The sequence below is a fragment of the Streptomyces sp. OR43 genome (assembly GCF_008042275.1).
GTDB lineage: Bacteria > Actinomycetota > Actinomycetes > Streptomycetales > Streptomycetaceae > Streptomyces.
Map to the genome: position 1 here is coordinate 361,494 of NZ_RDBK01000008.1, position 57,098 is coordinate 418,591.

Genomic DNA, 57,098 nt, shown 5'->3' on the forward strand with positions numbered 1-57,098 from the left:
CACCGCTGCTGCAGCCGCCCCCACCGCCGTCACGGCCACCTCCCGTGGCTGGAACGACTACTCCTGCAAGCCCTCCGCGGCCCACCCGCGGCCCGTCGTCCTGGTTCACGGGACCTTCGGGAACTCCGTCGACAACTGGCTCGTCCTCGCCCCCTACCTGGTCAACCGGGGCTACTGCGTCTACTCGCTCGACTACGGGCAGCTCCCGGGCGTGCCGCTCTTCAACGGCCTCGGCCCGATCGACAAGTCGGCCGGACAGCTCGCCGCCTTCGTCGACAAGGTGCTCGCCTCCACCGGGGCCCCCAAGGCCGACCTCGTCGGCCACTCCCAGGGCGGCATGATGCCGAACTACTACCTGAAGTTCCTCGGCGGAGCGCCCAAGGTGAACGCCCTGGTCGGGCTCGCGCCCGACAACCACGGCACCACCCTCCTCGGCCTGACCAAGCTGCTTCCGTACTTCCCCGGCGCCGGGGACCTGCTCAACGCCGGTACGCCGGGACTCGCCGACCAGGTGGCCGGATCGCCCTTCGTCACCAAGCTCAACTCGCTCCCCGACACCGTGCCCGGCGTGCACTACACCGTCATCGCGACCCGGTACGACGAGGTCGTGACCCCGTACCGGACACAGTTCCTGGACGGGCCGGACGTACGCAACGTCCTGCTCCAGGACCTGTGCCCGGTCGACCTGTCCGAGCATGTGGCGATCGGGACCATCGACCGGATCGCCTACCACGAGGTGGCGAACGCCCTGGACCCGGCGCACGCCACCCCGACCACGTGCGCCTCGGTCATCGGGTAGGGAACGCGCCGGACAGCAACGGTCACTGACCGGACCGTCCGTCAGCGTCCGCGCCGGGCCGCCGCGGTGGCCCGGCGGCGGACCGAGACCAGCAGGGCGGCGGCGCCCAGTGCGACCGCGGCGGCGCCCCCCATGGCCAGCCGGCCGGTGGCGGCGCTGCCGCCCGTCTCGGCGAGGTGGTCGGACCCGGCGACGGGGACGCCGGCCGACGCGCTGTCCGGCTCCGGGGCATTGGCCGGAGCCGGCGCACCGGCCGCCTCGGTGACCGCCGCGCCCGTACCGGCGTCGTCGTCACCGTGGCCGCCGTGCTCGACCGAGGACTTCTGCGCACCCTCGGTGATCTCCTGCTCGGAAGGCGCCGAAGCGGACGGCGCGGGCACGGCGGCGACCGAGCCGCTGCCGCTCGTTCCGCTGCCGCCCGCGCCGTCGAAGACCACGTCGGAGCACGCGTAGAACGCCTCGGGGGAGTCCGACCGCTGCCAGACGGTGTAGACCAGCTGGCGTCCCGAGCGCTCGGGAACGGTGCCGTCGAAGACGTACGAACCGTCCACCAGCTCGGGGTCGGTGGCCTCGGCGAACGGCTTCTCCTCCAGGTCCGACCACTTCAGCGGCTTCGTGGGGTCGTAGCCGGCCGTGGTGAGATACAGCGCGAAGGAGCCCCGATGCGGTGCGGTGGCCCGGAAGCGGAAGGTGTGGGAGCCGGCCTTCACAGCGGTGGCCGGCCAGTCGGCGCGCGGCAGATCGAGCCCTTTGAACTTGTCGTTGCCCGCGCTGCACAGCTTGCCGTCCGGGATCAACTGCCGGTGTTTACCCGCCGCATTGGCGATGTTGACCCCGTTCCAGTCGTACAGCGCCTGTGTGCCGCCGGCCGCGACCGCGGCCACGCACGCGGCGGACCGCGGGTGTTCCGGACCCTCGGCGAAACAGGCCGAGACCCGGCTCACCGGGTCCGTCAGCGACCCGTGCGCCGAGGCCGGAGCAGCGGTCAGGACAGTGACGACGAGCGGCGTCGCGGCGAGCGCGGCGACGGCGGCGGTCCGGCGGCGGGCGGGGGTGATGGCGGGCATGGTGAGGTACTCCTTCAGCGGTCCACGGCGGTCTGCGGGACGTCCGGGGAACAGCAAGCTAGCCCGCGCCCAGTCCCGGAAAGGCCCTGGAGAGGGGCTGCCGGCCATCGTTATGACGGGCTTAAGGAGCCACTCAAGAACGCTTAAGACCTGCCTTCCCGAGAGAGACCTCCGCCGTTGTCAGTGGCAGCTGGCACGATCGGTCCATGACGACGATCGACTGGGACGCAGCCGCCGGATCCTTCGATGACGAGCCGGACCACGGCCTGCTCGACCCCGTGGTCCGGCATGCCTGGGCGCAGCGGCTGGAGAACTGGCTGCCCCGGGATCGGTCCGAGGTGCTCGACCTGGGATGCGGCACGGGAAGTCTGGCGCTGCTCGTCGCGGGGCAGGGCCACCGGGTCACCGCCGTGGACCGCTCGCCCCGCATGGTCGAGCAGGCGCGCGCCAAGCTGGCCGGTACGGGGACGGAGGTCCTGGTCGGGGACGCCGCCGCGCCGCCGGTCGGCAAGCAGCGGTTCGACGTGATCCTGGCCCGGCACGTGGTGTGGCTGCTCCCCGATCCGGCCGCCGTCCTGGCCCACTGGTTCGGCCTGCTCCGGCCCGGCGGCAGACTGGTCCTGGTGGAGGGCGTGTGGAACGGGGTCGGTCTGTCCGCCCGGCGGCTCTCCGCGCTGCTCGCCCCGTTCACCGAGCGCGTCCACCACGAGCCGCTCTCCGGCGACCGGGACCTCTGGGGCAAGGAGGTCGACGACGAGCGCTACGCCCTGGTGGCGCGTGCCGAACCTCCCCGCCGGCACACCGAGGTCGTCGATGTGCATCTGATCCTCCGCCGGGGCCCGGACGTCCTGCTCGCCCGACGGGCCGGTACGGGGTACGCGGACGGGCTGCTGCACGCGCCGTCCGGGCACGTGGAGGACGGTGAGGACGTCCGGGAGGCGGTGATCCGCGAGACGGCCGAGGAGATCGGGGTGGCGCTGGAGCCGGAAGAGCTGCGCACCGCCCTGGTCATGCAGCACCGGGGACCGGGCGGCAACCCCAGGACGGGCTGGTTCTTCGAGGCGGCGTACGACCCCGAGCGTCCCCCGCACAACCGCGAACCGGACAAGTGTTCCGAGCTGGCGTGGTTCCCGCTGGACGCCCTGCCGGACGACATGGTCGCGTACTGCCGCGCCGGCCTGGACGGCTACCGGACGGGGGAGCACTTCCTGATCCACTGGCACGAGGACGGCGACACCGTCGTGTTCGAGCCGCGGGGCGTCCGGCGGGCCGTTCCGCTGCCGGCCGGCGGGGCCCGCACCGGGCGGCTCCACCACATCGAGCTGTGGGTGCCCGACCTGGCGGCCGCCGCGTCCGGCTGGGGCTGGCTCCTCGGTGAGCTGGGCCATGTCCCGTACCAGCAGTGGGCGCACGGCCGCAGCTGGCGGCGGGGCGACAGCTATGTGGTGATCGAGCAGTCGCCCGACCTGGTCCCCGGAGGGCATGAGCGACGCCGCCCCGGGCTCAACCACCTGGCGTTCCACGTCGAGGACCGGGCCAGGCTCGACGCGCTGGTGGCCCGGGCCCCGGAGCACGGCTGGCGGCTGCTCTTCGGCGACCGCCATCCGCGGGCGGGCGGTGACGGGCACGTGGCCGCGTACCTGGAGGACACGGCGGGGTACGAGGTGGAGCTGGTGGCCGGCGCCGCGCCCACCCGCCCCGGGCCGTCGGCCCCGGCACCGCACACCGATGGCTGGGCGCGGCGGCGGCACTGACACCCGGTGGCGTGCTCCGGCGCGAGGCGGAGCACGCCACCGGGTGTGCGGGCCCCCTACCGGCGTCCGAGGGTGCTGTGGCGCCGCCCGGTGTCCGGGGCGGCCCGGCTGTCCGGCGGATCAGGGACCGGCAGGCTTCAGAGCGTGCGCTCCAGACGGTCGGCCATCAGCCGGACGAAGCGCGACGGGTCGCCCAGCTCACCACCCTCGGCCAGCAGCGCCAGATCGTGGAGGAGTTCGGCCGTCTCCTCCAGACCGGAGCCGGTGTCCCCGCCTCGCCCGGCGTACGCCCGGTTGAGGCCGCCGACCAACGGGTGCTCGGGGTTGAGTTCGAGGATGCGCTTCACCTGGGGGACGGGCTGCCCCATGGCGCGGTACATGCTCTCCAGGGCGGGTGTCACATCGTGCGTGTCCGAGACGATGCAGGCAGGTGAGACAGTCAGGCGCGAGGAGAGCCGCACGTCCTTGACGGTCCCGCTCAGCCGCTCCGTCATCCAGCTGAGCAGATCCGCGTACTCCTGCTGACGGTTCTCCCTCTCGGTCGCGGCCTCCTTCTTCTCCTCCTCCGTACCGAGGTCGACCTCGCCCTTGGCGACCGACCGCAGCTTCTTGCCGTCGAACTCGGGCTCCGCCTCCACCCACACCTCGTCGACGGGATCCGTCAGCAGCAGCACCTCGACGCCCTTGGCCCGGAACGCCTCCATGTGCGGGGAGTTCTCGATCGCCTCCCGGGACTCGCCCGTGAGGTAGTAGATGTGCTCCTGGCCGTCCTTCATCCGCTCCACGTACTGCCGTAGCGTGGCCGGCTCCTCCTTGTCGTGGGTCGTGGCGAAGGAGGCGACACCGAGGATGGCGTCGCGGTTCTCGAAGTCGCTCAGCAACCCCTCCTTGACCACGCGGCCGAACTCCCGCCAGAACGTGGCGTAGCGCTCCGGATCGCCGGACATCATGTCCTTGACCGCCGACAGCACCTTCTTCGCCAGCCGCCGGTGCATCAGTTGGATCTGGCGGTCCTGCTGGAGGATCTCGCGCGACACGTTGAGCGACAGGTCCTGCGCGTCGACGACGCCCTTGACGAAGCGCAGGTATGACGGCATCAGCGCCTCGCAGTCGTCCATGATGAAGACGCGCTTCACATAGAGCTGGATGCCGCGTTTGTACCCCTGAACGAAGAGGTCCTGGGGCGCGTGCGAGGGGACGAACAGCAGAGCCTGGTACTCGAACGTGCCCTCGGCCTGGAGCCGGATGGTTTCGAGCGGGGCGATCCAGTCATGGCTGATGTGCTTGTACAGCTCGTGGTACTCGTCGTCCGTGACCTCGTCGCGCGAGCGGGCCCACAGTGCCTTCATCGAGTTGATGGTCTCGGGTTCGCGCGCCGTGTCACCGCCCTCGTCCCCCTCCCCGGAGCCCACGCCGGCGGGCTCCGGAACCATGCGCACCGGCCAGGTGATGAAGTCCGAGTACCGCTTGACGATCTCCCTGATCTTCCATGGAGACGTGTAGTCGTGGAGCTGGTCCTCGGAGTCCTCCGGCTTGAGCCGGAGAGTGACCGTGGTGCCCTGGGGGGCCTCGTCGACGGTCTCGATCGTGTACGTGCCCTCACCGGTCGACGTCCAGCGGGTGCCCCGGTCCTCGCCCGCCCGCCGGGTCAGCAGGACGACCTCGTCGGCCACCATGAAGCTGGAGTAGAAGCCGACACCGAACTGGCCGATCAGGCCTTCGGCCGCAGCGCCGTCCCCGGCGTCCCTGGCCTCCCTGAGGTCCTTCAGGAACGCGGCCGTACCCGAGTTCGCGATGGTCCCGATGAGCTGGACCACCTCGTCGTGCGACATCCCGATGCCGTTGTCCCGCACGGTCAGCGTCCGGTTCGGGCGGTCGGCTTCGAGCTCGATGTGGAGGTCGGACACGTCCGCGCCGAGCGCGTCGTCGCGGAGCGCTTCGAGCCGCAGCTTGTCGAGCGCGTCGGAGGCGTTGGAGACGAGTTCACGCAGGAACACGTCCTTGTTCGAGTAGATCGAATGAATCATCATCTGCAGAAGCTGACGCGCTTCCACCTGGAACTCGAACGTCTCAGTGGGCATAGTCCGTGCATCCTTCTCAGGTCACCGGGCGGGCAACGACCTGAGAACTCTAAGTCAACTGATCGTCCTCGCAGGCGCGTTCCGAAGGCCGGGAGAGCAGTCCGGCCAGACCCTCCGCGCGGGCCATCCGTTCCAGGCCGTCCAGGGCCCGAACGGCCTCCCGGGCCGCCGCCGGATCGCGCCCGGCCAGTCCGCTCTCTTCGAACTCGTCCTCGTCCAGCCGCAGTACGGCGGAGCGGTCCGCCGACACCCACAGGTCGAGATCCAGGTCCTCGACCAGAAGAGTCCCGTCCCGGATCTCCGCGGGGCGGGTGATGTCGCAGTACCAGCCCTTGAGTACGCCGCCGCCGCTGCGCACCTCCTTCACGGCGAACCAGGCGTCGCGCCAGTAGTGCTCGGTGAAGACGTCGCCCGGCTCGAAGCGTACGAAGCCGAAGTCGCGGACCCCCGGGGCGGCCCAGGGTGCCCGGACCGTGATCCGGTTTCCGTCGTCGGCGACCAGGGTCACGGGATACCTGATCTTGGTCTTTCCGGCCTTGACCAGGACGACCGTCAGTCGGGGCTCAGCCGTCGGTCCGGATCCAGACGTCAGGCCGGGCTCAGACGAGTTTGCGGACATGGCGCACCTCCGTGGTACAGAGCTCGTAGCCGAACCAGCGGTTGATCGCCAGCATCGGCCCGTTGCCGGCGTCGTTGCCGGTGTAGGCGTCGGTGTACCCGGCGGCGCGTGCCCGGTGCAGCGAGTCGTTCTTCGCGAGCTTCGCCAGCCCCCGGCCGCGGTACGCCCGGCGGGTGCCGGTCATCCCCGACCAGTAGCGGTCCACCCCGTCGGTCTCCGCCAGGCTGAACGCCGCCACCTCGCCGTCGGCCACCACGACCGAGGTGAGACGGTGGTCGAGGCTGGGACTGCGCCAGGTCTCCGTCAGCCACTCCTCGTAGTCCGACAGCACGGCCGGCGTGTCACTGGGTTCGTCCGCGGTGGCCTCGGCGTCCGCCTCGAAGAGCGGGCGCGGATCGTCGGCGAAGTCGGCGGCGGTGCGCAGCTCGGCACCGGCCGGGATCTCCTGACGGGGCGGCAGCGTGGAGCCCGTCAGGCCCAGACGGAAGAAGTGGGAGGACCGGCTCGGCGCATAGCCGTGCTTCGCCGCGAACGCCAGGTCGCCGGGGGTGTCCACCACCCAGGTGTAGACCGAGGTCGCGCCGGCCACGGCCAGGTACTCCTCGGCCGTGCGCATCAGCAGCGTGCCCGCGCCCCGGCCGGTCCGCTCCGGGTGGACGAACGTGTTGCAGAACGCCTGCCCAGGCGTGGGGCTCTCGTGCGCCAGCCCCACCTGCGCCGTCCCGATGACCTCGCCGTCCTCCTCCGCGACGAGCATCCGGTAGCGCTTGCCGGGATGGGCGGTGGCCAGGTCGAAGACCACCCGCTCCGGTGTGATGACCATGAACGGGAGCGCCGCGCGCCTCACCCGCACCCAGTCCTCGGCGTCGGCGGGCCGGAAGTCGCGAACGATGACAGTCATGGCCCGGACCGTACCCGCGGGTCCGGCCCGTCCGCCCCCGAATTTCCGGCGGTGGGGCAGAATCGGCCCGTGACTCTGAAGATCGCCGTTGACCCGGATTCCGGCACCGCTCCGTATGAGCAGCTGCGCACGCAGATCTCCGAACGGGCCCGCTCCGGCGCGCTGCCGGTCGGCTACAAGCTCCCGACCGTTCGCGGTTTCGCCGAGGAGCTGGGCCTGGCCGCCAACACCGTCGCCAAGGCCTACCGGGCCCTGGAGGCGGACGGGGTGATCGAGACGCGGGGGCGCAACGGGACGTTCGTCGCCGCTGCGGGCGACGCCGCCGAACGCCACGCGGCCACCGCCGCACGCGAGTACGCGGAGCAGGCCCGGCGGCTGGGGACGTCCCGGGCGCGGGCCCTGGAGCTGGCGCAGGACGCGGTGCGGGCGGTGTACGAGGGCTGAGGTGAGGGCCGGGACGGGGCTCAGAGATACAGACCCGCGTCCGCCCCCGAGTCCTGCTTGGGGACCGATGCCGGGCCCGTGCCGCGGCGCAGTGCGTACAGCTCCGCCAGGGTCGTGCCCTCGCGGGCCGCGTCCCGGCCCAGGCCCTCCTCCGTACCGAGCCAGGCCACCGACTCCTTGCGGGTCAGCGGTCCCACCTCGATACGGGCCAGGCAGCGGCCGGGCCTGACGACCGCCGGGTGCAGCCGTTCCAGGTCCTCGTTGGTCGTCACGCCCACCAGCACGTTGCGGCCCTGGCCCAGCAGCCCGTCCGTGAGGTTCAGCAGCCGCGACAGCGCCTGGCCGGCGGTGTGCTTGGCCTCGCCGCGGATCAGCTCGTCGCAGTCCTCCAGGAGCAGCAGGCGCCAGCGGCCCTTCGCGCTGCCGTCCTCCTCGCCGATCGCGATGTCCATCAGATAGCCGACGTCGTTGAAGAGCCGCTCGGGGTCGAGCACGCAGTCGACCTGGCACCAGTCCCGCCAGGACCGGGCCAGGGTGCGCAGGGCGGACGTCTTGCCGGTCCCGGGCGGGCCGTGCAGCAGGAGCAGCCGGCCCGCGATGTCGTCGGGGGTGACCTTCATCAGCCGGTCCATGGCACCCGCCACGGGCGCGGTGTAGTTGGAGCGGATCTCGTCCCAGGTGCCGGCCGCGATCTGACGGGTCGTGCGGTACGGGCCGCGGCGCGGCGACACGTACCAGAAGCCCATCGTCACGTTCTCGGGCTGGGGCTCCGGCTCGTCCTGGGCGCCTTCCGTGGCCTCGTCGAGCACCTTGCCGGCCAGTTCCGGGCTGGTCGCGGTGACCGTGACATCGGCGCCGCGGCTCCACCGCGAGATGAGCAGGGTCCAGCCCTCGCCCTCGGCCAGCGTGGCACTGCGGTCGTCGTCGCGGGCGGCGCGCAGCACCTTCGCGCCCTCGGGCAACAGCGTGGCGCTCTTCTTCACCCGGTCGAGCGAGGAGCTGTGCGAGTACGGCTGCTCGCCCGTCGCGAAGCGGCCGAGGAACAGTGCGTCGACGACATCGGACGGTGAGTCGCTGTCGTCGACGGTGAGCCGGATCGGCAGCGCGGACTCGGGGTTGGCAGACATGCCGCCCATGATCCGGCACGTGCGCACCCGGCGCACCCAGGTTTCGTGACCTGCTGTTCCGGTCCGGCACGCGCCGAGGCGCGCCCCCGGTGCGCCGATATGACACGAACTCAGGGAGCCGGAGGCAAAAGCTCATCCGATCGACTTGGCATGGACACTTCCGAAAGGGGCTTCGCTGCTGCTACCACGGATGTGGCAGAGATCCTGTCGGCCGGTCCAAGGGAGCTTCCATGAAAATGTCCAGACTCATGGCGTTATCGTCCTCACTCCTGCTCGGCGCCGTCATCGCCCTGACCGGGGCGGCCACCGCGAACGCCGCACCGTCCGTCCAAGCCGTCGACTACGTCGCGCTGGGCGACTCCTACTCCTCGGGAGTCGGCTCCGGCAGCTACATCGGCTCCAGCGGCGACTGCAAGCGCAGCACCCTCGCCTACCCCTCGCTCTGGGCGGCCGCCCACGCGCCCGCTTCCTTCGCCTTCACGGCCTGCTCGGGTGCCCGCACCAACGACGTGACCGCGAGTCAGCTCGGACCGCTCACTGCCTCGACCGACCTCGTCTCGATCTCCGTCGGCGGCAACGACGCCGGATTCGCCGATGTCATGACGACCTGTGTCCTCCAGTCGGAGGCCACCTGCCTCAACCGGATCGCCACCGCCCGCAGCTATGTGGACTCCACGCTGCCCGGCCGGCTCGACTCGGTGTACGACGCGATCAGTGCCAAGGCTCCGTCCGCCCGCGTCGTCGTGCTCGGCTACCCCCGCTTCTACAAGATCGGCGGCAGTTGCGTCGTCGGCCTGAGTGACAAGGTGCGCACCGCCATCAACGGCGCCGCCGACTACCTCAACGCGGCCACCGCCAAACGTGCCGCCGACCACGGCTTCACCTTCGGTGATGTCACCGGGGCGTTCACCGGGCACGAGATCTGCTCCGGGAGTGTCTGGCTGCACAGTCTCAACTGGCTCAACATCGGCGAGTCCTACCACCCCTTCGCCGCCGGGCAGTCCGGTGGCTATCTGCCCGTCCTCAACTCGCTCGACTGACCGGCGCGGGTTTCGTCCGCGCTGTCCGGCTGCCCGTCATGCCGCCTGCCGTAGGAGCCTTGCAGGTCAGGGCCTTTTCCGGTGGGCGGGCCCGATGGGTCTGATCCGTACGGACGTTGACGATCTGTCCAACTCGCCCTGGAATCGGGCAGATTCGCGGACAGGTCGTCAACCTCCGTATGTGTGTGCTCAATCCTGCGCCCGGGATACACGCGTGTCGCCGCGGGGCGATAGGGTTAACCTGCCCGGGCCGGGTGCCCTCGTACGGGTGGGGAGTGACATGGAACAGATAACGATGCGTAGCAGGCCGCGTGTGCCTGCCATCACATGCGGGAGCGGTGCGACGAGTTCGCGCCTCGACCGCCATCTCGCAGTGCTGGGCGGCCCCGCCGTCCCGCAGCGTGAGTCCGCGGAGGCGACGCTGCTGATGCTCGAGCTCACCTCGCGCGATGTCGCGCACACCCGCCGGAGCAGAAGTGCGAGGGTCTCGCTCTTCGCCCCGCTGCGGCGACTGCGGCGCTCGCTCTTCGGCAGCCGCCGCTGATCCGACGCCCGGTCCCGGCCTCGCGCTGCTGCCCGCTCTTCCGTCATCCCCGGAGCCGGCAGTGGCGCGTCGCCATGTCCGCGTGAGCCTCTCGCCCGCCGGTGGAGGGGACTCCGAGGTAATTCGGTCCCGAAGTACTTCTACACTGTCCGCATGTCCGAGAAGCGAGCTGCGCGCCTGAGTCCCGACGAGCGAAGGGCGCAGTTGGTCACGATTGGCGTGGACATGCTCTCCGATCGCTCGCTGGACGAACTCTCCACCGACGATGTGGCACGCCGCGCCGGGATCTCCCGGGGGCTGCTCTTCCACTACTTCGACTCCAAGCGCGACTTCTACCGCTCCATGGTGCAGCGGGAGTGCGACGACTTCGCCGCAGCCATGGATCCGGACGTCTCGCTGGAGCCCGTCGCCTGGCTGCGGGCGTTCATCGCCGGCTTCACGGCGTACGTCACGGAGCATCGCAGGGTCTATCTCGCGCTGGTCCGGGGCGCCGCCGGCAGCCATCCCGCCGTGGAGGACATCGTCGAGTCCACGCGCACCCTGGTGGCCCGGCGCGTGGCGGAGGGCCAGCGGCGGCTCGGGATGCCGGACTCGCCCCGGCTGATGGTCGCCGCCCGGGCCTGGATGGCCTTCGCCGAGGAGGCCGTCACCAACTGGCCGCTCGACGAGCCGGACGCCCTCGACGCCCTCGGCGCCTTCCTGGAGTCGGCTTTCATCGCCCTGCTGGGCACGCTGGACCGGCCGGTCGCGCTGCCCGGCTGAGCCGGTGGGCGCCGGTACCGTCATTCGCCGCCGCGCGAGTAGAGGCGTACGGACAGCGGCACGGCGACCGCGAGCAGCACCGCGGACCAGAGCAGCGTTCCGGCCACCGGATGGGCGACCGGCCAGGCGGCGTCGGCGGCCGGTACGGCGTTGCCGAAGAGGTCGCGGGCGGCCGCGGCGACGGCGCTGATCGGATTCCACTCCGCGAGCGTGCGCAGCCAGCCCGGCAGGTTGTCGGTCGGGATGTACGCGCTGGAGAGCAGCGGCAGGATGAACGTGGCCGCGCCCAGCTGTCCGGCGGCCTCCTCGTTCCGGATCAGGAGTCCCAGCCAGCAGCCCACCCATGACGTCGCGAACCGGAACAGCAGCAGCAGTCCGAACGCGCCCACCGCGGCGGCCGGGCCGCCCTCGATCCTCCAGCCCACGGCCAGGCCGACCAGCATCAGCGGGAGCAGGCCGACGGCCGTGGTCAGCACATCGGCCGCGGTCTGTCCGAACGGCACGGCGGACCGGCTCATCGGCAGGGTGCGGAACCGGTCCATCACGCCCCGGTGGCAGTCCTGTGCGGACTGGAACATGCCCGTCATGATGCCGTTCGCCGCGGTCGCGGCCAGCAGCCCCGGCACCAGGAAGGCGCGGTACTCCTGGCCGGGGACGGCCAGGGCGCTGCCGAAGACGTACCCGAAGAACAGCAGCATCGTGATCGGCATGGTCTGAGTGAGGATCAGGACGCCCGGGGCCGCCTTGATCCGTTGCAGATGGCGGCCGAGCACGGCCAGGCCGTCCGCGACGGGTGTGTGCGCGGGCGCGGTGGCGTCCGCTGTCCGTCGTTCCGTCACGAGTGCGTCGGTGCTCATGCTGCCGTCTCCTTGATGGGGGTGCTGCGGCCGGTCAGGCGCAGGAAGACCTCGTCGAGGGTGGGCGGGCGCAGACTCGCGTCGATCACCGCCGCGCCCGCCGCGTCCAGTTCGCGGACGATCCGGGGCAGGGTGAGCGAGACGTCCGTGGTGACCGCGCCCACCGTGCGGCGCTCGTGGTCGAGCACCGGCTCGGTGCCCGTCAGCTGGTCCAGCACGGCCGCCGCGAGATCGAGCGCGGAGGCGTGCGCGACGACGACCTCGGCGTAACTGCCGATCCTGGCCTTCAGTTCGGCGGGGCTGCCGCTGTGGGCGGCGCGCCCGCTGTCGACGAGCACGATGTCGTCGGCCAGCTGATCGGCCTCCTCCAGATACTGCGTGGTGAGCAGGACGGTGGTGCCGAGGCCCGCGAGCTCCCGTACCGCCGCCCAGATCTGGTTGCGGCTGTGCGGGTCGAGTCCGGTGGTCGGCTCGTCCAGGAACAGCACCTGCGGGCGGGCCAGCAGGCTGGCGGCGAGGTCCAGACGGCGGCGCATCCCGCCCGAGTAGGTGCGGGCCGGGCGGTCGGCGGCGTCGGTCAGCCCGAAGCGTTCGAGGAGCTCGTCGGCCCGGGTACGGGCCACCTCGCCCCGGTACTTGAGCAGCCTGGCGAAGAGCCGCAGGTTCTGCCGGCCGGACAGCTCCCCGTCGACGGAGGCGCTCTGCCCGGTGACGCCGATCGCCGCCCGTACGGCCCCGGCCTCCCGCACCACGTCGTGGCCCGCGATCCGGGCGCTGCCGCCGGCCGGCGCGGTCAGCGTGGTGAGGACGCGGACGGCGGTGGTCTTGCCGGCGCCGTTGGGCCCCAGCACCCCGCAGACGGTGCCTTCGGCGACGGCCAGATCGAGGCCGCGCAGCGCGTGGACGTCGCCGTAGCGCTTCTCCAGACCTTCACTAAGTACAGCGTACGTAGTTGTCATGCCGCAACGGTACCGCACTACGTACGGTGTACGTAACTACCATGGTGACCGAGGTGGTGATCAATGGTGGGGCGACCCGCAGTACCGGAAGTGATCTGGGCGCGTCCCGAGCGTGCGGGGCGTGGCCCCAAGCCCGCGTTCAGCCGGGCGGACATCGCTGCGGCAGCCGTGCGCATCGCGGACGCGGAAGGGCTCGACGCGGTGTCGATGCGGAAGGTGGCGGCCGAACTGGGCTGCGGCACCATGTCGCTCTACAACTACGTCCCCCGCAAGGAGGACCTGTACGAGCTGATGCTCGACGCGGTCAGCGCCGGCTACGACCTCCCGGACCCGTCCGGTGACTGGCGCGCCGATCTCCTCGCCCTCGCCCACCAGGCCCGCGGAATGATGCGCCGACACACCTGGGTGCCCCGGCTGATGTCACCGGTGTACGGGTTCAGCCCGAACGCCCTGCGGTACCTGGAGTACGCGCTGAGCTGTCTGGACGGGGTCGACGCGCGGTTCGGCGAGAAGATGGAACTCATCGCCATGCTCAACGGCGTGGTCACCACCTACACCGCCAACGAGATCGCCACGGCGGAGCGCAGCCGGTCGCTGCCCTGGTCCGAGGAACAGGAGCAGGCCGCCCGCACCGGGTACCTGATCAGCCAGATCATGACCGGGAAGTATCCGCGGATGGCGGCCGGATTCGCCGAGGACCCCGGACCGATCGATCTGGATGCCGTGTTCGACCGGGCACTCGCCCGGGTGCTGGACTCGTTCGGGCGCGCGTAGGGCGGCGGGTTTTGGGCTCTTTCGGGCGCGCGTAGGGCGGCGGGTGCTGGACTCGTTCGGCCGCGCGTAGCAGGGCGGTGCTGGGCTCTTTCGGTCGCGTGCAGCAGGGCGGGCGCGCCGAACGGCCCCGCTCACAGCAGGGCGAACTGGCCGTCCGGGCCCTCCTCCTGGTGGTCGAGCACGGAGGCCGGACGCCGGGCCGCCACCGGAACCGGCAGCACACCCGCCGCCCGCAGTTCGGGCACGCCGATCTCCGGACCTTCCGCCAGCTCCTCCTGCCGCGGCCGCAGTTCGGCGAGCAGCGCGAGCAGCGTGATCAGTTCCAGCAGCTCCGACGTCCACTCCTGCGGCCAGACGCGGGGCAGCACGGCCTCCAGGCCGCCGGCCCCGGGCGCCGCCGTCCGGCGCCCGAACCACAGCTCCAGTACCCGTACGCCGCCCACCCGGAACTCCCACGCACCGGCGGGCACCGGCGAGATGCGGCCCGTACCGAGGCTCAGCACCTGCTCCCCGGCATCGTAGGAGAGCTCCGCCGGGGCGGCCGGCACGGCGGCCCGCACATAGGGGCGCCGGCCGCCCGGCAGCCGGGGGCGCTCCCCGCCCCGGGCCCCGCGCAACTGGACCCTCAGCAGCTCGTGCCCCAGCTCCACGCCCGCCGACCAGCGCGCGGTGTCCGCGGGCAGCGGCACCGCGCAGCCGTCCGGAGTGCGGCGGGCCGCCGCGAGGATCCAGGCCAGTACCGACTCGGCGGTGACCGCGTCCCCGTGGCGGGCCCGCAGCAGGCCGAGCAGTCCGGGGGCCAGGTTGGGTTCGACGCCGCCGGGGCGCCGGAACAGCGGGCGGATCCGGCCGGGCCGCCCCGCGGGGGAGTGGCCGTCAGGGAGCAGTGCGGTCACCGAGAGGGCGGGGCCGGTGTCCTGGGGCACCCGGCCGTGCTCGACGAGGAAGAACTGATGCCCGTCGGCGACCCGCCACAGCTCGGGCCGGGCCACGTCGATCAGGCGGTGGTCGGGGAGCAGCCACTGCTCGTCGAAGGGCCCGTGCAGGATCCGTACGGGCTTCGGGCACGGCCCCGGATCGCGGGCGAACTGGCCGGTGCCGCTGGACTGGCCGGGCAGCGCCGCCACCGGGGTCTGCGGACCGCGCGTGCGGGTGGGCCCGAAAAGCTGCTCGCGTTCGGCTTCCGGGGCCCGGACGAGACGCTCCCAGCGGGCCCTGAGGGAACCCGCGTCGGGGGCGGTCACCCACGGCCGCCCGGTCCTGAGCGGCCGCACCGACCAGGGCATGAGGTCGTCGAGGAGCGGGCTGTGCGGGCCCTCGCCGGAGCCGGCCGCTGCCGGAGCTGCCACCGTGTCGTCCTCCCCGTCGCCACGTCTGCCGCCTTCCCCGGCATCGTAACGGCGGAGTCCCGCGGCCCGGCAGGGCGCCCGCCGGAGCGTGGGGTGGCGCCGTCAGTGGGTCTCCACCGTGACCGAGAAGGAGAACCGGTCGCCCCGGTAGCGGATCTGCGCCACATCGACCACCCGACCGCTCTCGTCGTACGCCACGCCCGTGTAGTACAGGATCGGGCTGAGCAGCGGGACCCGGAGCAGTCCGGCGGTGGCCGGGTCGGCGAGCCGGGCCTCGACCGTGTCGGTGATCCGGGCGATCGGGACGCCGGCGCGGTCGCGCAGCACCTTGGTCATCGGCCAGCGTTCGAGGTCGGCGGGGTCGATCCCGGCCGCGGCCTCCGGATGGACCCAGTTCTGCGCCCAGTTGGTCGGCTCGCCGGTGTCCTCCTCGCACCGCAGGCGCCGGTAGCCGACGACTTCGGCGCAGCCGGGGAAGTGCTCCGCGACATCGCCCGGCACCGGGGACGGGCCGTGGTCGAGCAGGGTGGTGCGCTCGCCCGACTGCTGGGCGACGATCGCGTCGATCGAACCCATCAGCCGCACCGGCGACACCCGGCGTGCGCGGGGCTCGATGAACGTGCCGCGCCGCCGGTGCCGGCTGATGAGCCCCTCCGTCTCCAGCTCCTTCAGCGCCTGGCGCATCGTGAGGACGCTGACGCCGTAGTGCGCGGCGAGCTGTTCCTCCGTCGGCAGCCGCAGCGTGGCGTCCGCGGTGCGGCCCAGTATCGAGGCCCGCAACGACTGCGAGACCTGATACCACAGCGGGAGCTTGCGGTTCAGGACCAGTGAGTCGGGTGCGAAGGCGGCTCCGGGGGCCGTGGGGGGCGTCTCAGAGGGCTGCGGCACCTGGTCACCTGCGTTCGTCGTCGCTGCGGCACGGAGCCCTTGCGGCCTGAAGTAATACGAGGCCCTTTACGGCCTGAAGTTGCGGGTCAGACCCTGCCACACGTCGTCGTATCCGTGCTGAAGGTGTCCGGCCGTCGCCGCCTGCCCGGTCGCGGTGACCGGCCAGCGGGTCTCGAACATGAAGGCCAGGCCGTCGTCGATCTTCTGCGGCTTCAGCTCCGCCGCGCTCGCCCGGTCGAAGGTCTCCCGGTCCGGTCCGTGCGCCGACATCATGTTGTGCAGGGAGCCGCCGCCGGGAACGAAACCGCCCTCGCCGGCCGTCTTCGCGTCGTACGCGCCCTCGATCAGGCCCATGTACTCGCTCATGACGTTGCGGTGGAAGTACGGCGGCCGGAAGGTGTCCTCGCCCACCAGCCAGCGCGGCGCGAACACCACGAAATCGACCCCGGCCAGACCGGGGGTGTCCGTGGGCGAGGTCAGCACCGTGAAGATCGACGGGTCCGGGTGGTCGTAGCTGACCGAGCCGATGACGTTGAACCGGCGCAGGTCGTAGACGTACGGGGTGTGGTTGCCGTGCCAGGCGACCACATCCAGTGGCGAGTGGTCGTACGTCGCCGACCAGAGGTTGCCGCAGTACTTGTTGACCACCTCGACCGGGCGCTCCACGTCCTCGTACGCGGCGACCGGGGCGAGGAAGTCCCGTGCGTTCGCGAGGCCGTTGGCGCCGATCGGGCCGAGGTCGGGGAGAACGAAGGGACTGCCGTAGTTCTCGCAGACATAGCCCCGGGCGGTGGCGTCGAGCAGTTCGACCCGGAAGCGGACACCGCGCGGGATCAGTGCCACGTGGCCCGGTTCCGCGCGCAGCAGGCCCAGTTCGGTGCGCAGCAGGAGACCGCCGTGCTCGGGGACGATGAGCAGCTCGCCGTCGCTGTCGCTGAACACCCGGTCGTTCATCGTGGTGTTGGCGGCGTAGAGGTGCACGGCCATGCCGCTGCGCTCGGCGGCGTTGCCGTTTCCACCCAGCGTCCACAGACCGGAAAGGAAGTCCGTGCCGGGCGCGGGCTCCGGGAGCGGGTCCCAGCGCAGCCGGTTGGGGTCCGGGACGGTCTCGGTGAACGGGGCGGTGCGCAGGGTGCCGTTGTCGGTACGGGTGAACGGCGGGTGGGCCGCGGAGGGGCGGATCCGGTAGAGCCAGGAGCGGCGGTTGTGGGCGCGCGGCTCGGTGAAGGCCGAACCGCTGAGCTGTTCCGCGTAGAGCCCCAGCGGGGCGCGCTGGGGTGAGTTGCGGCCGTGCGGCAGCGCTCCCGGCACCGCTTCCGAGCTGTGCTGATTGCCGAATCCGGCGGAGTGCGCGAGCCCTTCCGCCGTCTTCCGCGCCTGCTCGATGCCGCTCATATGTGCTCCCGGTGCATGAGAATCCTGGAATCCTATGCTCAACCGTAGGAATCGAAGCGGCGAGAGTCAACGGCATTCGTGCGGCACAGGGGGGTTCCAGAAGGTGAACAATGCTCTACTCTCCGGCTCATGTCGTGGACACGAAGACTTTTGGTGGTTCTGGCGGCCCTCGCGGCCGCCCTGCTCGCGGCCCCGGCCGCCCAGGCGCACGAGGAACGGCCCGTCACCTTGCCCGACGGCACCGGCAGCGTTCCCACGTACCGCACGGGTGAGCCCGATCTCCTGGTCTGCAAGAGCGACCGGGCCGACTTCGAGCGCCGGATATCCGGCTTCCCGGACGCCCTGCGGGCCAGGAACCTGACGCTCTTCGACCGGTGCCGGAAGTCCGGCTACCGCCATCTCCAGCAGGCCGTCGACGCCGTCACCGGGCCCGGGAAGAACATCGCGATCCTGCCCGGACTCTACGAGGAGGAGCCCTCGCTCCCGGCGCCGAAGGGGGAGTGCGAGCGGCTGAAGGCCCCCGACTCGCAGCTCGGCTACCAGATCCTGAGCTACGAACAGCAGGCGAAGTGCCCGCACAACCAGAACCTGGTGGCGATCCTCGGCAAGAAGGACCTCCAGATCGAGGGCACGGGCGCCGCGCGCACGGACGTCGTCATCGACGCCAAGTACCAGAAGCTCAACGCGGTCCGCGCGGACGGCTCCGACGGGGTCTACTTCAAGAACTTCACCGCCCAGCGCACCACGTTCAACTCGCTGTACATCCTGGCCCAGGACGGCTTCGTCATCGACGACGTCCTGACCCGGTGGAACGACGAGTACGGCTTCCTGACCTTCGCCAGTGACCACGGCCTGTACAAGAACTGCGAGTCGTACGGAAACGGCGACTCCGGCATCTATCCGGGCAGCGCGTCGGACATCAACGACGGCTACGGCTACGCGGTGCCGCGCTACTCGATCGAGATCACCGGCTGCCGCAGCCACCACAACATGGTCGGCTACTCGGGCACGGCGGGCGACTCCGTCTACGTCCACGACAACGAGTTCGACCACAACATGGGCGGCGCCTCGATGGACAGCGCCTTCCCCGGCCACCCCGGACTGCCGCAGAACCACGCCCGCTTCGAGCGCAACCTGATCCACGACAACAACGCCGACTACTACCCGTACGTCGCCGACGGCACCTGCGCCAAGCCGCCCGTCGAGCGCGGTTACGAGGGCGGGGTGGTCTGCCCGCAGATCTCCATGCCCCCGGGCACCGGCATCATCACCGCCGGCGGCAACTGGAACCTCTACGAGAACAACTGGGTCTACGGACAGAAGCGCGCCGCCTTCTTCCTGAGCGCCGTACCCGCCTTCATCCGTGGCGAGGACGCCCTCGGCAAGCAGACCGACACCTCGCACCACAACCGGTACGCGAACAACCACCTGGGCACCGACAAGCAGGGCCGCTCGCGCCCCAACGGCACCGATGTGTGGTGGGACGGCCAGGGGTCGGGAAACTGCTGGCAGTCCGACGCGGGCGCGTCCACCCCGCGCTCCCTGCCCTCGTGCGGATCCGGGCGCGGCTCGGTCACGGGCAGCACCGACCGGCTGGTGGGGGAGCCCGTCAAGCTCGCCCAGCTGCTGGTCTGCGCCGACTACAACGTGCAGGCGCGGCGGCTGCCGGCCGGCTGCGACTGGTACGGGGCGCGCGGCATCGAGCGCATCGAGGTGCAGGCGTCCCTCGGAATCGCGGTGGTGCTGGTGCTGGTCGGCGGGGTGCTGTGGTGGCGCCGGCTGCGGGCCGACCGGCTCGCCACGGCCGCCACGGTCCTCGGCCTCATCGGCCTCGTACTGGACGTGGCCGGGTCGACCACGGGCCTGGCCGCCACCTATGTGCCCGCACTCGCGCTGCTGCTGACGGGGGTCTGGTGGACGGGCATTGGGCTGGTGCTGCGCCGGGAGCGGCCGGGACTGGGCTGGACCACGGTGGCGCTGGGCGGGCTGACGCTGCTCGACGCGCTGGACAAGGGTGTGTTCATCATCCCGTGGATCCCGCTGAGCCCGGCCTGGGTGCGCGGACTGCTCGGCCTGGTCTGGGTGGTGTGGGCCGTCGTGGCCGCCGCCCGCCACGGTGAGCGCGCGACGGGGACGCCGGACGCGGCCACGACGGCCCACACCACCCAGACCAGGCCGAGCAGTCCGCGCACCGGCGAGGAGCCCGCTGCGGATCCGGCGACCGGTTCCGAAGGCGCGGTGGTTCAGGGCGAACCTGTCCGGCCTGCCTCGCCCACCCCGCCGTCCGCGGAACCGAACGGGGAACCGTCGTGAACCGACACCCGAACCGGGCGTGGGCGCCGCCCCGCGGACGCAGGTCCGCGGCCGTTCTGCTCGCCGCCGCCCTCCTGCTGGGCGCGAGCGCCTGTGGGGGGCGGGCCGCCACCCACCACAAGCCGGGCACCAGTCATGAGCAGGCCACCGGCAGCAACGGCAGGCTCCTGACCGCGGACGACGGTTCCGGCAACCGGCTGCGCCAGGTCGACGCCCAGGGCGCCCCCGAGGTCACGGTCGCCGCGCGGCCCGACTCGGAGGACGGCTGGAACGTCCACCTCTCCGTACGCAACTTCCGGTTCACCCCGGACAGCGTCGGCGGCGCCGCACTCCTCGGACGCGGCCACGCCCGGCTCTTCCTCGACGGCCACCCCCTCGCCAGGATCTACGGCACCTGGTTCCATCTCCCGACGTCGCTCCTGCGCACCGCCGGGGGCGGCACCCGGCTGACCGCCCGCCTCTACGCCGACGACCACACCGCCTGGGCGGTCGGCACCGCCCCGGTCCAGGCCGTCACCACCCTGGGCGGCGCCACCTCGGCACCCGCACCCGCGCCCACCGCCACCCCCGACGCCACCGCGGAGATATCGATCCGCGACGGCAAGGTCGACCCCGCCCCGGGGCGCACCGAGGTCAAGAAGGGCCGGACCGTGCGCCTCCTCGTGCGCAGCGACCGCGACGACACCCTGCACGTCCACGGCTACGACAAGGAGGCGCGGCTGCCCGCCGGCCGGGCCGTCACCCTGACCTTCACCGCCGACCGCACCGGGCTCTTCGAGGTCGAGACGCACGAGTCCGACCTGCTCCTGACCCAACTCGTCGTACGGTGACGGCCCTCGACGATCCCGGTGCCGTGAGCGTCCTCGCCCATGGCATCGGCGCCCAGCACGACCTGCCCCTCTCGCCCTTCTACGCCTTCGCGGGAGCCTTCGCCGCGCTCTTCGTCTCCTTCCTCGCGCTCGGCCTGCTCTGGTCCGCCTCCCGGTTCCGCGGCGACCGGGCGGGCCGCCCCCTGCCGGCCGCCGTCCAGCGCGCGGCCGACGCCCGCCCCACCCGCATCACCGTCCGCGCGCTGGGCGTGGCCGCCGCGCTCCTGGTCGCGCTGTGCCTCGTCCTCGGCCCGGCCGACCCGGACCGCAACCCAGCCCCGGGCGCCGTCTACGTACTCCTGTGGGTCGGGCTCGTCCCCGCATCGCTGCTGCTCGGCCCCGTCTGGCGGCTGCTCAACCCACTGCGCACCCTGCACCTCCTCGGCTGCCGCGTGCTCCGCCGCGACCCGGCCGCCGGCCGGCCCCTGCCCCCGCGCGTCGGGATGTGGCCCGCGGCGGCCGGGCTCCTCGCCTTCACCTGGCTCGAACTCGTGGCCCCCGACCCCGCCTCATCCACTGCCCTGCTCCTTTTCCTCGCCCTCTACTGCGCCGCCCACCTCGCGGGCGCCGCCCTGTACGGCGCCAGTTGGTTCGACCACGCCGACGCCTTCGAGGTCTATTCGGGCCTCCTCGCCCGCCTCTCGCCGCTCGGCCGCCGCCCGGCCGACCGCCGCCTCGTGCTGCGCTCCCCGTTCAACGGACTCGACGCCACGCCCCAGCTCCCCGGGCTCGTCGCCACTGTCTGCGTGATGCTCGGCTCCACGGCCTACGACGGCTTCTCCGACGCGCCCTCCTGGATCAGCACCGTCCAGACCTCGGCCCTGGGCCGTACCACCACCGCCACCCTCGGACTCCTCGGCGCCGTCGCCCTCGTCGCCGCCCTCTACGCCCTGTGCGCCGGATCCACCCGGCTTCTCTCCGGCCGGCTTCCGCACCCCCTCACCGCCTTCGCGCACTCCCTCATCCCGATCGCCCTCGGCTATCTGGTGGCCCACTACTTCACACTCTTCGTCACCGAAGGGCCACGTACCGTCATGATGGCACTCGGCACTGACAATCCCGCACCGCCCGAACCGCCCCTGGGCCCGGGCGGCACCGCCACGCTCCAGGTCCTCGCGATCGTCGTCGGCCATGTCCTCGGCGTCGTCGCCGCCCACGACCGCTCCGTCCGGCTCTTCCCGCCCGGCCGCGCCGTCGCCGGCCAACTGCCGCTCCTGGTCCTGATGGTCGCGTACACGATCGGCGGACTGGCCCTGCTGATCGCCTGAGGCGGGCCGCCCTCGCCCCGGAGCCCGAGCCCGAGTCCGGGGGCGCACCCCCGCCCCCGGCCGAGGAGGCCCACGGCATCATGGAACCCGTGCCCCATGCGAACACGAACCTCCGCCGCGCCCCCGTTCAGCAGCGCAGCGCCGAGCGCCTCGCCCGGATACTCGACGCCTGCGCCGAACTCCTCGACGAGACCGGCTACGAGCAGCTCTCCACCCGGGCCGTGGCCGTGCGCGCCGGAGTCCCCATCGGCTCCGTCTACCGGTTCTTCTCCAACAAGCGGGCCCTGGCCGACGCGCTGGCCCGCCGCAACCTGGACAGCTACGCCGAGCGCATCACCGCCCGGCTGGCCGCCCTCCCGGCCGGCGACTGGCGCCGCGCCATCGACGCCGTGCTCGACGAGTACCTGGCGATGAAGAGCTCCGTCCCCGGCTTCTCCCTCATCGACTTCGGAGCCCCCGCACCCGACGGCGACCCGGCCGACGACGCCAACCAGCGCGTCGCGGGCCGGCTCACCGAACTGCTCGCCGGCCATCTGGACCGCGAACCCGACGACGCTCTCCTGCGGTCCATCCTGGTCTGCGTGGAGGCCGCCGACGCCCTCCTCCAACTCGCCTTCCGCGCCGACCCGTCCGGCGACCGGGCCATCGTCGCCGAGACCAGGGTGCTGCTCCGGGCCTACCTCGCGCGCGTACTGGAATGAGACCGCGCGCCGCGACGAGACCGGCCCGAGCGGTATCGACTCCGGGCCGAGCCCTATCGGCCCCGGGCCGAGCCGTATCGGCCCCGGTTCGCGTGCGCCTCAGGTGAACCGGTACCCGGCGAAGTCGGCGAGGTGGACGTATCCGAGCCGCTGGTAGAGGGCGTTGCTCGTGGGGTTGTCCGGGTCCGTGAACAGGACGACCTCCGACGCGCCCGCGGCCAGCGCGGTCCGGCTCGCCTCGGCCGTCACCGCACCCGCGTAACCGAGGCCCCGAAGGCGGGCCGGGGTGTAGACCGGGTCCACCCGGACCATCCCGCCGATGACGGAGGTCGCGGCCGCCATGGAGACGGGTCTGCCGTCAGGGGTCTCCCAGAGCGTGAAGTGCCTGTCGCCGAAGCGCGAGTCGCCCCAGGAACCGGCGTCGATCAGGTCGATGGAGCGCTGCTCCCCGACATCGACACAGAACGCGCGGCACCAGCGCACGACGTGCTCATGGTCCTCCCTGCCCGCGGCGCGTCCCTGGCCTTCCGGGCTCGGCTGCGGCGGGGTGAGCGTGCCGAGGCGGTAGAGACGCGTCCGCCAGAAGGGCACGGGTACCGCGCCCGTATGCCGCTGCCACGACTCGGCGAAAGCGGCGGCGGTGTCGCGGTCCGCGATGACGTGGGCGGGCGAGTGGCCGAGGCCGGCCAGGCGGGCGGCGAGGGCGTCGGTCTGCTCGGCGGAGAGGGAGGTGAGACCCAGGCGGCCGTACGGAGTCAGGTGGAACACCGCGCGGACACCGCTCCCCGACTCCAGGCGGCCGAAGACCGGAGCTTCGCCGTCCTGCCCGGCCACCGCGCGCAGCCGCAGCTTCTCGATGTCCGTCAGCGGAGTGTTGTGCAGAGCGGGCCGCGAGCGGAGGAAGTCCCCGGCTCGGGCGAGGAAGTCGTCGACGTCGTCAGTGAGGTGCCAGTCATCCGGGCGCATACTCCATGATCCCGCAGGCCCCACGCCGGCCGTTCGTTCCGTACATCCCTCGGGGTGCGCCCTCCGCGCTGCCGGTCCGAAGCCCGCCATGCGGTCCTGTCGTCGGCGAGGTGCGCACGCCCCGCTGACCGAACGGCCGATCTCGACGAGGCCGGGGAGTTCCTTCGGGCGCCCCTCCACGACGCAAGCCGCTGACTTCCGTCCGGAGTCCTCCGTTCGGACGGCCACCCGGAGTCCTCCCGTTCGGGCACCCACCCGGAGGCCAACCTTCTCCTCCCGGCACCTCCCCAGCATGCGTACCGGTCGGTATGCTCGGCCGTGCTTGCTCATGTCCGCGCGCCACCGCTGCCGCCGCCCGGGAGGGCCCATGCCGCACGACCCCAGCAGCTCCCGTACCGCCCTGCGCATCTGCCCCCTCTGCGAGGCCACCTGCGGGCTCACCCTCACCATCGAGGGGACCAGGGTCACCGGCGCCCGTGGCGACCGGGAGGACGTGTTCAGTAAGGGGTTCATCTGCCCCAAGGGCGCCTCCGTCGGCGGTCTCGACGAGGACCCCGACCGGCTGCGCACCCCGCTGGTCCGCAAGGACGGCGTGCTGACCGAGGCGAGCTGGAGCGAGGCCTTCGACGCGATCGCCCGCGCCCTGCCGGCTCTCGCGCAGGAGCACGGGCCACAGGCCGTCGGCGTCGTCCTGGGCAACCCCAACGTGCACACCATGGCCGGCGCGCTCTACCCGCCCGCCCTGCTCGCCGCCCTGCGCACCCGGGCGCTGTTCACCGCGAGCACGCTGGACCAGATGCCCAAGCACGTCTCCAGCGGACTGCTCTTCGGCGACCCGAACAGCATCCCGGTGCCGGACCTGGACCGCACCGACCACCTGCTGATGCTGGGCGCCAACCCCCTCGAATCCAACGGCAGCCTGTGCACCGCCCCCGACTTCCCCGGCAGGCTCAAGGCGCTGCGCCGCCGCGGCGGCAGCCTCACCGTCATCGACCCGCGCCGCACCCGCACCGCGCGCCTTGCCGACCGGCACGTGGCCATCCGGCCCGGCACCGACGCCCTCCTGCTCGCCGCGATGGCGCACGTCCTGTTCGAGGAGAAGCTCACCGACCCCGGCGCGCTCGCGGACCACGTCGAGGGGTTCGACGAAGTCGCCCAAGCGGTAAGCGACTTCACGCCCGAAGCCGTCGCCGCGGCCTGCGACGTGGACGCCGCGACCATCCGTACGCTCGCCCGGGAGCTGGCCGCCGCCCCCACCGCCGCCGTGTACGGCCGGATCGGCAGCTGCACCGTCGAGCACGGCACCCTCGCCAGCTGGCTCGTCGACGTACTCAACGTCCTCACCGGCAACCTCGACCGCCCCGGCGGCGCCCTCTTCCCGCTCTCCGCGACCGCCCGGGCCCCGCGCCCCGCCGCCCCCGGCAAGGGGTTCGCCCTCGGACGGTGGACGAGCCGGGTCTCCGGGCACCCCGAGGCCAAGGGTGAACTGCCCATGTCCGCCCTGGCCGAGGAGATCGGCACACCGGGCGAGGGGCGGATCCGTGCGCTGATCGTCCTGGCGGCGAACCCCGTGCTCTCCGCCCCCGACGGCGACCGGCTCGACGGAGCGCTGGCCGACGGGCTCGACTTCATGGTGAGCGTGGACCCCTATCTCAACGAGACGTCCCGTCACGCGGACGTGGTGCTGCCCCCGCCGCCGCCCTCGCAGAGCGCCCACTTCGACTTCGCGTTCAACACCCTGGCCGTGCGCAACCAGGTCCGCTACACCCGCCCCGCCCTGCCGCTGGCCGAAGGCCTGATGGACGAGACCGAGATCCTCGCCCGGCTCGTCCTCGCCGTCTCCGGGACGCACGGCGCCGAGCCGGACGCCGTGGACACCGGCATCATCGACCGGGCCCTCGGCAAGGCGGTCGCCGACCCGCTCTCACCCGTCCACGGCCGGGACCCCGCCGGCCTCTGGGCCCAACTCGCCGGCCGCACCGGGGCGGAGCGGCGCCTCGACCTGATGCTCCGCCTCGGCCCGTACGGCGAGGGCTTCGGCGCGGCCCCCGACGGGCTGAGCCTGGAGCGGCTGCTCGCCCACCCGCACGGCATCGACCTGGGCCCCCTCGCTCCCCGCGTCCCGGAAGTCCTCACCACCCGCAGCGGGCGCGTCGAACTGTTCCCCGCGCCGATCGCGGCCGATCTGCCGCGGCTGCGCCGCGCCCTCGACGGACGTACGGACCCCGAAGCGCTCGTCCTCGTCGGCCGCCGCCATCTGCGCTCCAACAACAGCTGGCTGCACAACGTCGCCTCGCTCCGCGGCGGATCGAACGTCTGCACCCTCCAGATCCACCCCGAGGACGCGGCCCGGCTCGGGCTGACCGATGGCGCATCCGCCACGGTCACGGCGGACGGCGGCGAGCTCACGGTCCCGGTCGAGGTCACCGACGGCGTACGGACCGGTGTGGTGAGCCTCCCGCACGGCTGGGGGCACAACCGGCCGGGCACCCGGATGTCCGTCGCCTCCGCGCAGCCCGGCGTCAACGTCAACCAGCTCCTCGACGGCAGCCGCCTCGACCCGCTCTCCGGCACCGCCGTGCTCAACGCCATCCCCGTCACCGTGACACCTGCGCGTTGACCTGCGCGTGACCTCCGCGTTGACCTGGGGTTTTGCTCGTATTGCTCGCATGTCAACGTCTTGTTAACGCCATATGGCGCGCCCTAACGTCATCCGCACCGCCGGCTCCGGTGGGAGTTCAAGGGTGAACGATAGGTATCCATATGCTGACCATCCTCGGCTTTGCCATGATCGCGACCTTTCTGGTCCTGATCATGATGAAGAAGATGTCGCCGATCGCGGCGCTCGTACTGATCCCCGCCCTCTTCTGCGTAGCCGTGGGGAAGGGTGCGCATCTCGGCGACTACGTCATCGAAGGCGTCGGCAATCTGGCGCCGACCGCCGCCATGCTGATGTTCGCGATCGTCTACTTCGGCGTGATGATCGACGTCGGGCTCTTCGACCCGATCGTCCGGGGCATCCTGCGCTTCTGCAAGGCCGACCCCATGCGGATCGTCGTGGGTACGGCGGTGCTCGCCGCGATCGTCTCGCTGGACGGTGACGGCTCCACCACCTTCATGATCACCGTCTCGGCGATGTATCCGCTCTACAAGCGCCTGAAGATGAGCCTGGTCGTGATGACCGGAGTCGCCGCCACGGCGAACGGCGTCATGAACACCCTGCCCTGGGGCGGTCCCACAGCCCGTGCCGCCACCGCCCTGAAGCTGGACGCGGGCGACATCTTCGTCCCCATGATCCCGGCGCTCGGCGTCGGACTGCTCGCCGTGATCCTGCTGGCCGTGGTCCTCGGCCGGCGCGAGCGCAAGCGGCTCGGCACCCTCACCCTCGACGGGCCCCGGACGGCCGTCCCCGTCACGGAATCCGAGCCGGTTCTCGTCGCCGCGGGCGGCGGCGACCGTTCGCGCAAGGGCACGGGCTCCGCCGGTACGGGCGGCACGGCGCCCGACGAGGAGGCGGAGACCGGGGCCGACGAGGGCTTCAAGGGCCTCGACCCCCAACGCGCCACCCTGCGGCCGAAGCTCTACTGGTTCAACGCCGGTCTGACCATCGCCCTGCTCACCGCGATGATCATGGAGCTGATGCCGATCCCGGTGCTCTTCCTCCTCGGCGCGGCCCTCGCCCTCACCGTCAACTTCCCCCACATGCCCGACCAGCGGGCGCGGATCGCGGCCCACGCCGACAACGTCCTCAACGTCTCCGGCATGGTCTTCGCCGCCGCCGTCTTCACCGGCGTGCTCACCGGCACCGGCATGGTCGACCACATGGCCGACTGGCTCGTCGGCGCGATCCCGGAGGGCATGGGGCCGCACATGGCCCTCGTCACCGGCGTGCTGAGCATCCCGCTGACGTACTTCATGTCCAACGACGGCTTCTACTTCGGAGTCGTGCCCGTGCTCGCCGAGGCCGGAGCCGCCCACGGTGTCTCCCCGCTGGAGATCGCCCGCGCCTCCCTGGTCGGCCAGCCCCTGCACATGTCGTCCCCGCTGGTGCCCGCCGTCTACGTCCTCGTCGGCATGGCCAAGGTCGAGTTCGGCGACCACACCCGCTTCACCGTCAAGTGGGCCGCGCTCACCTCCCTGGTGGTGCTCGGCGCCGGACTCCTGTTCGGGATCATCTGAGAGAGCTCCCGGACACACTGACCATGACCGACACCACCGGGCCCGGCCGGAACTGGCTGCTGCGCCTCGTCATCGCCTTCGCCTTCGCGCAGGGGGCGGTGTCGATGGCGCGGCCCGCCGTCTCCTACCGGGCCCTGGCGCTGGGCGCGGACGAGCGGGCGATCGGCGTCATCACCGGCGTGTACGCGCTCCTCCCGCTCTTCGCCGCCGTACCGCTGGGGCGCCGGACGGACCACGGCAGATGCGCACCGCTGCTGCCGTTCGGCGTCGTCCTGATCGCCGGCGGCTGCGCCCTCAGCGGCCGGGCGGACTCCCTGACCGCGATGGCGGCCTGGAGCGGAGTCATGGGGCTCGGCCACCTCTGCTTCGTGATCGGCGCCCAGTCGATCGTCGCCCGCCAGTCCGCCCCGGCCGAACAGGACCGCAACTTCGGCCACTTCACCATCGGCGCCTCCCTCGGCCAGCTCATCGGCCCGATCGCCGCCGGCTACCTGATCTCCGAACGCGACGGCGCCCTGGGCCGCACCAGCGCGCTCGCCCTGATGGTCTCGGCCGCCGTCGCCGCGGTCTCCTTCACCTCGCTGTGGCGCATCGAGCACCGGGCGGCTCCCGCACGCCGCGGCAGGACCCCGGCGGCCAAGGTGCCCGTGGGCGGCATTCTGCGGGCCCGCGGAGTCCCCGCCGGCATCTTCATCAGCCTCGCCGTGCTCTCCGCGACCGACATCCTCACCGCGTACCTGCCCGTCGTCGGCGAACACCGGGGCATCGCCCCCGCCACGGTCGGCCTGCTGCTGAGCCTGCGCGCCGCCGCCACCATCGCCTGCCGGTTGGTGATGACCCCGATGCTCCGGGTCCTGGGCCGCGCCGGCCTGCTCGCTTCCACCTGCCTGCTGGCGGGGCTGCTCTGCGCCGCCCTCGCCCTGCCCGTACCCGTGCCGGTGCTGGCGCTGATGCTCGCCGTTCTCGGATTCTGCCTCGGAGCCGGGCAGCCCCTGTCGATGACCACCGTGGTCCAGGCCGCCCCGGCGGCGGCCCGTTCCACCGCGCTCGCCCTGCGGCTGACCGGCAACCGGCTCGGCCAGGTGGCGACGCCCGCGGCCGCGGGACTCGTCGCCGGCGTGGCGGGAGCCGCGGCCCCGTTCGTGATGCTCGGCGCGCTGCTGATCGTGGCGGCCGGACTCGGCGCACGCGGCAGGGACGGCCGCGCACCGCGGCGGAGCGGGACCCCGGAACCGGACCGGGACGCCCCCGGGACCGGACCGGCGCGGGCCGGCCTCAACCGGAATCCCGCCTGACACTTACGTCTCCGCAGCCCCAGTACGGCGCAACCTTTGCGCGAGTCATTCCCTCACCCTGCGCAGTGGGTTAATTTCAGGCCACTGCTGCCGCTCCCCACCGCTCCACCTTCATCCTCCCGGGCGGAACCACATGACTCGCGCCATCATTCTGAACAACGTAAGCAAGGCCTACGGACGCTCCACGCGTGCCGTGGACCGCGTCTCGCTCTCCATCGACCCGGGCGAGTTCGTCGTCCTGCTGGGCCCTTCGGGGTGCGGCAAATCGACCGTGCTCCGCATGATCGCCGGCCTGGAGGACGTCACCGAGGGCGAGATCCTGCTCGACGGTGAACCGGCCAATCACCTGACCCCCCGCGAACGCGGCATGGCCATGGTCTTCCAGAACTTCGCGCTCTACCCGACCATGACCAACCGGGCCAACATCGGTTTCCCGCTGAAGCTGGAGAACCCCCGCCAGGACCACAACGAGCGCATCGAGAACACGGCCAGGATGCTCGGCATCGAGAGCGTCCTGGACCGGCTGCCCGGCCAGCTCTCCGGTGGCGAGCGCCAGCGGGTCGCCATGGGCCGCGCCATCTCGCGCCAGCCCTCGGCCTTCCTCATGGACGAGCCGCTCTCCAACCTCGACGCGAAGCTCCGCAACCACCTGCGGGCCGAGATATCCCAGCTCACCAAGGAACTCGGCGTCACCACGGTCTACGTGACGCACGACCAGGCCGAGGCGATGTCGCTGGGCCACCGGGTCGCCGTGATGCGCGGCGGGGTCCTCCAGCAGGTGAGCCCGCCTCGCGAGGTGTACTCGCTGCCGGAGAACGTGTTCGTCGCCGCGTTCATCGGCACTCCGCGGATCAACCTGCTCCAGGCCGTCGTCCACGCGCCGCTGGAGGGCCGGATGTCGATCGACCTCGGCCGCCAGCGTCTCCCGCTGCCCGAGCCCCTGAGCCCCGACCACCAGTTGCTGCGGATCCAGCAGGGCCGGCGCATCATTGTCGGACTGCGCTCCGAGGCGGTCCGGATCGCCCCGCCCAGCCAGGCCCGTCCCGGCGAGGTCGCGCTCAGCGGCATCGTCGAGCACGTCGAGTACCAGGGGCACGAGGCGCTCGTCCACCTCAACACGGGTTCGCAGCCCGCTGTGGTGCCGGACCTCGAATCGGCCCGCCCGGACCGCGGCACCGTACGCAGGCGCCGCGGCGGCCAGGGCGGGACCGGTGTCCTGGAGCGCCTCAGGGAACGCGCCACCGGACTCACGGGATCGTCCGTCGCCGTCCTCGACGACCCCGCAACCGACCCGCTTCCGCCGGGCGTGCACAGCCCCGACCGCCCCGCGGTCACCTCCAGCGACCTCGTCGTCCGCACGGGTCCGGACATGCGGCTGCGCACCGGCGGCCAGGTCCCGCTCCTGGTGGACCTGGCGCACCTGTACGTCTTCGACCACCAGGGCCGCCGGATCTGCCCACTGCCCAAGGACGTTCCCGGCCTGGAGGTGTAGGCAGACGGCACACCCGGGCCCGCCCGCCGCTCGCCTCCCCTGAGCGACGGGCGGGCCCCGGCACGTGAGGGGCGTCTCCGGCGGGGCGGCCCGGGCACGTGACGGACGTCTCTGGCGCCGGAAAACTAACGGCGCTAGTTTAGGGCGCGGACGACCTCGTCCGTCACCGCGTCCGGGAGGAACAGCCATGAAGGCCCATGACGGTATGTACATCGGCGGCGCCTGGCGGCCCGCCGCCGGCACGGACACCCTCGCGGTGGTGAACCCGGTGGACGAACAGGTCATCGCGCACGTCCCGGCGGGCACCGCCGAGGACGTCGACGCCGCGGTACGTGCCGCCCGCGCCGCGTTCCCCGGCTGGGCCGCGACCCCGCCCGCCGAGCGGGCCGCCCGGATCGGCGCGCTGCGCGATGTGCTCGCCGCGCGCAAGGACGAGATCGCCGCGACGGTCACCGCCGAACTGGGTTCGCCGCTGCCGATGTCGCAGATGGTGCACGCGGGCGTGCCGGTCCTGGTCGCCGGCTCGTACGCCGAACTGGCCGCGACGTACGCCTTCGAGCAGCGGCACGGCAACTCCACCGTGTTCCTGGAGCCCGTCGGCGTGGTCGGCGCGATCACCCCGTGGAACTACCCGCTGCACCAGATCGTCGCCAAGGTGGCGCCCGCACTGGCCGCCGGCTGCACCGTCGTCCTCAAGCCCGCCGAGGACACCCCGCTCACCGCGCAGCTCTTCGCCGAGGCCACCGAGGAGGCCGGCCTGCCCGCCGGTGTCTTCAACCTGGTCACCGGCCTCGGTCCGGTCGCCGGACAGGCGCTCGCCGAGCACCAGGACGTCGACCTCGTCTCCTTCACCGGCTCCACCGCCGTCGGCCGGCGGATCGGCGCCACGGCGGGCGGCGCGGTCAAGCGTGTCGCGCTGGAGCTCGGCGGCAAGTCCGCCAACGTCATCCTGCCCTCGGCGGACCTGGCCAGGGCCGTCAACGTCGGCATCGCCAACGTGATGTCCAACTCCGGCCAGACGTGCAGCGCCTGGACCCGGATGCTGGTCGATGCCGAGCGGTACGAGGAGGCCGTCGCCCTCGCCGCCGCGGCCGTCGCCAAGTACGTACCCGGCGAGCGCGTCGGACCGCTCGTCAACGCCCAGCAGCAGGCGCGGGTGCGCGGTTACATCGAGAAGGGCATCGAGGAGGGTGCCCGCGTCGTGGCCGGCGGCCCCGAGGCGCCGCTCGCCACCGGGTACTACGTCAGCCCCACCGTGTTCGCCGACGTCACCCCGGAGATGACCATCGCCCAGGAGGAGATCTTCGGCCCGGTCGTCTCGATCCTGAAGTACGAGGACGAGGCGGACGCGCTGCGCATCGCCAACGGCACCGTGTACGGGCTCGCGGGCGCCGTCTGGGCCGCCGACGACGAGGAGGCCGTCGCCTTCGCCCGGCGGATGGACACCGGTCAGGTCGACATCAACGGCGGCCGCTTCAACCCGCTCGCCCCCTTCGGCGGCTACAAGCAGTCCGGCGTGGGCCGCGAACTGGGCGAGCACGGTCTCGCCGAGTACCTCCAGACGAAGTCCCTCCAGTTCTGAACCGCCCGCCCAGCCCACCGAGTCCGCGCCCCCGATCAGCAAGGAGCCAGTCCGTGGTCCGAGCCGCCGTACTGTCCGCCGTCGGAGCTCCGCTGGAGATCACCGACATCACCCTGCCCGAGCCCGGCCCCGGCCAGGTGCGCGTCCGTCTCGCCGCCGCCGGGGTCTGCCACTCCGACCTCTCGTTGTCCGACGGCACCATGCGGCTGCCCGTCCCGGCCGTCCTCGGCCACGAGGGCGCGGGCACCGTCGTCTCGGTGGGCGAGGGCGTGGGCCATCTCGCCCCGGGCGACGGCGTCGTCCTCAACTGGGCACCGTCCTGCGGCAGCTGCCACCACTGCGGCATCGGCGAGGTCTGGCTCTGCGTCAACGCCCTGGCCGGTGCGGCGAACGTCCACGCCCACACCGCGGACGGCACCGCACTGCACCCCGGACTGAACGTCGCCGCCTTCGCGCAGGAGACCGTGGTCGCGGCGAACTGCGTGCTGCCCGCCCCGGACGGCATCCCGCTCACCGACGCGGCCCTGCTCGGCTGCGCGGTGCTGACCGGGTACGGCGCGGTCCACCACAGCGCCCGGGTCCGCGCCGGCGAGTCCGTCGTCGTGTTCGGCATCGGCGGCGTCGGCCTCGCCGTACTCCACGCCGCCCGGATCGCCGGCGCCTCGAAGATCATCGCGGTGGACGTCTCCCCGGAGAAGGAGGACCTCGCACGCCGGGCGGGTGCCACGGACTACGTGATCGCCTCCGCGACCACGCCCCGCGAGATCCGCAAGCTCACCGGCGGGCAGGGCGCGGACGTGGCCGTCGAGTGCGTCGGCAGGGCCGCCACCATCCGTGCCGCCTGGGAGTCCACCCGCCGCGGCGGCCGCGCCACGGTCGTCGGCATCGGCGGCAAGGACCAGGAGGTGACGTTCAACGCCCTGGAGATCTTCCACTGGGGCAGGTCCCTGACCGGCTGCGTCTACGGCAACAGCGACCCGGCCCGCGATCTGCCGGTGCTGGCCGACCACATCCGCGCGGGCCGCTTCGACCTCTCGATGATGGTCACCGAACGGATCGGCCTGGACGGCATCCCGGCGGCCTTCGACCACATGATCGCCGGCAAGGGCGGCCGCGCCCTGGTGGTGTTCTAGGGGCTTTCGCTTGGATCAGGCCGGGTAAGGGGCCGGGGCCCGCGAGCCCGGCATGATCCGAACGAGAGGCCCCAGGGTCCTTCCGTCCGGATCAGCGAGCCTGGTTCTCGCCCTGTTCGAAGATCCGGGAGGCGGGACCCACGATCAGCGGGTCCGGCTCCCCGGCCACCGCCACGTCCTTGTCCGGGTAGTCGAAGCGGTGCAGGACATGGCGGATGGCCTCCAGCCGGGCCCGCTTCTTGTCGTTGCTCTTCACCACGGTCCACGGGGCGTCCGCCGTGTCCGTGTGGAAGAGCATCAGCTCCTTGGCCTCGGTGTACGCGTCCCACTTGTCGAGCGACGCGAGGTCGACCGGGCTCAGCTTCCACTGCCGCACCGGATCGGTCTGCCGGCTCATGAACCGCCTGCGCTGCTCATCGCGCGAGACGGAGAACCAGAACTTCACCAGATGGATGCCGTCGCGGGCGAGCATCCGCTCGAACCCCGGGGCCTGGTGCATGAATTCGAGGTACTCGGACGTCGAGCAGAAGCCCATCACCCGCTCCACACCGGCCCGGTTGTACCAGGACCGGTCGAACATCACGATCTCCCCGGCGGCCGGCAGATGCGCCACGTACCGCTGGAAGTACCACTGCGAGCGCTCGCGTTCGGTGGGCTTCTCCAGCGCCACCACCCGCGCACCACGGGGATTCAGATGCTCGGTGAACCGCTTGATGGTGCCGCCCTTGCCCGCGGCGTCGCGTCCCTCGAAGAGGATGACGAGCCGTTCGTCGTGCTCCTTGATCCAGTGCTGGAGCTTGAGCAGTTCTATCTGCAGGGCGCGCTTGGACACGTCGTACTCCTTGCGGCCGAGCTTGGAGTCGTACGGATAGTCCTCGCGCCAGGCGTCACGGTCGCGGCCCGCGGGGGCCGTCGGCACCGCCGGCCCGTCGGCCCCCTTCGCCTGCCTACGGCCGGTCCGCTGCTTGGCGCTCCGCGTCATGAGGAGGTCCTTCCACAGGCTGGGCGGGATGCTTCCGCGTCGCACCAGTCTGCGGACGCTTCCGGGAGACCGCCACCCCGGCCAGACAGAGCAGTCCGCCGGCGACCGTGAGCAGCGCGGGCACCTCGTCCAGCAGCAGCCACGACATCAGCACCACGAGCGCCGGCACCGCGTAGGTGGTGGCGCCCATCCGGCCCGCCGTGGTGCGCGCGAGCGCGTAGGCCCAGGTGGTGAAGGCCAGTGCGGTCGGGAAGAGGCCCAGGTAGACCATGTTCAAGGTCGCCGAGAGGGGCGCGTCGGCCGCGTCGGAGATCAGCGCACCGGCGAACGGCAGGCACGCCGCGGTGCCGACCAGACACCCGAAGGTGGTGATCTGGAGCGCCGAGCCGTGCCGCAGCGCGGGCTTCTGGCCGACGACTCCGCCCGCGTACGCCACCGCCGCCAGCAGGCAGAGCAGCACACCCAGCACCGAGGAACTCCCGTGACCCGACATGGAGAGCCCCACCACCGCGGCGCCCGCGAAGGACACGCCCATGCCCAGCAGCAGCCGGCGCGGCAGCCCCTCACCGAGCAGCCGGGCGCCGAGCAGGGCGATCAGCAGGGGGCCGATGTTCACGACCATCGCGGCGGTCCCGGCGTCCACCTGCTGCTCGCCCCAGTTGAGCACCACCATGTACAGGCCGAACCACAGCAGCCCGGACCAGAGGATCCCCGGCCAGGCCGCCCGTGGGGGCAGACCCTCCCGGCGTACCAGGAGCAGGGTGCCGAGCGCCAGGGAGCCGGCCAGCAGCCGTCCGAGGGCCAGTGCGCCGGGGGAGTAGGCCTCGCCCGCGCTGCGGATGGAGACGAAGGCGGAGGCCCACAGGACCACGGTGGTGCAGGCGGCGGCCGTGGCCCGCCAGTCACGGTGTTCCGCAGGGGCGGCGGGGGAGGGGAGCGTCGTCATGGACCCGACCGTAGAGCCAGGACGGTTCGGTGCCCACCGAATAGTCGTGGGCCCGGCGCAGCGCTCTACCGCATCTGCCGCGGGGGCGGGGCGTACTGGAGGGCGAGTCCGTCGATCAGCGCCCGCAGTCCTGTCTCGAAGGCGCCCTCGTCGACCTGCTGACGGCGCTCCGCGAGCAGGTGGGCCTGGCCCAGGTGCGGGTAGTCGGCCGGGTCGTACGCCGTCTCGTCGTCCACGAAGCCCCGGGCGAAGGAGCCGAGGGCCGAGCCGGTGATGAAGTAGCGCATTAGGGCGCCGATGTACGTGGCCTGGGCGGGCGGCCAGCCGGCGCGGACCATGGCGCCGAACACCGCGTCGGCGACCCGCAGGCCGGCCGGGCGGCGGCCGGGGCCCTGGGCGAGCACCGGGACGATGTGCGGGTGCGCGCTGAGCGCCGCACGGTAGGAGACGGCCCAGTCGTGCAGGGCGGCCCGCCAGTCACGGGTGTCGGACGCGTCGAACATCGACAGGTCGACCTGTGCGGAGACGGAGTCGGCGACCGCGTCCAGGATCTCGTCCTTGTTCCGGAAGTGGTTGTAGAGCGACGGTCCGCTGACCCCGAGCTCGGCCGCGAGGCGGCGGGTCGAGACGGCGTCGAGCCCTTCGGCGTCCACGAGGGCGCTCGCCGTCTCGACGATGCGGTCTCTGCTGAGAAGGGGCTTGCGCGGGCGGGCCATGCGGCACATAGTAGGCCCTGCATCCCTAAAACTAGCAGTGCTAATTAAAGTGAGGGTCGAAGGATGAACCTGGAGCTCAGCGAGGAGCAGGAAGCCGTCCGGCAGCTCGCCAAGGACTTCGTGGCCCGGGACATCGCCCCGTACGTCGTCGAGTGGGACCGGGCCGAGAACGTCGACAAGTCGATCGTGAAGAAGCTCGGCTCCCTCGGCTTCCTCGGGCTGACGGTCCCCGAGGAGTACGGCGGTTCGGGCGGTGACCATCTGGCGTACTGCCTGGTCACCGAGGAGCTCGGCCGCGGGGACTCCTCGGTCCGCGGCATCGTCTCGGTCTCGCTCGGTCTGGTCGCCAAGACCGTCGCCGCGTGGGGCGACGAGGAGCAGAAGCGGCAGTGGCTGCCCCGCCTGACCTCCGGCGACGCCGTCGGCTGCTTCGGCCTCACCGAACCGGGCACGGGATCGGACGCCGGGAACCTGACGACGAGGGCCGTCCGGGACGGCGGTGACTACGTCATCAACGGCAGCAAGATGTTCATCACCAACGGCACCTGGGCCGACGTGGTGCTGCTCTTCGCCCGCACCAACGAGACCCCCGGACACAAGGGCGTGTCCGCCTTCCTGGTCCCCGCCGACACCCCCGGCCTCACCCGGCGCACGATCCACGGCAAGCTCGGTCTGCGCGGCCAGGCGACCGCCGAACTGGTCCTGGAGGACGTCCGCGTACCGGCCGGCGCCCTCATGGGCCCGGAGGGCAAGGGCTTCTCCATAGCCATGTCGGCGCTGGCCAAGGGCCGGATGTCGGTCGCGGCGGGCTGTGTCGGCATCGCGCAGGCGGCCCTGGACGCGGCCGTGGGATACGCCGGGCAGCGCGAACAGTTCGGCAGGTCCATCGCGAGCTACCAGCTCGTCCAGGAACTCATCAGCGACATCTCCGTGGACGTCGACGCCGCCCGGCTGCTGACCTGGCGGGTGGCCGACCTGATCGACCGCGGTGAGCACTTCGCGACCGCCGCCTCCCAGGCGAAGCTCTTCGCCTCCGAGGCCGCCGTCCGCGCCGCGAACAACGCCGTCCAGGTCTTCGGCGGCTACGGCTACATCGACGAATACCCCGTCGGCAAACTGCTGCGGGACGCCCGCGTGATGACGCTCTATGAGGGCACCAGCCAGATCCAGAAGCTGATCATCGGCCGCGCCCTGACGGGTGTCTCCGCCTTCTGAGCCCCGCATGACCCGAACGGACGTCTGAGTACCCGTCTGAGTACGAGGACGGATGTGCCGTGCGCCACATCGCCCGATGCTGGGCGGCATGAGTGAGACGACCACGGTCAAGCAGCAGAACACCGCCGCCTTCTACGGCCAGGCCGTCGCGTCCTTCGGGATCGCGATGGGAGCGGTGACTCTCGGAATCTACTTCCTCGACGCGGACGTGTGGGTGCGCGCCTTCCTCGCTATCGGCGTCCTCTACCTCGTCACCTCCGCCTTCACGCTGGCCAAGGTCATCCGGGACCGGCAGGAGGCGGGGCAGATCATCAGCCGGGTCGACCAGGCCCGGCTGGAGAAGATCCTCGCCGAGCACGACCCCTTTCAGAAGCTCTGACGATCTCCCCACACCCTCACCGCTAAGCGCTTGCTCAGGATCGGGGTATGGTGTTCGTCCTGCTGACTGAGAGGGGCGACCGACGATGAGCACGGCGGAGGAGACCGACGGCGAGAACACGCCGTGGTCCGAAGTGACGCCCGAGGCCGCCCGACGGCTGCTCGTCGCGGCCGTCGACGCCTTCGCCGAGCGCGGCTACCACGCGACCACCACACGGGACATCGCGGGCCGTGCCGGGATGAGCCCCGCGGCGCTCTACATCCACTTCAAGACGAAGGAAGAGCTGCTCCACCGGATCAGCAGGATCGGACACGACCGTGCCCTGACCCTGCTGGAGTCGGCGGCCGACGGCGAGGGTACGGCCACCGAGCGGCTGGCCGGAGCCGTGCGGGCCTTCGTCCGCTGGCACGCCGAGCGGCACACCACGGCGCGAGTGGTCCAGTACGAGCTCGACGCGCTCGCCGAGGAGCACCGCACCGAGATCGTCGAGCTGCGCCGCAGGAGCGACGCGGCGGTGCGCCGGATCATCGGTGAGGGTGTGGCGGCGGGGGAGTTCGACGTCTCCGACGTGCCCGGCACCGCGCTCGCCGTGCTCTCCCTCTGCATCGACGTGGCGCGCTGGTTCAACGCGCAGGGCAGCCGTACGCCGGACGAGGTGGGCGAGCTGTACGCCGGGCTCGTGCTGCGGATGGTCGCGGCCGGGCGCTGACGGTAGGCGGGTGGGGGTCCCGGCCCCGCGGGGCCGGGACCCCCACCCGCCTACGGCTCAGAAGTAGAAGCGCGACACCGACTCGGCGACGCACGCGGGCTTCTCGCCGCCCTCGCGCTCGACCGTGACGACGGCGGTGACCTGCACACCGCCGCCCGCCTCCTCGACGCTCTTGAGGACGGCCGTCGCCCGCAGCCGGGAACCCACGGGCACGGTGGAGGGGAAGCGGACCTTGTTGGTCCCGTAGTTGATGCCCATCTTGGTGTTCTCGACCCGCATGACCTGCGGTACGAGCGCCGGCAGCAGCGAGAGCGTGAGGTAGCCGTGCGCGATCGTCGTCCCGAAGGGCCCGGCCGCGGCCCGCTCCGGGTCGACGTGGATCCACTGGTGGTCGCCGGTGGCGTCGGCGAAGAGGTCGATCCTCTTCTGGTCGACCTCCAGCCAGTCACTGTGTCCCAGCTGCTCGCCCACGCCGTCACGCAGCTCCTGCGCGGACGTGAAGATCCTCGGCTCTGCCATGTCCCTGCCTTCCCGCTCTCGACCATCCATCGGGTGCCTGTCTAAGCGCTTGCTCAGCATGGTTGGCGGGTGCGTTCCTGTCAACGACGGACCGGGCGCGAATGGGCCACGTAGGGTTCGATGAGTGCCCCAGATCCCACACACACTCCATGAACTCACGGTCGGCCAGCTCTCCGCGCGCAGCGGTGCCGCGGTCTCGGCCCTGCACTTCTACGAGGCCAAGGGCCTGATCACCAGCAGCCGCACCAGTGGCAACCAGCGCCGCTACACCAGGGACGCGCTGCGCCGGGTCGCCTTCGTCCGGGCGGCGCAGCGGGTCGGCATCCCGCTCGCCACCATCCGTGACGCGCTGGCCGAGCTCCCCGAGGAGCGCACCCCGAACCGGGACGACTGGGCCCGGCTCTCCGCGGCCTGGCGCTCCGAGCTGGACGAGCGGATCCGGCAGCTGGCCAGGCTGCGCGACCACCTCACGGACTGCATCGGCTGCGGCTGCCTGTCGTTGGAGACCTGTGTGCTCTCCAACCCGGACGACATCTCCGGTGAGCGGATCAGCGGCTCGCGCCTGATGCCGGAGGGCAGGGCCGCGGGCAAGGCGTGAGCAGCCGGTCCTGGTGTTCCCGTCCGGCGGCCGTGGGCGCCGGACGGGCCGCTCCGTTCCTCAGGCGATCGTCGCCAGGTCGCCCAGCCGGGTCCGCCTGGCCCTCGCCAGCGCGTCCGGGGTGAGCACGGGCTGCGGCACCACGATGCCGCAGCCGGTGCAGACCGGGCCGGACCACGGTTCGCTGTCCAGGTCCTGCCGCCAGGCGATGCGCGCCTGCGCGCACACCGGGCAGCCGGCGCCCGGCTCCGACTCCAGGGCCGAGATCAGCCGGGCCAGGACCTCGGCGAGCGGCGCCGCCGGATGGACCGCCGGGTCCTCGCACCGCGCGACGCCGTTCCCGCCCCAGGTGCGCCGGTGCCAGTCGTCGAAGGCGGCCGGGCGGCGCCGCCCTTCGTGCTTCTCCCGCTTGCGGCGCTCGGCGAACCCCGCCTCGTAACCGAGCCAGACCGCCCGTGCGGTCTCCAGCTCCTCCAGCGCGCGCATCAGCCGCGCAGGGTCGGGCGCCCGGTCCTCGGGGCCCATTCCGTGCCGGGCGCACAGATGGTCCCAGGTCGCCCGGTGTCCGTACGGTGCGAAGCGTTCCAGGCACTTGCGCAGCGAGTACCGCCGCAGTGCCAGATCGCTCCGCGGATCGCGGACCTGTCTCGCCAGACTCCGGAAACCGGCCATGGCGCCGCCACCTCCGTCGCTCGTACTCCGTTGCCCGTACTTCGGCGTCATTGAGTGGACGTACGCCTGCCCGGATCGGCTCCCTCTCAAGGCCATACCGTCCACGGAGTGAGATGACGGATCGTCATGCACCGGGATGTGGTGATTCGGAAAAGGTGACCGATGTTCACCTTACCGGCGGGTCATACCGTCGGTAACCTCCGGCGCACGGTCTCTCCGAGGAGCACGCATGCCCCCACGCACCCGCATGTCCGTACGCACCGGCAGGACAGGAGCCGCCACCGTCGCGGCCGTTCTCGCCCTCGGCGCATCCCTGCTGGCCTCCGCACCCCACGCCGGCGCCGCCGAGCCGGATCCCGTCGTCGACTACTGCCAGGGGCAGTGCGACGACATCCTGCCGCCCGGCGAGAACGGCAACGCCACCCTGGTCGAGATCCTCGGCAACAAGGCGTTCGGCACCCATCCCGCGCACAGCGACGACCAGCTCGACCGGTACGACGGTCTGGTGGCCGGGCACACGGGCCTCACCGACCAGAAGCTGAACGACTTCTTCAACGATGCCTCCTTCGGCGTCGCGAAGGACCAGATCGAATCCGTCACCTCGCCGCGCGACGACGTCACCATCACCCGCGACAAGGTGTCGGGCGTCCCGCACATCAAGGGCACCACCCGCTACGGCACCGAGTTCGGCGCCGGCTTCGCGGCCGGGCAGGACCGGCTCTGGCTGATGGACCTCTTCCGCCACATCGGGCGCGGGGAACTGACCTCCTTCGCCGGCGGCGCGCTGGCCAACCAGGGCCTGGAACAGCAGTTCTGGCCGCAGGCCCCGTACACCGAGGCCGACCTGGAGGCCCAGGTCGAGCACATCCGGACCCATGAGGGGCCCCGCGGCGAACAGGCGATGGCCGATGCCCAGGCCTATGTGGACGGCATCAACTCCTACCGGGAGAAGTCGAAGAAGGGCCGCTACTTTCCGGGCGAGTACGTCCTCACCGGAAAGATCGACGCGATCACCAACATCGGCGAGATCCAGCCGTTCAAGCTCACCGACCTGATCTCGATCGCCTCGGTCGTCGGCGGCCAGTTCGGTGGCGGTGGCGGCGGCGAGGTGCAGGCGGCGCTCTCCCTGCTGTCGGCCCAGCAGAAGTACGGCGTCCAGGAGGGCACGAAGGTCTGGGAGTCGTTCCGCCAGCGCAACGACCCCGAGGCCGTGCTGACCGTGCACGACGGCACCGCTTTCCCGTACGCGAACAAGCCCGGCAAGGCCGTCGGCACGGCGCTCCCGGACCCCGGATCCGTCACCACCGAGCCGCTCATCCACGACCGCACCGGCTCCGCGGGCACCGACGCGAAGGCCCCCGTCAAGGCCCCGGCCACGCTCCGGAAGGCCCAGGGCATCTACGACGACGGAGTCATACCGGAGGGATCGCTCCCCGGCTCCGGCTCCGGCGCCCAGAAACGCGGCATGTCCAACGCCCTGCTGGTGTCCGGCGCGCACACGGCGAGCGGCAACCCGGTCGCCGTGTTCGGCCCGCAGACCGGCTACTTCGCCCCGCAGCTGATGATGCTCCAGGAACTCCAGGGACCCGGCATCAGCGCGCGCGGCGTCTCCTTCGCCGGCGTCGGCATGTACATCCAGATGGGCCGTGGCCAGGACTACGCCTGGAGCGCCACCTCGGCGGGCCAGGACATCACCGACACGTACGCCGTCGACCTGTGCGAACCCGACGGCTCCACGCCCACCAAGGACTCCACCCACTACCTCTACCGCGGCGCCTGCACCGCCATGGAGAAGCTGGAGAAGTCCAACTCCTGGAAGCCGACCGTCGCCGACTCCACGGCGAAGGGCTCCTACCGGATGCAGGTGTGGCGCACCGGGTACGGCATCGTCACGCACCGGGCCACCGTGGGCGGCAAGCCCGTCGCTTACACCACGCTGCGCACCACCTACCGGCACGAGGCCGACTCGATCATCGGCTTCCAGATGCTCAACGACCCGTCCTACGTCACCGACGCCGCCTCCTTCCAGCGGGCGGCGAGCAACATCGACTACGCCTTCAACTGGTTCTACGCGGACTCCCGCACCGCCGCCTACTACAACAGCGGCATGAACCCGGTACGGGCGACGGGCGTCGACCCGGCGCTGCCCGTCCGGGCCGAGAAGGCGTACGAGTGGCAGGGCTACGACCCGGTGGCCAACACCGCCGCCTACACCCCCTTCGCCGAACACCCGCACTCCAGCGGCCAGGACTACTACGTCTCCTGGAACAACAAGCAGGCCGAGGGATACGCCTCCGCGGGCTTCGGCCTCAGTGCCGTGCACCGGGCCGATCTGCTCGACGACCGCGTCTCGAAGCTGGTCGAGGAGGGCGGCGTGACCCGCGCCTCCCTCACCCGGGCGATGGCGGACGCCGCGCTCACCGATCTGCGGGGCGAGCAACTGCTCCCCGAACTGCTCAAGGTGATCCGCTCCCAGCCGGTCACCGACCCGGACCTCGACGCGGTGGTCCAGCAGCTGGAGTCCTGGCGGGCAGCGGGCGCCCAGCGCAAGGAGAGCAGCCCGGGCTCGCACACGTACACCTACGCCGATGCCGTACGCGTCATGGACGCCTGGTGGCCGAAGCTGATCGAGGCCGAGTTCAAGCCGGGACTGGGTGACGACCTGTACGGGGCGCTGACCGCGAATCTCGCCACCGACGAGTCCCCGGCGGCCAGCCACGGGCCGAGCGGCGCGCACAGCGGTTCGGCGTTCCAGTACGGCTGGTGGGGCTTCGCCGACAAGGACCTGCGCCAGGTGCTGGGGCAGCCGGTCAAGGGGCCGCTGGCCAGGTCCTACTGCGGCAACGGTGATCTGAGCAGCTGCCGCGCGGCGCTGCTGTCCACGCTGAAGCAGGCGGCGGCGGTGCCGGCGGCCGAGGTCTACCCGGCCGACGACAACTGCGGGGCCGGCGAGCAGTGGTGCACCGACTCGATCATCCACCGGGCGCTGGGCGGGATCGCGCAGAAGGCGATCCACTGGCAGAACCGCCCGACGTACCAGCAGGTGGTGGAGTTCCCGGCACACCGCTGAATGCCGCGCCGATTTCCGGCCCGTCCGGCGTTCGGGGACGGAACCGGTGGGCCGGGCGGGCCCGCACTCGGCCCCGCCCGCCCCGCTCACCGATACTGCAGGTACCGCTTCCGGACCGCCCGGAACGCGGCCAGGTCCTCCGCCCACGCACCCACGACCTCATCCGTGTCCGCGCCCGCGTCGATCATCGTGCGGACCCGGGTGTTGCCGGTGAGCTTGTCGATCCAGTTGTCGGGCCGCCAGGCGAACCCGCTCCAGGTCTGCTTCGCCGTCACGAGCAGCGCGATCCCGGTGCGTACCGGGTCGAAGACCTCGCGGTCCTGGACGTGCACCTGGACCCCTCCCACGGTTTTGCCCTGGAACTTGGAGAACGTCGGCGCGAAGTACGCCTCGCGGAACGCCACTCCGGGCAGGTCCAGCGCGTTCGCCGCCGCCGCCCAGGTGTGGTCGACGCCCTCCGCCCCCAGCAGTTCGAACGGCCGGGTCGTGCCGCGCCCCTCGGAGAGGTTCGTGCCCTCGAAGAGACAGGTGCCCGAGTAGACCAGCGCGGTCTCGGGCGTCGGCATGTTGGGGCTCGGCGGCACCCAGGGCAGCCCGGTCCCGTCGAAGAAGTCCGAGCGCGACCACCCCGACATCTTCACGATCTCCAGCTCGGCCGGACGGTCCGCCAGGAACTCGCCGTTGAACAGCAGCGCCAGCTCGGTGACCGTCATGCCGTGCGCCTGCGCGATCTCCCGCCGCCCCACGAAGGTGCCGAACGCGGGATCGAGCACGGGGCCGAGCGCCGCCCGTCCCGTCACCGGGTTGGGCCGGTCCAGCACCACGAACCTCTTCCCCGCGAGGGCGGCCGCCTCCAGGCAGTCGTACAGCGTCCAGATGTACGTGTAGAAGCGGGCGCCCGCGTCCTGGATGTCGAAGACGATGGTGTCCACGCCGGACGCGGTGAAGACGTCGGCGAGCGCCTGCCCGCTCTTCAGGTAGGTGTCGTAGACCGGCAGCCCGGTCGCCGGGTCGTCGTACCGGCCCTCCGAGCCGCCCGCCTGCGCGGTGCCGCGGAAACCGTGCTCGGGGCCGAAGACGGCGGTCAGGTTCACGCGTTCGTCCGGGTGCATCACATCGACGATGTGGCGCACATCGGGCGTGATCCCGGTGGGGTTGGTGACCACGCCCACACGCTGCCCCTTCAGCAGGGCGTAGCCGTCCGCCGCGAGCCGGTCGAAGCCGGTGCGGACCCGGCCGTGTCCACCGCCGTGCCCCTTGCCGTGCGCGGGAAGGGCGGCCGCGGGTCCGGCGGACGCGGCAGTCGCCGCGAGCGCCCCCACCGCACCGCCGGCGGCCAGCAATCCACGTCTGGACAGGCTCATTCAGCTACCTCCATGATCGCGACGTCTGTCATGGTCACGCYCGCTAGCGCGCGTGACGGCCGCAGGGAACGAGCCGGACGGTGCGGCTGTGCTTCCCGGGGCGGATGACTCGCCCCCACCCCTTCCCCGACGACATACCGACCGGTTAGTCTGCCGGTGCAGTCGGCTGAGAGAGGCGGGACCGATGAGTACGGTGCAGGGCGCGGGCGTAGTGGTCACGGGAGCCGGAGGCGGCATCGGAGCCGCGCTGGCCCGCAGATTCGCCGCCGAAGGCGCACGGGTCGTCGTCAACGACCTCGACGAGAGCCGGATCAAGGCGCTCGCCGAGGAGATCGGCGGGACCGCGGTCGCCGGCGACGCCTCACGGATCGTCGAAGCCGCCCGGGACGCGCTGGACGGCACCGTGGACGTCTACTGCGCCAACGCCGGCCTCGCCTCGCCCGGTGACGTCCTCGCCGACGAGGAGGTCTGGGCCGCGGCCTGGGACGTCAACGTGATGGCCCACGTCCGCGCCGCCAAGGCGCTCGTCCCGGACTGGCTGGAGCGCGGCAGCGGCAGGTTCGTCTCCACGGCCTCCGCCGCCGGACTGCTGACGATGATCGGCGCCGCGCCGTACAGCGTCACCAAGCACGGCGTGGTCGCCTTCGCCGAGTGGCTCTCGCTCACCTACCGCCACCGCGGCGTCAAGGTCCACGCGATCTGCCCGCAGGGCGTGCGTACGGACATGCTCACCGGCGCCGGATCGGCCGGGAAGCTCGTCCTCGCGCCCACCGCGATCGAGCCCGAGGACGTGGCCGACGCCTTGTTCGACGCCATGGCCGAGGACCGCTTCCTCGTCCTGCCGCACCCCGAGGTCGCCGGGTACTACCGGGCCCGCACCGAGGACACCGACCACTGGCTCGGCAGTATGAACCGCCTCCAGCGCAAGTGGGAGGAGGCCGGCGCATGAGCGAGTCGATCTACGCGGCGAAGCCCTGGCTCCCGCTGCTCAGCGAGGCCCAGCGGGCCCCCGTCCACCCCGCCGAGACCCTGGTGCACGCCTTCCGCGACTCCGTCGGCCGGGCTCCCGGCCATCCCGCGCTCGCCTACTTCGACGGACGCCTCACCTACCGCGAGACCGACGAGCTCTCCGACTCCGTGGCCGGGCACCTCGCCGCCCGCGGCCTGGAGCGCGGCGACCGGGTCGCGATCATGCTGCAGAACTCGCCGCAGTTCGTGCTCGCGCTGCTCGGCGCCTGGAAGGCCGGGGCGACAGTCGTCCCGCTCAACCCGATGTACAAGTCCGCCGAGGTCGGTCACGTACTGAAGGACGCCGAGGTCACGGCACTGATCTGTGCGGACCGGGCCTGGGAGGCGTATCTGCGGGACACCGCCGCGGGCGCCCCGTCCGTACGGATCGCCGTCACCGCCTGCGAGCTGGACCTCCAGACTTCGAGCGACGAGCGGGTACTGGACTTCGAGCGCCTGCCCGCCGCCCACGACGCCGACGACCTGGTGGCCGTCGCCCGGCAGGGCCTCGCGGCCCCCGCCGGCCGGGAGCTCACCGCCGGCGACGTGGCGCTGATCAGCTACACCTCCGGAACCAGCGGCACCCCCAAGGGCGCCATGAACTCCCACGGCAACATCATGGTCAACGCCGAGCGCCAGCGCACCGGCCACCCCGTCGCCGAAGGCTCCGCCTACTTCGCCCTCGCGCCGCTCTTCCACATCACCGGCATGGTCTGCCAGCTGGCCGCCTGCCTCGCCAACGCGGGCACCCTGGTCCTGGCGTACCGCTTCCACCCCGGCGTCGTCCTCGACGCCTTCGCCGAGCACCGGCCCGCGTACACCGTCGGCCCGTCGACCGCCTTCATGGCGCTCGCCGCGACCCCCGGTGTCACGCCCGAGCACTTCTCCTCGTTCCAGGTGATCTCCTCCGGCGGCGCACCGCTGCCGCCCGCGCTCGTCGATAAGTTCCGGGCGGGCTTCGGCCCGTACATCCGCAACGGCTACGGCCTCACCGAGTGCACCGCACCCTGCGCCGCCGTGCCGCCCGAGCGCGAGGCGCCCGTCGACCCGGTCTCCGGCACGCTCTCGGTCGGCGTGCCCGGCCCCGACACGGTCGTGCGGATCATCGACGAGAACGGGGCCGAGGTCCCCTTCGGCGAGCAGGGCGAGATCGCGGTGCGCGGTCCCCAGGTCGTCAGCGGCTACTGGCGGCTGCCGGAGGCCACCGCCGCCGCCTTCCCGGACGGCGAGCTGCGCACCGGCGACATCGGCTTCATGGACCGCGCGGGCTGGCTCTACGTCGTCGACCGCAAGAAGGACATGATCAACGCCTCCGGGTTCAAGGTCTGGCCGCGCGAGGTCGAGGACGTCCTCTACACCCACCCCGCCGTGCGCGAGGCCGCCGTCGTCGGTGTCCCGGACGCCTACCGCGGCGAGACGGTCCGCGCCTACGTCAGTCTGCGGCCCGGCGCCTCGGTCGAACCCGGCGAATTGGGTGCGTACTGCAAGGAACGGCTGGCCGCGTACAAGTATCCGCGCGAAGTCGAGATCCTGACGGAACTTCCCAAGACCGCAAGTGGGAAGATCCTCAGGCGGGAACTGCGTTCATCCCGCTAGACGGTTCACGCACACTCACGGAAGGAAGGTGGCGGCTATGGCCAAGGCGACGGACGGGAGCGGTACCCCCGTCCCCCAGCGGCTGCTGGCCGCCGCCACCCGGCTCTTCGCCGAGCAGGGGTACGACCGCACATCGGTCCAGGAGATCGTCGAGGCGGCCGGCGTCACCAAGGGCGCGCTCTACCACTACTTCGGTTCCAAGGAGGACCTTCTCCAGGAGGTCTACGCCCGGGTCCTGCGGCTCCAGCAGGAGCGGCTCGACGCCTTCGCGGAGGCCGACGCCCCCGTCGAGCAGCGGTTGCGCGAAGCCGCTGCCGACGTCGTCGTCACCACCATCGAGAACCTTGACGACGCCTCGATCTTCTTCCGCTCCATGCACCACCTGAGCCCCGAGAAGAACAAGCAGGTACGAGTGGAGCGGCGCCGCTACCACGAGCGCTTCCGGGCCCTCGTGGAGGAGGGGCAGCGCAGCGGGGTGTTCTCCACGGCCACCCCGGCGGACCTCATCGTCGACTACCACTTCGGCTCGGTCCACCATCTGTCGACCTGGTACCGGCCGGACGGCCCGCTGTCCCAGCAGGAGGTCGCCGACCACCTCGCCGACCTGTTGCTGCGCGCCCTGCGGCCCTGATCCGGCAGGACGGCCCGCCACCGGCCGCCCGCCCCAGCAGCGCCGCCGCCGGACCGCGCGGCCGGGCCGCCCGGCCCACCAGGACCACGGTCCGGCTGCCCGATGCCCACGTACGTGATGAGCACCAGGGCCCGTCCACGGTGGCGGTCACCGGCGGCGCATCCCTCGGTTGTGCCGAATCCGGCGACGGGTCGAAGCTGGATATATGGCACATATCCAGGTTTCGACGCACGTTCCCCCTCTGTGGAACGTGGCCTACGGGCCGCACCGCCCGAGGGCCGTCCGGATCCTCGCCCGCAGCCTGCTGCGGGTGCGGGCCTTCGCCCGCGAACTGGCGCTCGCCGACCACGTGCCGTACGGCGGCTACTGACGAAGGCCCGGAAATGCCGTGGGTGGAGCGCCGGCGCTCCCGCTAGCATCCGACGATGCGGACACCGGTCGACGAAGAGTTCCACGCCCTGGGCCGGCTGCTCGGGCCCACGGACCCCGGGCGACGTCACGCGGCGCTGATCCGGCTGGCCGAGCACGTGGCCTCATGCCCTCCGGCCGACGACGAGACGATGGACGTACTCGCCGGACTGCTGCCCACGACGCTCACCGGACCGCCGGAGGCCGACCTCCTTCTGGCCGGGCTGTACGAGCGGCTCGGCCACCGCCTGACCGGCCGCCCCCGGCCGCCGTGGCGCGCGGCGGCAGGGCGACTGCCCGCACGGGTACGGATCGCGTGGCTGCGCGCCGATGTACTGCACGACCCCGGACTGCTCCGCGACGAGGCCCCGGGAGAACTCCTCTACCAGGCCGTGCGCGGGGCGGGGATCGCCGCCACGCACCGGCCGGCGTGGCTCGTGGACGAACTGGCGGGCAGCGGCGACCCGGTGCTGCGGGCCGAGGCACTGCGGCTGGCCCGGGACGGACTGCACGCCGCGCTCCTGGCCCCGGCGCAGGTCCGGGAGACGCTGACCGCTCTGCTGGGAGCGTCCGGAGCCCCGGTCGTTGCGGGCGCGCTGGACGGACTCGCCGAACCGTGGGCGGCCACGGACCCCCTGCCGCCCGGCCTCTTCGTTCCCCTGCTCTTCCCCGGCCACGGTCCCGACCCGTCCGAGGGGCCGGCGTCCGTGGTGGCCGGGGCAGCCCTCGTGGCCGCCGCGCGCCACGGCCACCGGGACCTGCTGCGACGGGCCGTCGCGGACCCCCGCCTCGCCCCGGGCCTCCGGCGGCGCGCGATGGAACTGCTCGGCGAGGCGGCGGACCGCGACGACATCGACGGCCTGACGGCCGCCGCGGCCCGCGACCCGCTGCTGCTCGGCGCCCCGGCCGTGGCCTGCCTCCGCGGCCTCCACCGCCGCGGACACTTCCCGGACGGCCCCGCCGTCCGCACCGTCATCGAACTGGCCCTGGCCGATCACTCCATCCTTCCCCGCGACGTGGCGACGATCCTCTACACCTCCCGCACGGAGATGCTCCGGGTCCTGACGGACGCACCGGCCGGCGATCCGGGCTGGCCACGACGGCTCGACCTGCTCGTCGCCCTCGCCGGCCAGGGCGCCGGGGACCTTCCGATCGGGGAAGCCGTCGCCCGCGTCCTCCCCGCGGCCCCGGACCCGGCGCCCTTCCTCGACGCGATCCGGGCCCTGCGCCACACCGACGCGGAGGAAGCCGTGATCGCCCTGCTGCCCTCGGCGCCGGCCGTGGCCCTGGACACGCTGGAGGCCATCGGCGGGGAACCGACGGTACGGGCCCTGCACGACGGCCTGGGCCTCGCCGCCGACGGGACGGCGCCCCACCTGCGCCCCGTACGCGACCGGGCCCTCGAACTGCTGTGGCAGCTGAACCGCGATCCGGCGCGGCGCGGCGAGCTCCTCGCCCGGCTCGACCCCGTCGGTCTGCCGCCGCGCATCGCGGCGGACCTCGGCGGACCGGACGCGCGCGAACTGGCCCTGCTGAGCTCCCACCTGGACCCGGAAGCACCCGTGGCGGCGCTGTGCCGGCTGGCGGCCCACGGCGACGCCGGCACCCTCCCGGTCATCGCCGACCTGCTGCTGCGCATCGTGGCCGGGCAGGCCGCGGCGAGGACTCCGGACGCGGCGGTCTCCCGGACGGCGGAGCACGGGAAGCCGGCCGGTGAGCCGGTCGTGCCGCAGGAGGTCCTGGACGCGGTGAGCGCCCTGGGCCGCCGGCTCCACGGGCGCGGCGCGATCCGGCCCGTCTGCCTGCTCGGTGCCGCGGACGCGCGGGAGGCCGGAAACGCGCTGGTCGCGACCGTGGCGCTGGACCTGCTGGACCGCCCCGGACTCTCCGACGACGAGCAGGTGGTCCTGCTCGAAGTGCTGCTCAGGGCGCCCTGGAAGGGAACCCGGGCGCGGGTGCACCGGCTGCTGCGCCACCGGGACCGGCACGTGCGCAAGCACGTCATCGCCGTGCTCGCCCACGACACCACGGGCGAGGACGCCCAGGCACTCTCGGCGACGCTGATCACCCTGACGCGGGCCCAGGACATCCAGACCGTCCGGCAGGCCCTCCTCGCCCTCGGCCATGCCCGGGCCCGGTGGGCGAGCGCCGCCATCGCCGCATGCCTCGACCATCCGAACATGAACATCCGGAAGACCGCGGCCGAGGCGCTGGTCCGGGCGGGCACACCGGTGGCGCTCCCGAAGCTTCTCGCCCGGCTCGGTCAGGACAGCAACCCCGGTCTGCGCGCCACCCTCGTCGCGGCCCTGCGCGCCATCCTCGGCGACGCCTACGCGGCCACCCTCATCGCCGCCGCCGAGCACAGCCGCGACGAGGCCGCCCGGCGCCTGCTGCTGGAGGGCCTCGACGGCGTCCTCGCCGCACGGTCGGTCCTCGCACTGGACGAGCAGGCGTCACCGGTGGCCCCTGCCCTCCTCGCTCTGGTGGCCGCCCGCCGGGTCGCACCGGCCTCCGGCACCGTGAAGGATCTGGTGCCGGCCATGGCCCGGCACCAGATCGCCGCACCGGCCGCCACGGGCCCGTCAGCGGCGTCCGGTGCCGCGGACCATGACATCGACGCCCTGGTCACCGGAGGCTGGGATCCCGAGGCCGCGCGGCGCCTCGCCGTGCGGGACGAGCCGCTCGGCCCCGCCCCGGCGAAACGGCTGCGGCCCATGGCGGGCAACTGGCTCGCGCTGGCGGGCTCCCTGCCCGAGCAGCGGGACAAGGCCCTCCGGAACAAGCTGCTGCGGTTCGGGCTGGGGCTCTGCCCCGAGCCCCGGAGCGCCGAGGAGCTCACGGCGTTCTCCCGGTCCGCCCCGCTCCTGCTGGACGCGCTGGCCGAGGCCCGTGACGTGGACCGGCACGATCTGATCGCCATACTCGAAGGCATCGCGCCCCTGCTGACGGCCACCGCGACGCCGGCCGCCGTCGCCGCGGTGCGAGCCCTGGCACCCGCACCGGCGACGCCGCACCGGTCCACGCTGACCCTGCTCCGCCGCCTCGGCGCGGTACCGGTCCGCGCCGATCTCGACCGGGCCCTCGCGGCCGCCCGGACCGGCGCCGACCCCTGGCGGGCCGAGACGGCCGTGCTCCGGGAGGCCTTCGCCGTACCGGAGCCCGACGACGCCGCACCCGTGCCCGCCGGGGCCCGGGCCTGGCGGTCCGCCCTGGCCGAAGCGGTCAGGGCACCGGACGCCCTGGCCGGGTTCCGCCGCACGGACGACGGCACGCTTTCCTCCCGGGACCGGCTGGCCGCGCTGATCGAGGCCCACCGCGGCGCCGCTCCCGGGGTCCGTCCCGCCCTCATCGACTGGATGACGTGGCTCCAGCCCGTCGACGCGCCGCCCTGGACCCTCGCGGAGAGCGCCCGCGTACCCGAGCCGCCACCGCGCCGGGTCCGCGTCGACGACCTGGACCAGCCGCGTTCGGCGGCCCTGCGCGAGCGGCTGCTCGCCATGCTGGGGTCGGCCGGGGCCGAGGGCAGGCAGACCGCCGCCGAAGCGCTGGCGCGGTGGCCCGAGCCGGAGGCCCGGCTCGCGGTCCTTCGCGCGTACCTCCGCGGCCGGGTCACCCTGCCCGCGGCAGCCGGACCCACTCGACTGCTCGGCGCCCTCGGCGAGACGGAGCTCCGGGACGACGGGATCCTGCGCGACCGGGTGGCACGGGCGGCCGCGGGGCTCGGCCCGTGGGAGCTCGAACGGCTGGTCCCGCTGCTGCTGGAGTGGTGGGAGGACGCACCGCCCGCCGTGGCCCGGGCCATCGGGGACGCGCTCCGCGCGTATCCCGCCGACGCGCTGGCCGAGGCSCTCGGCGACCGCCTCGACGCCGGGGCCTGGGGATACCTGGAGCTGCTCGCCGGACGCCCGCTCCTGCGTACCGCGGCTCTGACCCGGACCCGCGGCCGCCTGCGTACGGAAGGCCGCACCGAACTCGCCGACCGGCTGCGCCTCGTGGAAGGACGGCTGCGGGGTCCGGAGGCCGGGCAGCAGGACGCGGAGGCGCTGGCAGCGCTCCGCGACCGTGCCGCCGCCGGCCCCACCACGACGGCACACCGCCCGACCCGTCAGGAACTGCTGGACCTCGCCGGAACCGGCACCCCGGACCAGATCTGCCGCGCGCTCACCGAACTCGCAGCCGAGCACCCCGGCCCCGAACCGGACCGGGACCCGCAACTCCTGGACCTGCTCGGCGGGTTGCTCACGCACCCCAGGCCCAGGGTCCGGCTGCGCGCCCACCGGACCTCACGGACGATGCTCGGCCGGAGCGCCCATCTGCGCCACACCGCACTCCTGCTGGACGACCCCCGGCCCGACGTGGTCCGCATGGCGGTCCTGACGCTCTGCCGGGCGGGCTGGGAGCCGGCGCTCCCCGCGGTGACGGAACTGCTCGGGCACCCGCACGCCGTCGTGCGCGAGGCGGCGGCCGAGGGCCTCGTCGGGCTGGGCGGTGCGGCGGTCCCGGCGCTCCGCCACGCCACCGCCCGTGCCCGGCCCGACCGGCGCTCCCGGTACACGGAGGTACTTGACCGGATCGGGGCCGGCGGGGCCGGCGGACACTGAACTGATCCGCCGCCCCGCCCCGCCCCGGACCACTTCCTACAGGTACTTCTTGATCTCCCGCCGGGCCAGCGACCGCTGGTGCACCTCGTCCGGACCGTCGGCCAGCCGCAGCGTCCGCGCCGCCGCCCACAGTTCGGCCAGCGGGAAGTCCTGGCTGACCCCGCCCGCGCCGTGCAGCTGCACCGCCTGGTCGAGGATCGAGACGACCGCGCGCGGGGTGGCGATCTTGATGGACTGGATCTCCGTGTGCGCGCCGCGGTTGCCGACCGTGTCCATCAGCCAGGCCGTCTTCAGTACCAGCAGCCGCAACTGCTCCACCGTGACCCGGGCGTCGGCGATCCAGTTCTGCACGACGCCCTGCTGGGCGAGCGGCTTGCCGAAGGCCGTACGGGCCACCGCGCGCCGGCACATCAGCTCGATGGCGCGCTCGGCCATGCCGATCAGCCGCATGCAGTGGTGGATCCGGCCCGGACCCAGCCGCGCCTGGGCGATGGCGAAGCCGCCGCCCTCCTCACCGATCAGGTTCGCGGCGGGCACCCGCACGTTGTCGAAGACCACCTCGGCGTGACCGCCGTGGTAGTGGTCCTCGTAGCCGTACACCTTCATGGCCCGCTTCACCGTCAGGCCCGGGGTGTCGCGCGGGACCAGGATCTGCGACTGCTGGCGGCGGATGTCCTCACCGTCCGGGTCGGTCTTGCCCATCACGATGAAGATCGCGCAGTCCGGGTTCATCGCCCCGGAGATGTACCACTTGCGGCCGTTGATGACGTAGTCATCGCCATCGCGGGTGATGCGGGTCTCGATGTTGGTCGCGTCCGACGAGGCGACCTCCGGCTCCGTCATCGCGAACGCGGACCGGATCTCCCCGGCCAGCAGCGGCTCCAGCCACCGCTTCTTCTGCTCCTCGGTGCCGAACTGGGCGAGCACCTCCATGTTCCCGGTGTCCGGCGCCGCGCAGTTCAGCGCGGTCGGCGCCAACTGCGGGGAGCGGCCCAGGATCTCAGCCATCGGGGCGTACTGGAGATTGGTGAGCCCACCGCCGTACTCGGCGTCCGGCAGGAAGAGGTTCCACAGCCCCTGCTTACGGGCCTCGGCCTTGAGGTCCTCCACCACCTGAGGGGTGTCCCACGGCGACGCCAGCAGTGCGCGCTGCTCCTCCGCGGTCTGCTCGGCCGGGTAGACGTGCTCGTCCATGAAGGTGAGCAGCTTGGCGCGCAGCTCCTCGGTACGGGCGTCGAATGCGAAGTCCATGGGGTGGGTCAGCCTTCCTGGAGGGTGGTGAGGCCGTGCTCGATGAAGACGGGGACGAGGTCGCCGATGCGGTCGAAGCCGCCGCCGACCGTCTGGCCCAGGGTGTAGCGGTAGTGGATGCCCTCCAGGATCACGGCGAGCTTGAACCAGGCGAACGCCGTGTACCAGGAGATGCCGGAGGTGTCCCGGCCGGAGCGTTCGGCGTAGCGCTCGATCAGCTCGGCGGGGGAGGGGTGGCCGGCCGCCCCGCTGGTGGTGGAGACCGGGGAGTCGGGGAGATCCAGATCGGAGCTGTACATGACCAGCAGGCCGAGGTCGGTCAGCGGGTCGCCGAGCGTCGACATCTCCCAGTCCAGGACGGCCTTGATCTCGTCGTCGGCCCCGATCAGTACGTTGTCCAGGCGGAAGTCGCCGTGGACGACCGTGGGGGCGGGCGACTCGGGCAGTTGCCGGCCGAGCGCCGCGTGCAGCTCGTCGATGCCGGGGAGTTCGCGGTTGCGGGAGGCGTCCAGCTGCTTGCCCCAGCGGCGCAGCTGCCGGTCCAGGAACCCCTCGGGGCGCCCGAAGTCGCCGAGGCCGACGGCCTGCGGGTCGACGGCGTGCAGCTCCACGAGCGTGTCGACCAGACCCAGCACCGCCTTGCGGGTGCGCTCGGGGCCCAGCGGGGCGAGCTGCTCCGCGGTGCGGTACGGGGTGCCCTCGACGTACTCCATGACGTAGAACGGCGCGCCGATGACCGAGTCGTCCTCGCAGAGCAGTAGCGGTTCGGGGACCGGGACGGCCGTCGGGTGCAGCCCGCTGATCACGCGGTGCTCGCGCTTCATGTCGTGCGCGGTGGCCAGCACATGACCCAGCGGCGGCCGGCGGACGACCCATCGGCCGGTGCCGTCCGTCTCCGTGACGACATACGTCAGGTTGGAGCGGCCGCCCTCGATGAGCCGGGCTTCGAGCGGTCCGTTCACCAGCCCCGGCCGCTCGCGGTCGAGATGTCCGCGCAAGCGGTCGAGGTCGAGACCTGGCGGATGGACTGGGCTCATCGTGCGCACCTCCGGGTGAATGGATCGTCGGTGTTCATGATGCCGACCAGTCGGTATGTCGTCCAGTGAACTTCCGCAACGGAATGTGTGACTCCAGCCCGAATGGTGGGCGGACCCTGGCATTCAGTCGCATGGCTGAATAGAGTTCACGTATGAATACAGACTGGTTGATCGACGAAGTCCGGCTGACCCCGATCCTCATCGCCGACCCGCCGCTCCTCAACACCCAGGGCGTTCACCAGCCCTACACTCCGCGGCTCATCGTGGAGGTCGTCACCCGGGGCGGAGTAACCGGCATCGGGGAGACCTACGGCGACGGTAAGTACCTCGAACTGGCCGAACCCCTGGCCGCGGCACTGCCCGGACGCCCGGTCAGCGATGTGAACGGCCTCTTCGCCCTCGCCGACGAGGTGTGCGGAGATTCACGCGCGGCCGACGAGCGCGTCGACGCGGGCGGACTGCGCGGCGTCCAGACCGCCGACAAGCTGCGGCTCTCGGTGGTCTCCGGCTTCGAGGTCGCCTGTCTGGACGCCCTGGGCAAGACCCTCGGCCTGCCCGTGCACGCGCTGCTCGGCGGCAAGGTCCGCGACAGCGTCGAGTACAGCGCCTACCTCTTCTACCGCTGGGCCGGGCACCCGGACGGCGGCGAACGCGACGACTGGGGCGCGGCCGTCGACCCGGCCGGAGTCGTCGCCCAGGCCCGGCGCTTCGCCCGGGAGTACGGCTTCTCCTCCTTCAAGCTGAAGGGCGGCGTCTTCCCGCCCGACGAGGAGATCGCCGCGGTCCGCGCCCTGGCCGAGGCGTTCCCCGGGCAGCCGCTGCGTCTGGACCCCAACGGGGCCTGGTCCGTCGAGACCTCGCTGTACGTCGCCGAGCAGCTGAAGGACGTACTCGAATACCTGGAGGACCCGGCGAGCGGCACGGACCTGATGGCCGCCGTCGCGGCCGGCACCGACGTCCCGCTGGCCACGAACATGTGCGTCACCACGCTCGCCGAGGTCCCCGAGGCCTTCGCCCGCGACGCCGTCCAGGTCGTCCTCTCCGACCACCACTACTGGGGCGGACTGCACCGCACCCGTGAACTGGCCGGCATCTGCCGCGCCTTCGGTGTCGGCCTCTCCATGCACTCCAACACCCACCTCGGGATCAGCCTCGCCGCCATGACGCACGTCGCGGCCACCGTCCCCAACCTCGACTACGCCTGCGACAGCCACTACCCCTGGCAGACCGAGGACGTCATCACGACCCGCCATGTCTTCGCCGACGGCCGGCTGGCCGTCTCCGACGCCCCGGGCCTCGGCGTCGAACTCGACCGGGACCGCCTCGCCGCGCTGCACCGCCGCTGGCTCGACGACGACGGCACGATGCGCGAGCGCGACGACGCCGCCGCGATGCGCAAGGCCGAACCGGGGTGGTCGACGCCCGCGATTCCGCGCTGGTGACGGCGGGCTCCACGCCCGCCTGAGTTGCGGGCACCCCGGCGCGCCCCGAGGGTCGGATATATGAAGGCGATCAGCTACAGCAGGTACGGCGGGGCCGACGTCCTGGAGTACGGGGAGCGCCCCGACCCCAAGGTCGGCCCCGACAGCGTCCTGGTGAAGGTACGGGCGGCGGCGGTCAACCCGGTCGACCGCGTCGCCAGAGAGGGATACCTGGACGCCTCGCTGGACACGGTGTTCCCGGTGATCCCCGGCTGGGACGTGTCGGGGGTCGTCGTCCAGCCCGGCGTCGCCGTCGACGAGTTCGCCGTCGGCGACGAGGTCATCGGATACGTGCGGGAGGACTTCCTCAGCCGCGGCACCTTCGCCGAGTACGTGGCCGCGCCGGTGCGCACCCTGGCCCGCAAGCCGCTGAGCCTGAGCTTCGAGGAGGCGGCGGGCCTGCCGCTGGCCGGTCTCACCGCCTACCAGGTGCTGTACCGCTCGCTGCACATCGGCAGCGGCGACACCGTCCTCGTCCACGCGGCGGCCGGCGGCGTCGGTTCGCTGGCCGTGCAGATCGCCCGCCACACCGGATGCCGGGTCATCGGCACCGCGAGCGAACGCAACCACGACCATCTGCGGCAGCTCGGCGCGGAACCCGTGGAGTACGGGGACGGCCTCGCGGACCGGCTGCGGGCGCTGGCCCCGGACGGGATCGACGCCGCCTTCGACACCGTGGGCGGCGAGGCCCTGCGGGTGTCCGCCGAGACGCTCGCACCGGACGGGCGCCTGGCCTCCATCGTGGACAGCGAGGTCT

At 72.2% G+C, this 57,098-nt stretch carries 48 protein-coding genes (2 of these 48 cut by a window edge); 29 read left to right on the top strand and 19 right to left on the bottom strand.

Features of this window, described 5'->3' with window-relative positions; translation table 11 throughout:
- Positions 1-799 carry the 3' portion of an esterase/lipase family protein gene (locus tag EAO72_RS05605; RefSeq protein WP_148016067.1) on the top strand. Its footprint begins 95 nt before the window's first position, so 799 of the gene's 894 nt are visible here — the last part of the coding sequence; the start codon falls outside the window, past its left edge; the stop codon is at positions 797-799.
- Between the two features lie 41 nt (positions 800-840).
- Here EAO72_RS05605 and EAO72_RS05610 read toward each other — a convergent pair whose 3' ends face one another.
- On the bottom strand, positions 841-1,866 hold the full coding sequence (locus EAO72_RS05610; protein WP_148016068.1) for a lytic polysaccharide monooxygenase auxiliary activity family 9 protein: 1,026 nt from the start codon (positions 1,864-1,866) through the stop codon (positions 841-843).
- Between the two features lie 206 nt (positions 1,867-2,072).
- Here EAO72_RS05610 and EAO72_RS05615 point away from each other — a divergent pair, with 206 nt between their 5' ends.
- Entirely contained in the window at positions 2,073-3,620 is a 1,548-nt protein-coding gene (locus EAO72_RS05615; protein WP_148016069.1) for a trifunctional class I SAM-dependent methyltransferase/NUDIX hydrolase/VOC family protein, read from the top strand.
- Positions 3,621-3,757: 137 nt separating this feature from the next.
- On the opposite strand, the gene htpG is transcribed toward EAO72_RS05615, so the two are convergent.
- The 3 genes from htpG to EAO72_RS05630 are packed head-to-tail and all read right to left on the bottom strand — an operon-like array spanning position 3,758 to position 7,221.
- Positions 3,758-5,701: a molecular chaperone HtpG gene (gene htpG / locus EAO72_RS05620; RefSeq protein ID WP_148016070.1), complete on the bottom strand. Its 1,944-nt coding sequence runs from the start codon at positions 5,699-5,701 to the stop codon at positions 3,758-3,760.
- Positions 5,702-5,750: 49 nt separating this feature from the next.
- Positions 5,751-6,320: a ribonuclease FAU-1 family protein gene (locus tag EAO72_RS05625; protein WP_148016071.1), complete on the bottom strand. Its 570-nt coding sequence runs from the start codon at positions 6,318-6,320 to the stop codon at positions 5,751-5,753.
- Positions 6,301-7,221, bottom strand: a complete 921-nt coding sequence (locus tag EAO72_RS05630; protein WP_148016072.1) for a GNAT family N-acetyltransferase — start codon at positions 7,219-7,221, stop codon at positions 6,301-6,303. The genes EAO72_RS05625 and EAO72_RS05630 overlap by 20 nt, the downstream gene beginning before the upstream one ends.
- A gap of 69 nt (positions 7,222-7,290) precedes the next feature.
- Here EAO72_RS05630 and EAO72_RS05635 point away from each other — a divergent pair, with 69 nt between their 5' ends.
- Positions 7,291-7,665, top strand: coding sequence for a GntR family transcriptional regulator (locus tag EAO72_RS05635; protein WP_148016073.1), 375 nt, complete (start codon positions 7,291-7,293; stop codon positions 7,663-7,665).
- A gap of 20 nt (positions 7,666-7,685) precedes the next feature.
- Here EAO72_RS05635 and EAO72_RS05640 read toward each other — a convergent pair whose 3' ends face one another.
- Positions 7,686-8,792 (bottom strand): DUF5925 domain-containing protein, encoded by a 1,107-nt coding sequence (locus EAO72_RS05640; protein WP_261991333.1) that lies wholly within the window; start codon positions 8,790-8,792, stop codon positions 7,686-7,688.
- Positions 8,793-9,040: 248 nt separating this feature from the next.
- Between EAO72_RS05640 and EAO72_RS05645 the strand changes: the two genes are divergently transcribed.
- From EAO72_RS05645 to EAO72_RS05655, 3 genes are all read left to right on the top strand, one after another.
- A complete protein-coding gene (locus EAO72_RS05645) occupies positions 9,041-9,832 on the top strand; it encodes an SGNH/GDSL hydrolase family protein (protein WP_148016075.1) in 792 nt (263 codons plus the stop codon).
- A 280-nt stretch (positions 9,833-10,112) separates the two neighbouring features.
- Positions 10,113-10,376, top strand: a complete 264-nt coding sequence (locus EAO72_RS05650) for a hypothetical protein (RefSeq protein WP_148016076.1) — start codon at positions 10,113-10,115, stop codon at positions 10,374-10,376.
- 153 nt (positions 10,377-10,529) lie between these two features.
- Positions 10,530-11,138, top strand: a complete 609-nt coding sequence (locus EAO72_RS05655) for a TetR/AcrR family transcriptional regulator (protein WP_148016077.1) — start codon at positions 10,530-10,532, stop codon at positions 11,136-11,138.
- 20 nt (positions 11,139-11,158) lie between these two features.
- Here the strand turns inward: EAO72_RS05655 and EAO72_RS05660 are convergent, their stop codons facing one another.
- Positions 11,159-11,995: an ABC transporter permease gene (locus EAO72_RS05660; RefSeq protein ID WP_148016078.1), complete on the bottom strand. Its 837-nt coding sequence runs from the start codon at positions 11,993-11,995 to the stop codon at positions 11,159-11,161.
- Positions 11,992-12,954 carry an ATP-binding cassette domain-containing protein gene (locus tag EAO72_RS05665; RefSeq protein WP_148016079.1) on the bottom strand — a complete coding sequence of 321 codons (963 nt, stop codon included), beginning with the start codon at positions 12,952-12,954 and terminating at the stop codon, positions 11,992-11,994. The genes EAO72_RS05660 and EAO72_RS05665 overlap by 4 nt, the downstream gene beginning before the upstream one ends.
- 63 nt (positions 12,955-13,017) lie before the next feature.
- On the opposite strand from EAO72_RS05665, the gene EAO72_RS05670 reads away from it, so the two are divergent.
- Positions 13,018-13,728, top strand: a complete 711-nt coding sequence (locus EAO72_RS05670) for a TetR/AcrR family transcriptional regulator (RefSeq protein WP_148016080.1) — start codon at positions 13,018-13,020, stop codon at positions 13,726-13,728.
- A gap of 131 nt (positions 13,729-13,859) precedes the next feature.
- Here the strand turns inward: EAO72_RS05670 and EAO72_RS05675 are convergent, their stop codons facing one another.
- From EAO72_RS05675 to hmgA, 3 genes are all read right to left on the bottom strand, one after another.
- Positions 13,860-15,077 (bottom strand): type ISP restriction/modification enzyme, encoded by a 1,218-nt coding sequence (locus tag EAO72_RS05675; protein WP_148016081.1) that lies wholly within the window; start codon positions 15,075-15,077, stop codon positions 13,860-13,862.
- 102 nt (positions 15,078-15,179) lie between these two features.
- The gene (locus tag EAO72_RS05680; RefSeq protein ID WP_148016082.1) at positions 15,180-15,965 is read right to left on the bottom strand and encodes a GntR family transcriptional regulator; all 786 of its coding nucleotides are present in this window, start codon (positions 15,963-15,965) and stop codon (positions 15,180-15,182) included.
- 66 nt (positions 15,966-16,031) lie between these two features.
- Positions 16,032-17,360 (bottom strand): homogentisate 1,2-dioxygenase, encoded by a 1,329-nt coding sequence (gene hmgA / locus EAO72_RS05685; RefSeq protein WP_148016083.1) that lies wholly within the window; start codon positions 17,358-17,360, stop codon positions 16,032-16,034.
- 129 nt (positions 17,361-17,489) lie between these two features.
- On the opposite strand from hmgA, the gene EAO72_RS05690 reads away from it, so the two are divergent.
- The 4 genes from EAO72_RS05690 (at position 17,490) to EAO72_RS05705 (ending at position 22,511) form a co-directional block, all read left to right on the top strand.
- A complete protein-coding gene (locus EAO72_RS05690) occupies positions 17,490-19,673 on the top strand; it encodes a right-handed parallel beta-helix repeat-containing protein (RefSeq protein ID WP_261991334.1) in 2,184 nt (727 codons plus the stop codon).
- Positions 19,670-20,503 carry a cupredoxin domain-containing protein gene (locus EAO72_RS05695; protein WP_148016084.1) on the top strand — a complete coding sequence of 278 codons (834 nt, stop codon included), beginning with the start codon at positions 19,670-19,672 and terminating at the stop codon, positions 20,501-20,503. The genes EAO72_RS05690 and EAO72_RS05695 overlap by 4 nt, the downstream gene beginning before the upstream one ends.
- Complete coding sequence (locus EAO72_RS05700) at positions 20,500-21,810, top strand: hypothetical protein (protein ID WP_261991335.1); 1,311 nt, start codon at positions 20,500-20,502, stop codon at positions 21,808-21,810. Before EAO72_RS05695 ends, EAO72_RS05700 begins: the two co-directional genes overlap by 4 nt.
- 80 nt (positions 21,811-21,890) lie before the next feature.
- Positions 21,891-22,511 (top strand): TetR/AcrR family transcriptional regulator, encoded by a 621-nt coding sequence (locus tag EAO72_RS05705; protein ID WP_148016085.1) that lies wholly within the window; start codon positions 21,891-21,893, stop codon positions 22,509-22,511.
- A 99-nt stretch (positions 22,512-22,610) separates the two neighbouring features.
- Here EAO72_RS05705 and EAO72_RS05710 read toward each other — a convergent pair whose 3' ends face one another.
- Complete coding sequence (locus tag EAO72_RS05710; protein ID WP_148016086.1) at positions 22,611-23,477, bottom strand: GNAT family N-acetyltransferase; 867 nt, start codon at positions 23,475-23,477, stop codon at positions 22,611-22,613.
- Between the two features lie 367 nt (positions 23,478-23,844).
- Here EAO72_RS05710 and EAO72_RS05715 point away from each other — a divergent pair, with 367 nt between their 5' ends.
- From EAO72_RS05715 to EAO72_RS05740, 6 genes are all read left to right on the top strand, one after another.
- Positions 23,845-26,097, top strand: coding sequence for a molybdopterin-dependent oxidoreductase (locus tag EAO72_RS05715; RefSeq protein WP_148016087.1), 2,253 nt, complete (start codon positions 23,845-23,847; stop codon positions 26,095-26,097).
- A 143-nt stretch (positions 26,098-26,240) separates the two neighbouring features.
- A complete protein-coding gene (locus tag EAO72_RS05720; RefSeq protein ID WP_148016088.1) occupies positions 26,241-27,656 on the top strand; it encodes a CitMHS family transporter in 1,416 nt (471 codons plus the stop codon).
- A gap of 23 nt (positions 27,657-27,679) precedes the next feature.
- On the top strand, positions 27,680-28,951 hold the full coding sequence (locus EAO72_RS05725) for an MFS transporter (RefSeq protein WP_148016089.1): 1,272 nt from the start codon (positions 27,680-27,682) through the stop codon (positions 28,949-28,951).
- A 133-nt stretch (positions 28,952-29,084) separates the two neighbouring features.
- Positions 29,085-30,443, top strand: coding sequence for an ABC transporter ATP-binding protein (locus tag EAO72_RS05730; protein ID WP_148016090.1), 1,359 nt, complete (start codon positions 29,085-29,087; stop codon positions 30,441-30,443).
- 187 nt (positions 30,444-30,630) lie between these two features.
- Positions 30,631-32,025 (top strand): aldehyde dehydrogenase family protein, encoded by a 1,395-nt coding sequence (locus tag EAO72_RS05735; RefSeq protein WP_148016091.1) that lies wholly within the window; start codon positions 30,631-30,633, stop codon positions 32,023-32,025.
- 53 nt (positions 32,026-32,078) lie between these two features.
- Positions 32,079-33,158, top strand: coding sequence for a Zn-dependent alcohol dehydrogenase (locus EAO72_RS05740; RefSeq protein WP_148016092.1), 1,080 nt, complete (start codon positions 32,079-32,081; stop codon positions 33,156-33,158).
- Positions 33,159-33,249: 91 nt separating this feature from the next.
- Here EAO72_RS05740 and ppk2 read toward each other — a convergent pair whose 3' ends face one another.
- The 3 genes from ppk2 to EAO72_RS05755 form a co-directional block, all read right to left on the bottom strand.
- Positions 33,250-34,140 carry a polyphosphate kinase 2 gene (gene ppk2, locus EAO72_RS05745; RefSeq protein ID WP_148016093.1) on the bottom strand — a complete coding sequence of 297 codons (891 nt, stop codon included), beginning with the start codon at positions 34,138-34,140 and terminating at the stop codon, positions 33,250-33,252.
- On the bottom strand, positions 34,106-35,086 hold the full coding sequence (locus tag EAO72_RS05750) for a DMT family transporter (RefSeq protein ID WP_148016094.1): 981 nt from the start codon (positions 35,084-35,086) through the stop codon (positions 34,106-34,108). Before EAO72_RS05750 ends, ppk2 begins: the two co-directional genes overlap by 35 nt.
- Before the next feature lie 65 nt (positions 35,087-35,151).
- Entirely contained in the window at positions 35,152-35,802 is a 651-nt protein-coding gene (locus EAO72_RS05755) for a TetR/AcrR family transcriptional regulator (RefSeq protein ID WP_148016095.1), read from the bottom strand.
- Between the two features lie 63 nt (positions 35,803-35,865).
- On the opposite strand from EAO72_RS05755, the gene EAO72_RS05760 reads away from it, so the two are divergent.
- The 3 genes from EAO72_RS05760 (at position 35,866) to EAO72_RS05770 (ending at position 38,105) form a co-directional block, all read left to right on the top strand.
- On the top strand, positions 35,866-37,017 hold the full coding sequence (locus EAO72_RS05760) for an acyl-CoA dehydrogenase family protein (protein ID WP_148016096.1): 1,152 nt from the start codon (positions 35,866-35,868) through the stop codon (positions 37,015-37,017).
- A gap of 88 nt (positions 37,018-37,105) precedes the next feature.
- Positions 37,106-37,396, top strand: a complete 291-nt coding sequence (locus tag EAO72_RS05765; RefSeq protein ID WP_148016097.1) for a YiaA/YiaB family inner membrane protein — start codon at positions 37,106-37,108, stop codon at positions 37,394-37,396.
- Between the two features lie 85 nt (positions 37,397-37,481).
- A complete protein-coding gene (locus tag EAO72_RS05770) occupies positions 37,482-38,105 on the top strand; it encodes a TetR/AcrR family transcriptional regulator (protein ID WP_148016098.1) in 624 nt (207 codons plus the stop codon).
- A 57-nt stretch (positions 38,106-38,162) separates the two neighbouring features.
- Here EAO72_RS05770 and EAO72_RS05775 read toward each other — a convergent pair whose 3' ends face one another.
- A complete protein-coding gene (locus EAO72_RS05775; RefSeq protein WP_148016099.1) occupies positions 38,163-38,624 on the bottom strand; it encodes a MaoC family dehydratase in 462 nt (153 codons plus the stop codon).
- A 124-nt stretch (positions 38,625-38,748) separates the two neighbouring features.
- On the opposite strand from EAO72_RS05775, the gene soxR reads away from it, so the two are divergent.
- The gene (soxR, locus tag EAO72_RS05780; protein WP_148016100.1) at positions 38,749-39,222 is read left to right on the top strand and encodes a redox-sensitive transcriptional activator SoxR; all 474 of its coding nucleotides are present in this window, start codon (positions 38,749-38,751) and stop codon (positions 39,220-39,222) included.
- A gap of 60 nt (positions 39,223-39,282) precedes the next feature.
- Here soxR and EAO72_RS05785 read toward each other — a convergent pair whose 3' ends face one another.
- Entirely contained in the window at positions 39,283-39,894 is a 612-nt protein-coding gene (locus EAO72_RS05785) for a hypothetical protein (RefSeq protein WP_148016101.1), read from the bottom strand.
- Positions 39,895-40,123: 229 nt separating this feature from the next.
- Between EAO72_RS05785 and EAO72_RS05790 the strand changes: the two genes are divergently transcribed.
- The gene (locus EAO72_RS05790) at positions 40,124-42,964 is read left to right on the top strand and encodes a penicillin acylase family protein (protein WP_148016102.1); all 2,841 of its coding nucleotides are present in this window, start codon (positions 40,124-40,126) and stop codon (positions 42,962-42,964) included.
- 86 nt (positions 42,965-43,050) lie between these two features.
- Here the strand turns inward: EAO72_RS05790 and EAO72_RS05795 are convergent, their stop codons facing one another.
- On the bottom strand, positions 43,051-44,328 hold the full coding sequence (locus tag EAO72_RS05795) for an exo-beta-N-acetylmuramidase NamZ family protein (RefSeq protein ID WP_148016103.1): 1,278 nt from the start codon (positions 44,326-44,328) through the stop codon (positions 43,051-43,053).
- 184 nt (positions 44,329-44,512) lie between these two features.
- Here EAO72_RS05795 and EAO72_RS05800 point away from each other — a divergent pair, with 184 nt between their 5' ends.
- The 5 genes from EAO72_RS05800 (at position 44,513) to EAO72_RS05815 (ending at position 52,572) form a co-directional block, all read left to right on the top strand.
- Positions 44,513-45,277: an SDR family oxidoreductase gene (locus EAO72_RS05800; protein ID WP_148016104.1), complete on the top strand. Its 765-nt coding sequence runs from the start codon at positions 44,513-44,515 to the stop codon at positions 45,275-45,277.
- Entirely contained in the window at positions 45,274-46,932 is a 1,659-nt protein-coding gene (locus EAO72_RS05805; RefSeq protein ID WP_148016105.1) for an AMP-binding protein, read from the top strand. The genes EAO72_RS05800 and EAO72_RS05805 overlap by 4 nt, the downstream gene beginning before the upstream one ends.
- A 37-nt stretch (positions 46,933-46,969) precedes the next feature.
- A complete protein-coding gene (locus EAO72_RS05810) occupies positions 46,970-47,563 on the top strand; it encodes a TetR/AcrR family transcriptional regulator (protein WP_148016106.1) in 594 nt (197 codons plus the stop codon).
- A gap of 205 nt (positions 47,564-47,768) precedes the next feature.
- Positions 47,769-47,933 (top strand): hypothetical protein, encoded by a 165-nt coding sequence (locus EAO72_RS41795; RefSeq protein ID WP_187284938.1) that lies wholly within the window; start codon positions 47,769-47,771, stop codon positions 47,931-47,933.
- Positions 47,934-47,988: 55 nt separating this feature from the next.
- Positions 47,989-52,572 (top strand): HEAT repeat domain-containing protein, encoded by a 4,584-nt coding sequence (locus EAO72_RS05815; protein WP_148016107.1) that lies wholly within the window; start codon positions 47,989-47,991, stop codon positions 52,570-52,572.
- 36 nt (positions 52,573-52,608) lie between these two features.
- Here the strand turns inward: EAO72_RS05815 and EAO72_RS05820 are convergent, their stop codons facing one another.
- Together EAO72_RS05820 and EAO72_RS05825 are read right to left on the bottom strand one after the other, a co-directional pair.
- Positions 52,609-53,823: an acyl-CoA dehydrogenase family protein gene (locus tag EAO72_RS05820; protein ID WP_148016108.1), complete on the bottom strand. Its 1,215-nt coding sequence runs from the start codon at positions 53,821-53,823 to the stop codon at positions 52,609-52,611.
- A gap of 8 nt (positions 53,824-53,831) precedes the next feature.
- Entirely contained in the window at positions 53,832-54,860 is a 1,029-nt protein-coding gene (locus EAO72_RS05825) for a phosphotransferase family protein (protein WP_148016109.1), read from the bottom strand.
- 152 nt (positions 54,861-55,012) lie between these two features.
- On the opposite strand from EAO72_RS05825, the gene EAO72_RS05830 reads away from it, so the two are divergent.
- Together EAO72_RS05830 and EAO72_RS05835 are read left to right on the top strand one after the other, a co-directional pair.
- A complete protein-coding gene (locus tag EAO72_RS05830; RefSeq protein ID WP_148016110.1) occupies positions 55,013-56,302 on the top strand; it encodes a glucarate dehydratase family protein in 1,290 nt (429 codons plus the stop codon).
- 60 nt (positions 56,303-56,362) lie between these two features.
- Positions 56,363-57,098, top strand: partial view of an NADP-dependent oxidoreductase gene (locus EAO72_RS05835; protein WP_148016111.1) — the 5' portion only. It continues 200 nt past the right edge of the window; only the first 736 of its 936 coding nucleotides appear in the window; it begins with the start codon at positions 56,363-56,365; its stop codon lies beyond the right edge, outside the window.

Coding starts and splice junctions, on each gene's coding strand:
- EAO72_RS05800 (WP_148016104.1), top strand. CDS start 44,513: ATGAGTACGGTGCAGGGCGCGGGCGTAGTGGTCACGGGAGCCGGAGGC.
- EAO72_RS05725 (WP_148016089.1), top strand. CDS start 27,680: ATGACCGACACCACCGGGCCCGGCCGGAACTGGCTGCTGCGCCTCGTC.
- hmgA (WP_148016083.1), bottom strand. CDS start 17,360: ATGAGCGGCATCGAGCAGGCGCGGAAGACGGCGGAAGGGCTCGCGCAC.
- EAO72_RS05790 (WP_148016102.1), top strand. CDS start 40,124: ATGCCCCCACGCACCCGCATGTCCGTACGCACCGGCAGGACAGGAGCC.
- EAO72_RS41795 (WP_187284938.1), top strand. CDS start 47,769: ATGGCACATATCCAGGTTTCGACGCACGTTCCCCCTCTGTGGAACGTG.
- EAO72_RS05770 (WP_148016098.1), top strand. CDS start 37,482: ATGAGCACGGCGGAGGAGACCGACGGCGAGAACACGCCGTGGTCCGAA.
- EAO72_RS05755 (WP_148016095.1), bottom strand. CDS start 35,802: ATGGCCCGCCCGCGCAAGCCCCTTCTCAGCAGAGACCGCATCGTCGAG.
- EAO72_RS05650 (WP_148016076.1), top strand. CDS start 10,113: ATGGAACAGATAACGATGCGTAGCAGGCCGCGTGTGCCTGCCATCACA.
- EAO72_RS05705 (WP_148016085.1), top strand. CDS start 21,891: ATGGAACCCGTGCCCCATGCGAACACGAACCTCCGCCGCGCCCCCGTT.
- EAO72_RS05715 (WP_148016087.1), top strand. CDS start 23,845: ATGCCGCACGACCCCAGCAGCTCCCGTACCGCCCTGCGCATCTGCCCC.
- EAO72_RS05775 (WP_148016099.1), bottom strand. CDS start 38,624: ATGGCAGAGCCGAGGATCTTCACGTCCGCGCAGGAGCTGCGTGACGGC.
- EAO72_RS05645 (WP_148016075.1), top strand. CDS start 9,041: ATGGCGTTATCGTCCTCACTCCTGCTCGGCGCCGTCATCGCCCTGACC.
- EAO72_RS05730 (WP_148016090.1), top strand. CDS start 29,085: ATGACTCGCGCCATCATTCTGAACAACGTAAGCAAGGCCTACGGACGC.
- EAO72_RS05735 (WP_148016091.1), top strand. CDS start 30,631: ATGAAGGCCCATGACGGTATGTACATCGGCGGCGCCTGGCGGCCCGCC.
- EAO72_RS05830 (WP_148016110.1), top strand. CDS start 55,013: ATGAATACAGACTGGTTGATCGACGAAGTCCGGCTGACCCCGATCCTC.
- EAO72_RS05795 (WP_148016103.1), bottom strand. CDS start 44,328: ATGAGCCTGTCCAGACGTGGATTGCTGGCCGCCGGCGGTGCGGTGGGG.
- EAO72_RS05720 (WP_148016088.1), top strand. CDS start 26,241: ATGCTGACCATCCTCGGCTTTGCCATGATCGCGACCTTTCTGGTCCTG.
- EAO72_RS05785 (WP_148016101.1), bottom strand. CDS start 39,894: ATGGCCGGTTTCCGGAGTCTGGCGAGACAGGTCCGCGATCCGCGGAGC.
- EAO72_RS05625 (WP_148016071.1), bottom strand. CDS start 6,320: ATGTCCGCAAACTCGTCTGAGCCCGGCCTGACGTCTGGATCCGGACCG.
- EAO72_RS05760 (WP_148016096.1), top strand. CDS start 35,866: ATGAACCTGGAGCTCAGCGAGGAGCAGGAAGCCGTCCGGCAGCTCGCC.
- EAO72_RS05810 (WP_148016106.1), top strand. CDS start 46,970: ATGGCCAAGGCGACGGACGGGAGCGGTACCCCCGTCCCCCAGCGGCTG.
- EAO72_RS05765 (WP_148016097.1), top strand. CDS start 37,106: ATGAGTGAGACGACCACGGTCAAGCAGCAGAACACCGCCGCCTTCTAC.
- EAO72_RS05750 (WP_148016094.1), bottom strand. CDS start 35,086: ATGACGACGCTCCCCTCCCCCGCCGCCCCTGCGGAACACCGTGACTGG.
- EAO72_RS05805 (WP_148016105.1), top strand. CDS start 45,274: ATGAGCGAGTCGATCTACGCGGCGAAGCCCTGGCTCCCGCTGCTCAGC.
- EAO72_RS05640 (WP_261991333.1), bottom strand. CDS start 8,792: ATGTCTGCCAACCCCGAGTCCGCGCTGCCGATCCGGCTCACCGTCGAC.
- EAO72_RS05630 (WP_148016072.1), bottom strand. CDS start 7,221: ATGACTGTCATCGTTCGCGACTTCCGGCCCGCCGACGCCGAGGACTGG.
- EAO72_RS05670 (WP_148016080.1), top strand. CDS start 13,018: ATGGTGGGGCGACCCGCAGTACCGGAAGTGATCTGGGCGCGTCCCGAG.
- EAO72_RS05660 (WP_148016078.1), bottom strand. CDS start 11,995: ATGAGCACCGACGCACTCGTGACGGAACGACGGACAGCGGACGCCACC.
- EAO72_RS05615 (WP_148016069.1), top strand. CDS start 2,073: ATGACGACGATCGACTGGGACGCAGCCGCCGGATCCTTCGATGACGAG.
- EAO72_RS05690 (WP_261991334.1), top strand. CDS start 17,490: ATGTCGTGGACACGAAGACTTTTGGTGGTTCTGGCGGCCCTCGCGGCC.
- EAO72_RS05820 (WP_148016108.1), bottom strand. CDS start 53,823: ATGGACTTCGCATTCGACGCCCGTACCGAGGAGCTGCGCGCCAAGCTG.
- EAO72_RS05665 (WP_148016079.1), bottom strand. CDS start 12,954: ATGACAACTACGTACGCTGTACTTAGTGAAGGTCTGGAGAAGCGCTAC.
- ppk2 (WP_148016093.1), bottom strand. CDS start 34,140: ATGACGCGGAGCGCCAAGCAGCGGACCGGCCGTAGGCAGGCGAAGGGG.
- htpG (WP_148016070.1), bottom strand. CDS start 5,701: ATGCCCACTGAGACGTTCGAGTTCCAGGTGGAAGCGCGTCAGCTTCTG.
- EAO72_RS05610 (WP_148016068.1), bottom strand. CDS start 1,866: ATGCCCGCCATCACCCCCGCCCGCCGCCGGACCGCCGCCGTCGCCGCG.
- EAO72_RS05825 (WP_148016109.1), bottom strand. CDS start 54,860: ATGAGCCCAGTCCATCCGCCAGGTCTCGACCTCGACCGCTTGCGCGGA.
- EAO72_RS05655 (WP_148016077.1), top strand. CDS start 10,530: ATGTCCGAGAAGCGAGCTGCGCGCCTGAGTCCCGACGAGCGAAGGGCG.
- EAO72_RS05710 (WP_148016086.1), bottom strand. CDS start 23,477: ATGCGCCCGGATGACTGGCACCTCACTGACGACGTCGACGACTTCCTC.